This is a genomic window from Candidatus Eisenbacteria bacterium (assembly GCA_020847735.1).
In the GTDB taxonomy this organism is placed as follows: domain Bacteria; phylum Eisenbacteria; class RBG-16-71-46; order RBG-16-71-46; family RBG-16-71-46; genus CAIXRL01.
The window spans coordinates 1-57,671 of the sequence record JADLBL010000019.1 but is presented as its reverse complement, the minus strand read 5'-3'; the positions used below and the strand labels follow the sequence as shown (position 1 = coordinate 57,671).

50 protein-coding genes, 1 tRNA gene and 1 pseudogene (1 of these 52 running past the window's edge) are annotated in these 57,671 nt (G+C 71.6%); 17 read left to right on the top strand and 35 right to left on the bottom strand.

Going from position 1 to position 57,671, the window contains the following annotated elements; translation table 11 throughout:
* The 8 genes from IT347_08785 to murQ all read right to left on the bottom strand — a co-directional run.
* Window positions 1-1,167, bottom strand: partial view of a class I SAM-dependent rRNA methyltransferase gene (locus IT347_08785; GenBank protein MCC6349670.1) — the 5' portion only. Its footprint begins 45 nt before the window's first position; only the first 1,167 of its 1,212 coding nucleotides appear in the window; the start codon lies at window positions 1,165-1,167; its stop codon lies off the left edge, out of view.
* 76 nt (window positions 1,168-1,243) lie between these two features.
* Window positions 1,244-1,687, bottom strand: coding sequence for an adenosylmethionine decarboxylase (speD, locus tag IT347_08780; GenBank protein ID MCC6349669.1), 444 nt, complete (start codon window positions 1,685-1,687; stop codon window positions 1,244-1,246).
* An 81-nt stretch (window positions 1,688-1,768) separates the two neighbouring features.
* A complete protein-coding gene (locus tag IT347_08775) occupies window positions 1,769-1,996 on the bottom strand; it encodes a hypothetical protein (protein MCC6349668.1) in 228 nt (75 codons plus the stop codon).
* Window positions 1,997-2,326: 330 nt separating this feature from the next.
* A tRNA-Asp gene (locus IT347_08770) sits at window positions 2,327-2,403 on the bottom strand.
* Window positions 2,404-2,505: 102 nt separating this feature from the next.
* The gene (locus IT347_08765; GenBank protein ID MCC6349667.1) at window positions 2,506-3,795 is read right to left on the bottom strand and encodes a SpoIID/LytB domain-containing protein; all 1,290 of its coding nucleotides are present in this window, start codon (window positions 3,793-3,795) and stop codon (window positions 2,506-2,508) included.
* A complete protein-coding gene (locus tag IT347_08760) occupies window positions 3,792-5,018 on the bottom strand; it encodes an anhydro-N-acetylmuramic acid kinase (protein ID MCC6349666.1) in 1,227 nt (408 codons plus the stop codon). The genes IT347_08765 and IT347_08760 overlap by 4 nt, the downstream gene beginning before the upstream one ends.
* Window positions 5,019-5,021: 3 nt before the next feature.
* Window positions 5,022-6,233 carry an extracellular solute-binding protein gene (locus IT347_08755; GenBank protein MCC6349665.1) on the bottom strand — a complete coding sequence of 404 codons (1,212 nt, stop codon included), beginning with the start codon at window positions 6,231-6,233 and terminating at the stop codon, window positions 5,022-5,024.
* Complete coding sequence (murQ, locus tag IT347_08750; GenBank protein MCC6349664.1) at window positions 6,230-7,168, bottom strand: N-acetylmuramic acid 6-phosphate etherase; 939 nt, start codon at window positions 7,166-7,168, stop codon at window positions 6,230-6,232. Before murQ ends, IT347_08755 begins: the two co-directional genes overlap by 4 nt.
* Window positions 7,169-7,368: 200 nt before the next feature.
* Here murQ and argJ point away from each other — a divergent pair, with 200 nt between their 5' ends.
* The 3 genes from argJ to IT347_08735 all read left to right on the top strand — a co-directional run bounded on the left by argJ (window position 7,369) and on the right by IT347_08735 (window position 11,401).
* Complete coding sequence (gene argJ / locus IT347_08745) at window positions 7,369-8,592, top strand: bifunctional glutamate N-acetyltransferase/amino-acid acetyltransferase ArgJ (protein MCC6349663.1); 1,224 nt, start codon at window positions 7,369-7,371, stop codon at window positions 8,590-8,592.
* Between the two features lie 134 nt (window positions 8,593-8,726).
* Window positions 8,727-9,644: a bifunctional DNA-formamidopyrimidine glycosylase/DNA-(apurinic or apyrimidinic site) lyase gene (gene mutM / locus IT347_08740; protein MCC6349662.1), complete on the top strand. Its 918-nt coding sequence runs from the start codon at window positions 8,727-8,729 to the stop codon at window positions 9,642-9,644.
* Window positions 9,645-9,793: 149 nt separating this feature from the next.
* The gene (locus tag IT347_08735; protein ID MCC6349661.1) at window positions 9,794-11,401 is read left to right on the top strand and encodes a DEAD/DEAH box helicase; all 1,608 of its coding nucleotides are present in this window, start codon (window positions 9,794-9,796) and stop codon (window positions 11,399-11,401) included.
* Window positions 11,402-11,452: 51 nt separating this feature from the next.
* Here IT347_08735 and IT347_08730 read toward each other — a convergent pair whose 3' ends face one another.
* The 3 genes from IT347_08730 to IT347_08720 form a co-directional block, all read right to left on the bottom strand.
* The gene (locus tag IT347_08730) at window positions 11,453-12,646 is read right to left on the bottom strand and encodes an alanyl-tRNA editing protein (protein ID MCC6349660.1); all 1,194 of its coding nucleotides are present in this window, start codon (window positions 12,644-12,646) and stop codon (window positions 11,453-11,455) included.
* Between the two features lie 13 nt (window positions 12,647-12,659).
* On the bottom strand, window positions 12,660-13,736 hold the full coding sequence (locus IT347_08725) for a sigma 54-interacting transcriptional regulator (GenBank protein ID MCC6349659.1): 1,077 nt from the start codon (window positions 13,734-13,736) through the stop codon (window positions 12,660-12,662).
* 116 nt (window positions 13,737-13,852) lie between these two features.
* Window positions 13,853-14,722, bottom strand: coding sequence for a hypothetical protein (locus IT347_08720; protein MCC6349658.1), 870 nt, complete (start codon window positions 14,720-14,722; stop codon window positions 13,853-13,855).
* Window positions 14,723-14,958: 236 nt separating this feature from the next.
* On the opposite strand from IT347_08720, the gene moaC reads away from it, so the two are divergent.
* A complete protein-coding gene (gene moaC / locus IT347_08715) occupies window positions 14,959-15,486 on the top strand; it encodes a cyclic pyranopterin monophosphate synthase MoaC (GenBank protein ID MCC6349657.1) in 528 nt (175 codons plus the stop codon).
* Window positions 15,423-16,724, top strand: coding sequence for a molybdopterin molybdotransferase MoeA (locus IT347_08710; GenBank protein ID MCC6349656.1), 1,302 nt, complete (start codon window positions 15,423-15,425; stop codon window positions 16,722-16,724). Before moaC ends, IT347_08710 begins: the two co-directional genes overlap by 64 nt.
* Before the next feature lie 70 nt (window positions 16,725-16,794).
* Here the strand turns inward: IT347_08710 and IT347_08705 are convergent, their stop codons facing one another.
* The 15 genes from IT347_08705 to IT347_08635 all read right to left on the bottom strand — a co-directional run bounded on the left by IT347_08705 (window position 16,795) and on the right by IT347_08635 (window position 32,886).
* A complete protein-coding gene (locus IT347_08705; GenBank protein ID MCC6349655.1) occupies window positions 16,795-18,264 on the bottom strand; it encodes an NADH-quinone oxidoreductase subunit N in 1,470 nt (489 codons plus the stop codon).
* Window positions 18,261-19,838, bottom strand: a complete 1,578-nt coding sequence (locus tag IT347_08700) for an NADH-quinone oxidoreductase subunit M (protein ID MCC6349654.1) — start codon at window positions 19,836-19,838, stop codon at window positions 18,261-18,263. Before IT347_08700 ends, IT347_08705 begins: the two co-directional genes overlap by 4 nt.
* Entirely contained in the window at window positions 19,839-21,884 is a 2,046-nt protein-coding gene (gene nuoL, locus IT347_08695; GenBank protein ID MCC6349653.1) for an NADH-quinone oxidoreductase subunit L, read from the bottom strand. It lies immediately after the preceding gene.
* A gap of 18 nt (window positions 21,885-21,902) precedes the next feature.
* Window positions 21,903-22,205, bottom strand: coding sequence for an NADH-quinone oxidoreductase subunit NuoK (nuoK, locus tag IT347_08690; GenBank protein ID MCC6349652.1), 303 nt, complete (start codon window positions 22,203-22,205; stop codon window positions 21,903-21,905).
* Window positions 22,202-22,729 (bottom strand): NADH-quinone oxidoreductase subunit J, encoded by a 528-nt coding sequence (locus IT347_08685; protein MCC6349651.1) that lies wholly within the window; start codon window positions 22,727-22,729, stop codon window positions 22,202-22,204. Before IT347_08685 ends, nuoK begins: the two co-directional genes overlap by 4 nt.
* The gene (gene nuoH, locus IT347_08680; protein MCC6349650.1) at window positions 22,729-23,772 is read right to left on the bottom strand and encodes an NADH-quinone oxidoreductase subunit NuoH; all 1,044 of its coding nucleotides are present in this window, start codon (window positions 23,770-23,772) and stop codon (window positions 22,729-22,731) included. The genes IT347_08685 and nuoH overlap by 1 nt, the downstream gene beginning before the upstream one ends.
* Complete coding sequence (gene nuoG, locus IT347_08675) at window positions 23,769-26,465, bottom strand: NADH-quinone oxidoreductase subunit NuoG (GenBank protein ID MCC6349649.1); 2,697 nt, start codon at window positions 26,463-26,465, stop codon at window positions 23,769-23,771. The genes nuoH and nuoG overlap by 4 nt, the downstream gene beginning before the upstream one ends.
* On the bottom strand, window positions 26,462-27,769 hold the full coding sequence (gene nuoF, locus IT347_08670; GenBank protein MCC6349648.1) for an NADH-quinone oxidoreductase subunit NuoF: 1,308 nt from the start codon (window positions 27,767-27,769) through the stop codon (window positions 26,462-26,464). The genes nuoG and nuoF overlap by 4 nt, the downstream gene beginning before the upstream one ends.
* Entirely contained in the window at window positions 27,766-28,257 is a 492-nt protein-coding gene (gene nuoE / locus IT347_08665) for an NADH-quinone oxidoreductase subunit NuoE (GenBank protein MCC6349647.1), read from the bottom strand. The genes nuoF and nuoE overlap by 4 nt, the downstream gene beginning before the upstream one ends.
* 14 nt (window positions 28,258-28,271) lie before the next feature.
* Window positions 28,272-29,456, bottom strand: coding sequence for an NADH dehydrogenase (quinone) subunit D (gene nuoD, locus IT347_08660; protein ID MCC6349646.1), 1,185 nt, complete (start codon window positions 29,454-29,456; stop codon window positions 28,272-28,274).
* Window positions 29,446-30,009, bottom strand: a complete 564-nt coding sequence (locus IT347_08655) for an NADH-quinone oxidoreductase subunit C (protein MCC6349645.1) — start codon at window positions 30,007-30,009, stop codon at window positions 29,446-29,448. Before IT347_08655 ends, nuoD begins: the two co-directional genes overlap by 11 nt.
* A complete protein-coding gene (locus IT347_08650) occupies window positions 30,009-30,548 on the bottom strand; it encodes an NADH-quinone oxidoreductase subunit B (GenBank protein ID MCC6349644.1) in 540 nt (179 codons plus the stop codon). The genes IT347_08655 and IT347_08650 overlap by 1 nt, the downstream gene beginning before the upstream one ends.
* A gap of 129 nt (window positions 30,549-30,677) precedes the next feature.
* Window positions 30,678-31,031, bottom strand: a complete 354-nt coding sequence (gene ndhC / locus IT347_08645) for an NADH-quinone oxidoreductase subunit A (GenBank protein MCC6349643.1) — start codon at window positions 31,029-31,031, stop codon at window positions 30,678-30,680.
* A 101-nt stretch (window positions 31,032-31,132) separates the two neighbouring features.
* Window positions 31,133-32,104, bottom strand: coding sequence for an electron transfer flavoprotein subunit alpha/FixB family protein (locus tag IT347_08640; protein ID MCC6349642.1), 972 nt, complete (start codon window positions 32,102-32,104; stop codon window positions 31,133-31,135).
* A 29-nt stretch (window positions 32,105-32,133) separates the two neighbouring features.
* Window positions 32,134-32,886, bottom strand: a complete 753-nt coding sequence (locus IT347_08635; protein MCC6349641.1) for an electron transfer flavoprotein subunit beta/FixA family protein — start codon at window positions 32,884-32,886, stop codon at window positions 32,134-32,136.
* Window positions 32,887-33,434: 548 nt separating this feature from the next.
* Here IT347_08635 and IT347_08630 point away from each other — a divergent pair.
* Both IT347_08630 and IT347_08625 read left to right on the top strand, forming a co-directional pair.
* Complete coding sequence (locus tag IT347_08630) at window positions 33,435-34,031, top strand: helix-turn-helix domain-containing protein (protein MCC6349640.1); 597 nt, start codon at window positions 33,435-33,437, stop codon at window positions 34,029-34,031.
* Complete coding sequence (locus tag IT347_08625) at window positions 34,028-34,723, top strand: helix-turn-helix transcriptional regulator (protein MCC6349639.1); 696 nt, start codon at window positions 34,028-34,030, stop codon at window positions 34,721-34,723. The genes IT347_08630 and IT347_08625 overlap by 4 nt, the downstream gene beginning before the upstream one ends.
* Before the next feature lie 62 nt (window positions 34,724-34,785).
* Here IT347_08625 and lysA read toward each other — a convergent pair whose 3' ends face one another.
* From lysA to IT347_08610, 3 genes are read right to left on the bottom strand one after another with little or no spacing between them, the layout of a single operon-like run.
* Window positions 34,786-36,072, bottom strand: a complete 1,287-nt coding sequence (gene lysA, locus IT347_08620) for a diaminopimelate decarboxylase (GenBank protein ID MCC6349638.1) — start codon at window positions 36,070-36,072, stop codon at window positions 34,786-34,788.
* Entirely contained in the window at window positions 36,069-36,677 is a 609-nt protein-coding gene (locus tag IT347_08615) for an NTP transferase domain-containing protein (GenBank protein ID MCC6349637.1), read from the bottom strand. The genes lysA and IT347_08615 overlap by 4 nt, the downstream gene beginning before the upstream one ends.
* Before the next feature lie 3 nt (window positions 36,678-36,680).
* Window positions 36,681-37,673 carry a D-2-hydroxyacid dehydrogenase gene (locus IT347_08610; protein ID MCC6349636.1) on the bottom strand — a complete coding sequence of 331 codons (993 nt, stop codon included), beginning with the start codon at window positions 37,671-37,673 and terminating at the stop codon, window positions 36,681-36,683.
* A 165-nt stretch (window positions 37,674-37,838) separates the two neighbouring features.
* Between IT347_08610 and IT347_08605 the strand changes: the two genes are divergently transcribed.
* The 6 genes from IT347_08605 (at window position 37,839) to IT347_08580 (ending at window position 45,066) form a co-directional block, all read left to right on the top strand.
* Complete coding sequence (locus IT347_08605; GenBank protein MCC6349635.1) at window positions 37,839-38,741, top strand: hypothetical protein; 903 nt, start codon at window positions 37,839-37,841, stop codon at window positions 38,739-38,741.
* Between the two features lie 62 nt (window positions 38,742-38,803).
* Complete coding sequence (locus IT347_08600) at window positions 38,804-40,549, top strand: ABC transporter ATP-binding protein (protein MCC6349634.1); 1,746 nt, start codon at window positions 38,804-38,806, stop codon at window positions 40,547-40,549.
* Window positions 40,550-40,593: 44 nt separating this feature from the next.
* Window positions 40,594-42,375, top strand: coding sequence for an ABC transporter ATP-binding protein (locus IT347_08595; GenBank protein MCC6349633.1), 1,782 nt, complete (start codon window positions 40,594-40,596; stop codon window positions 42,373-42,375).
* A gap of 178 nt (window positions 42,376-42,553) precedes the next feature.
* A complete protein-coding gene (locus tag IT347_08590; protein ID MCC6349632.1) occupies window positions 42,554-43,171 on the top strand; it encodes a cupin domain-containing protein in 618 nt (205 codons plus the stop codon).
* Between the two features lie 103 nt (window positions 43,172-43,274).
* Complete coding sequence (locus tag IT347_08585) at window positions 43,275-44,564, top strand: MFS transporter (protein ID MCC6349631.1); 1,290 nt, start codon at window positions 43,275-43,277, stop codon at window positions 44,562-44,564.
* Between the two features lie 85 nt (window positions 44,565-44,649).
* Window positions 44,650-45,066 (top strand): hypothetical protein, encoded by a 417-nt coding sequence (locus IT347_08580; GenBank protein ID MCC6349630.1) that lies wholly within the window; start codon window positions 44,650-44,652, stop codon window positions 45,064-45,066.
* A gap of 22 nt (window positions 45,067-45,088) precedes the next feature.
* On the opposite strand, the gene IT347_08575 is transcribed toward IT347_08580, so the two are convergent.
* Genes IT347_08575 through IT347_08565 form a run of 3 tightly spaced genes read right to left on the bottom strand, consistent with a single transcriptional unit; the run spans window position 45,089 to window position 48,856 of the window.
* Window positions 45,089-46,831 carry an AMP-binding protein gene (locus tag IT347_08575; GenBank protein ID MCC6349629.1) on the bottom strand — a complete coding sequence of 581 codons (1,743 nt, stop codon included), beginning with the start codon at window positions 46,829-46,831 and terminating at the stop codon, window positions 45,089-45,091.
* 34 nt (window positions 46,832-46,865) lie between these two features.
* Window positions 46,866-47,579 carry a methyltransferase domain-containing protein gene (locus IT347_08570; protein ID MCC6349628.1) on the bottom strand — a complete coding sequence of 238 codons (714 nt, stop codon included), beginning with the start codon at window positions 47,577-47,579 and terminating at the stop codon, window positions 46,866-46,868.
* Window positions 47,576-48,856: a hypothetical protein gene (locus IT347_08565; GenBank protein MCC6349627.1), complete on the bottom strand. Its 1,281-nt coding sequence runs from the start codon at window positions 48,854-48,856 to the stop codon at window positions 47,576-47,578. Before IT347_08565 ends, IT347_08570 begins: the two co-directional genes overlap by 4 nt.
* A gap of 96 nt (window positions 48,857-48,952) precedes the next feature.
* Here IT347_08565 and IT347_08560 point away from each other — a divergent pair, with 96 nt between their 5' ends.
* Window positions 48,953-50,533, top strand: coding sequence for a hypothetical protein (locus IT347_08560; protein ID MCC6349626.1), 1,581 nt, complete (start codon window positions 48,953-48,955; stop codon window positions 50,531-50,533).
* 33 nt (window positions 50,534-50,566) lie between these two features.
* Window positions 50,567-53,269, top strand: a complete 2,703-nt coding sequence (locus IT347_08555) for a hypothetical protein (protein MCC6349625.1) — start codon at window positions 50,567-50,569, stop codon at window positions 53,267-53,269.
* A gap of 12 nt (window positions 53,270-53,281) precedes the next feature.
* Here IT347_08555 and IT347_08550 read toward each other — a convergent pair whose 3' ends face one another.
* Both IT347_08550 and IT347_08545 read right to left on the bottom strand, forming a co-directional pair.
* Window positions 53,282-54,499, bottom strand: coding sequence for an ABC transporter permease (locus tag IT347_08550; protein MCC6349624.1), 1,218 nt, complete (start codon window positions 54,497-54,499; stop codon window positions 53,282-53,284).
* Window positions 54,496-55,965: an efflux RND transporter periplasmic adaptor subunit gene (locus IT347_08545; GenBank protein MCC6349623.1), complete on the bottom strand. Its 1,470-nt coding sequence runs from the start codon at window positions 55,963-55,965 to the stop codon at window positions 54,496-54,498. Before IT347_08545 ends, IT347_08550 begins: the two co-directional genes overlap by 4 nt.
* Window positions 55,966-56,219: 254 nt before the next feature.
* Between IT347_08545 and IT347_08540 the strand changes: the two genes are divergently transcribed.
* On the top strand, window positions 56,220-57,140 hold the full coding sequence (locus IT347_08540; GenBank protein ID MCC6349622.1) for a cation transporter: 921 nt from the start codon (window positions 56,220-56,222) through the stop codon (window positions 57,138-57,140).
* Here the strand turns inward: IT347_08540 and IT347_08535 are convergent.
* Window positions 57,137-57,328, bottom strand: a pseudogene (locus IT347_08535) (transposase). The gene IT347_08540 and the pseudogene IT347_08535 sit on opposite strands and share 4 nt — an antisense overlap.
* Before the next feature lie 85 nt (window positions 57,329-57,413).
* Here IT347_08535 and IT347_08530 point away from each other — a divergent pair.
* Window positions 57,414-57,671 (top strand): hypothetical protein (locus IT347_08530; GenBank protein MCC6349621.1); only part of this gene is annotated, 258 nt, incomplete at its 3' end.

The window sequence follows — 57,671 nt, the reverse complement described above, 5'->3', positions numbered from 1 at the left end:
CACCGCCAGCAGTTCGGGGTGGTCCGGCGCTTCGCCCGCCCACTCGAGAACGCGCATCGGCCGCCGGGCCAGCCTCGCCGATTCGAGCAGCACCTGGCGGAACAGCGGATCGTCCAGGTGATGGCTGCACGAGCACGTCACGAGCACGCCGTCCTCCTCGAGCAGGCTCATCGCCGCCCGGTTGAGTTCGCGATAGGCCCGAGCGCCGGCCGCGACGGCACGACGCGACTTGACCAGCGCCGGCGGATCCAGCACGACGATCCCGAAGCGTTCGCCCTCGCGCTCGAGGCGGCGGAGTTCGTCGAAGGCGGAGGCCCGGCGGAAGGCGATGCGATCGGCGTAGCCCGCGCGCGCGGCGTTCTCCGCCGCGGCGGCCAGCGCCGGCTCGCTCGAATCCACCGCGAGCACGCTGGTCGCTCCGCCCCGCGCCAGGTGCAGGGCCCACTCCCCCTGGTAGCAGAAGCAGTCGAGCGCGCGCTTTCCGGACGCCCGGCGTTCGGCTCGCCGCCGGTTCTCGCGCTGGTCCAGGAAGAGCCCGGTCTTCTGACCTCCGAGCAGGTCCACGTCGAGCGCGAACCCTCCCACTTCGACGCGCGCACGTTCGGGAACGTCGCCCCACCAGATCTCGCGGCGGCGATCCAGCCCCTCGAGCGCGCGCATCGGCGAATCGCCGACGTAAACCGCGCCTCGCGGCGCGAACACGCGCTCGAGCGCGTCGCGCACCTCGTCGAGCCGGCGCTCGATACCCAGCGTAAGCACCTGAACGGCGAGCCACTCGCCATATCGGTCCACGACCAGCCCCGGCAATTGGTCCGACTCGCCGTAGACCAGCCGCACGGCCGCTTCCTCGGGGTAGACGGCCGCGCGTAGGCGCCGTGCGCGCTCGAGCCGCCGCACGAAGAACTCGGTGTCGATCCCGTCCCGACGGCGCGTCAGGACCCGGGCGCAGATCAGGCTGTGACGGTTCACGTAGGCGACGCCGAGGAACGCGCCGCGCGGGTCCGTGATCTCGGCGAGCCCGCCATCCTCGACCACGCCCTCCCAGGCCGCCACTTCATTGCTGAAGATCCACGGGTGACCGCCGCGCACGCGGCGGTCCTCGCCGCGGCGCAGGATCAGGCGGGCCGTCGGGCGCGAGGTGAGGCGGTCCGCGGTTTCGTGCGGCATCCATTTCTCCGGAACGGTGCGTGGGAACGCGACGGCCCCGGCCGGGTTCGGGCCGGGGCCGTCGAAGCGAACGGGCTCAGGCGGTTGGTGCGGACGGCTTTCCGACGCGCCGTCGCTGGGCCCGGACCATGCCGGTGGCGCCGCCAAGCTCCTTCGGGAACTCCGTACCGCGATCCAGCACCCGGCATTCGGTCCGGCTCATGGCGAACGCCGACTTGAGGTACTCGACCGCGAACTCGGTCTCGAACGGCTTGACCGAGAAGACGTCCACGCTGGCGTAGGTCTTCTCGGGAAAGGTGTGGACGCTGACGTGGCTCTCGGCGATCAGGACGAAACCCGAAAGCCCCCAGTCCTCCGGCTTGAGCCCGCTGTACTTGAAGACGTAGGGCGGCATGATCTTGGTCATGCCGATGCGCGGCGGAAGCTCCTCGAGCACGCGGTAGACCAGGTTCAGGTCGGTCAGGCGCTCCTTGTCGCAGCCGTAGCCGTCCACCAGCAGGTGAGGCCCGAATCCCGTCATGCCGCCGACCGCCTTCGAGAGTGGCTTTCGCTCCGAGGCGTCGCGAGCGGGTGACCCGATCGGCCGCCCGCCCGCGATCCCCTACTCCTCGTCGTCCACGAGGCCGTCGAAGTCTTCTTCCTCGTCGAACGAGTCGTCCTCGTCGAAGTCCTCGTCGAAATCCGAGTCCTCCTCGTCGAACTCCTCCTCGATGTCGTCCTCGTAGAGGTCGGCTTCCTGTTCCTCGATGCCTTCCTCGCCGTATGCGTTCGCGTCGTCTTCTCCGAAGACGTCGAACTCGCCGCCGTCCTCGCCCTTCTTGCGCTTCATGTCACCCTCGATCTGGGATCGGTCCGGTGCCGCGGCCCTGCTGCGGCGTCCGTGCAGCCAACGCTCGCCGGGGCACTCTTTCCGCGCTTCCCGCACGGATTTTCCTTGAAAGGCACGCGCAGTATACGAACGCCCCCCCGTCGGTCAACCCAATTCCTGCCCCATGAAGGAGTAACGGGCAAGCTCCCAAGCCTATCGCGCTCCATGGCTTGCGGCGGTCGCTGTGAAGGGGTGCGGGGCCTGTCCAGCGAATACGATCCGTGGCGGGGCGTTCACATGGCCGCGGCACCGTACGACGCGCCGGCACCCTCGTTCAGGCGAGTTGGGTGATGGCGGGGTTGACGGGACTCGAACCCGCGACCTCCTGCGTGACAGGCAGGCGTTCTAACCAGCTGAACTACAACCCCGCATCGGTCGCCGGAAAGCGCGAAGCTCGCAGCGACAAGGCCGCGGAAAGTAACGGTCCGCCGGGCGGGTGTCAACGCCCGCACCCGCGGGCATTCCGGCACTCACCAGAGTTTCGTGAGCGTCGTTCCGGCGTAGTAGTGCGACAGGATGCTGTCCGCGCTCGCTCCCGCGCGCGCCATCGCCAGCGCGCCCGTCTGGCAGAGGCCGACACCGTGGCCCGAGCCGGCGCCGCTCGCGACGACCGACACGGGCCGCCCCGTCGCATCGCCGCGAAGCGCGATCTTGAAGAGGTTCGAGCGAAGGATGCCGTTCGGGGCGCTCGGGCGCCTCAGGACCTGCCGCAGGACGTACGCGGGTACGTCCACGACACCGGTGGTGGTCGTGACCCGGAGACGCCAGACGCGGGCCGAATGCGATCGGCTCAGGACTTCGACCCCGACCACGTTCCCGACTCCTCCGGCCGGCATCGGCACGCCCTGCGGCGGGCCGTATTTCGCGAGCGTCGCGGCGAACTGCGCGACCGGCCATTCCTCGCGCCAGCGATACTGGGGCGAGAGCGCGCAGTAGTCTCCTTCGCCGGTCCCTCGATCCGCGCGCGAGAGCAGGTACGGGCGGGGATCCGTCGGCCAGGCTTCCCACACGTCGGCGGTGATGCCGCCGCAGGTGGAACAGTAGTTCGCGCGGATCGGCTGGCCCTGCGACTCGCAGACGCTGCCACGCGTGCTCTCCACGCAGCGAGTGGCCAGCGGCCGCTCGCTCTCGACCGGCGAGTAGAGCTGGTCCTCGACCGTCGCATAGAGGTCGAAACCCTCGGCGCCGCGGCGGCCGCGATAGAAGAGCGAGTAGCTGCGGGCCGCGATCGCCTGCGCGCGCCCGGCTTCGATCAGCGAATCCCGCAGCGCGCCGATCTCCCCGGGAACCACTCCGAGCAGATAGGGCTCGAGGTCGAGCCGGGTGACGAGCGTGAGCCGGCCGCGCGGCGACAGGAACGCCTTGAAACGGCCGCGCCACGTCTTTCCGCTCCATCGCAGGCGAGGCGCCTCTCCCGCCTCGAAGCCCTCGTCCCCGATCCACAGCGTGTCCGCCGGCCCCAGGACCGCAAGCGGCACGGCCCGGGGCCGACCCACGGGCTCGACCAGCAGTTGCGTGCCCGAGGCGCGCAGACGCAGCGGCTCGCGCAGCTCGGCGGTTCGCCCGGGTGCGCCCTGCTCGCTCCACGAGAGTCGCGCCGTCACGAGCGGCTCGACGGTGAGCGAGTCCGCGTCCACCACGAGCCCGATGTCGAACCGGGGTCCCTGCGGCGATTCGGCGCGCGCGTCGCCGGCGTGCGCTCCCGCCCCGGAGAGGGCCGCGAGCGCGAGCGCGACGGCGAGGCGCCGAAGCGGCTTCACGCGGACGCTCCGCCGGTCAGCGCACCCGGTGAGATGTGACCGAGCACCACGGCCGCCTCCGCTCCCGTCGCGCCGCGCACGTTTCCCGCCTCGCCCGACAGCGTCAGATGGGCGAGCAGCGCGAAGGCGAGCGCCTCCTTCGCGTCCGCGGCGACGCCCAGGTCGTCGAGCTTCCTCACCGTCACCCCTTCGAGCCTGCGGCGCAGCGCGACCATGAGCGTCGCATTGCGCACGCCGCCACCGCTGACGTAGACGGCCTCCACGCCGCGCGGCGAGAGAAAGCGGCCGATCGCGTCGGCGACGGTGATGGCCGTCAGTTCCGCCGCCGTCGCAAGCAGGTCCTCGAGTGAGAGCCCCAGCTGCTCGCCGATCTCTTGCAGCCGGATCGCGTAGGCGTCGCCGAAGCGCTCGCGCCCGGTCGAGCGCGGCGGCTCGGTCTGAAAGAACGGGTCCGCCAGCAGTTCCTCGAGCAGGCCGTGGTTCACCCGCCCGTGCGCGGCGAGCTGCCCGCCATCGTCGCGATGCGCGAGCCCACCCGTCGAGACTCGCATGAGTCCGTCGAGCACGGCGTTGCCCGGCCCGGTATCGAAGGCCACCACCTGATCGAGTCCCGCGCCCCGCGGCAGGTGGGTGACGTTCGCCATGCCGCCCAGGTTCAGAAGCACGCGCGACTCGCGTTCCGAGCGGAATCGCCACCAGTCGGCCACCGGCACGAGCGGAGCGCCTTCGCCCCCGGCCGCGGTGTCGCGGGTCCTGAAGTCGGAGACGACCAGGATGCCCGTGCGTTCGGCGAGCACCGCGGCCGATCCGACCTGCAGCGTCAGCGCCCGCCCGCCGTTCGCGGCGCGCGGCAGGTGCCGGATGGTCTGCCCGTGCGAACCCACCGCGGCGACCTCGGCCGCGCGGATCTGCGCCTGCCGCAGCAGTGCATGGACCGCCCGCGCGTAGGCTTCGCCGAGCTCCGCGTCGAGGCGCATGAAACGCTCGAGGGGCAGCTCCTCGCAGCCCGCCACCTCGAGCACCTCGCGACGCAGCGGATCCTCGAACGGCTGCTCGCGATAGGCGACCAGTTCGCCGGTCGCCGCGAGTCCGGCGCCGCGAAAGCGCACGAGCGCGGCATCCACGGCGTCGGCGGACGTGCCCGTCATGAGGCCGATCACCAGGTGCTCGTCCGCCGTGCGATAGCTTCGCAGGCCGGCGAGAGCGTCGGACCCGTGGACCATGCGCTACCTCCTGCCCACGATCGCCGCCAGGCGTGCGCTCGCGTGCGCGAGGGCGCTGTCGGGCGACTGCTCACCGCGCAGAGCGCGGATCAGCTCGTCGCCGAGCGCGTGCTCCATGCGCCGCCAGCCTGGCACCGCGGGCGCGAAGCGCGAGCGCGCGGCCTGCGAGGCCAGCACCTCGTCTCGCGGGTGCGAGCGGAACCACGCCAGCGTGTCGGCGCCCGAGTTCGCGGGCACGCCGCCGGCGGCGGCCGCGTAGATTTCGAGCGAGTTCTCCGGCCGCGCCAGATAGCGGGCCAGGCGCAGCGCATGCTCCTTGTGTCTCGAGCGCGTGAAGCTGGCGAGCACGCTGACGTCGGCGAACGGCACGACGCTGTCGGCCGCCGCCCGTGCGGGGAGCGGCGCGAGTCCGTACTTCAGTTCCGGCGCCTCGTGATCGAGCCACGTGGCCAGCCGGGAACCGGCGATGCGCAGACCGAGGCGACCGGCGGCGAACTCGCGGTCGAGGAAATCCGAGTCGGCCTGCAGCCCCACCCTGCCCAGCCGCACGCCGAGCTCGAGCGCCTGTTCGTTCGCCGGCGAGTCGAGGCGCACGGAGTCCCCGGCGGCGGACAGCAGTTCGCCGCCGTTCGTCCACGCGAGCGAGAGAAACTCGGGCACCATGGCGAGCGTGTCGGTGCTCGGGAGACCGTAGCCGTGAACGCCCCCACCGAGGCGCTCGATGCGCCGTGCCGCGGCGACGAGCGCGTCCCAGGTCGCGGGCGGCCTGGCGGGCGGCAGCCCGGCGCGCGCGAACAGATCCCGGTTCCAGTAGAGCACGCGCGGCGAAAGCCGCCAGGGCATGCCGTACAGCGCGACGCCGACCCGGCACGCCTCCCAGCCGAGCAGCGAATCGCGCTGGTCGGCGACGCCCGCGCTCCAGTCGCTCAGCTCGCCCGAGTCGAGGTACGCGCGCATGGAATCGCCGTCCAGCTCGCAAAGGTCCGGCGGGGCGCCCAGCGCGAGCGCCGCATCGAGGGACTCGGCGAGCGCCGCCGGCGCGACGCGCACGAGCCGCACCCGCAGTCCGGGATTTTCCGACTCGAACCGCCGCACCACCGGCTCGAGCGCCGCCGGCTCTGCGAACTGCCAGAAGACGACCTCCTGCGGCGGCCGGGCCGCCGGCGCGCAACCGGCCGCGAACAGGATCGCCAGGCCGAGGCCGATGCGCTTCACGCGCCGCCGTCCTCCCGGTGCGCGGACTCGATGGCGCGGCGCACGAAGCCGCCGGTCTGCCGCAGCAGCCGTTCCGCCTCGTCGCGATCGCAGTCGCGCTTCAGCATCACGATCGCGGTCTTGACGCTCCGTCCCGCGGCCTCGATCGCCCGGGCGGCGGCGTCGTATTCGACGCCGGTCACCGCCATGACCGTCCGTCGGCTGCGCTCGACCAGCTTCTGGCTGTTCGCCATCAGGTCCACCATCATGTTCTCGTACGCCTTGCCCGAGCGGACGAACGCGGCGGTCGTGAGCATGTTCAGCACCAGCTTCTGCGCGGTTCCCGCCTTCATGCGGGTCGAGCCCATCAGGACCTCGGGGCCGACGAGCGGGCAGATCGCCACGTCCACCGGAAGCTGGAACTCCTCGCGCGGCGTGCACGTCACGTACACGGTGCGCGCGCCGCGCTCGCGGGCCCGCTCGATCGCGGCGACGACGAACGGGGTCCGGCGGCTGGCGGCGACGCCCACGACCGTGTCCTCGGGGCCGACGCCGAGATCGTTCATGGCCTTCTCGCCCTCCTCGCGCCGGTCCTCGGCGCCCTCGACCGCGCGGACGACTGCGGTGTAGCCGCCGGCGATGACGCCCACGACCTGGTCGGGGTCCGAGCCGAAGGTCGGCGGGCATTCGGACGCATCCAGCACGCCGAGCCTTCCGCTGGTGCCCGCGCCCGCATACACGAGCCGGCCCCCGGCGCGGAAGGACGCCACGATCAGGTCCACCGCACGGGCGATCCACGGCAGCTCCCGCGCGACGGCGTCCGCGACCGTCCGGTCCTCGGCGTTGATGCGCGCGAGCAGCTCGGGCACATCGAGCGTGTCGAGGTCCATCGTGCGCGGATTGCGCTGCTCGGTGGCGAGCCGGGCAAACTCGTCGAATCGGGCGCGATCGTCCATGTCGTCCCCGCGGTTCGGGAAGCTGCTTCGCAGGCCGGCAGGATGCCATGCGGGCGAAGCGCCCCACAACTCCGGCGGCAGGCCACGGGCGCTGCGCGCGTCGGTTGTCCCGCGGGCGTTCCCGTGATGCCGATTCGCCGGAAGTCTCCTAGACTGCGCGCTTCGCACCCCTTCCCTTCCCCGATCCCGGAGGCGCCGTCATGTCGGTTCTCGTCGAGGACGATGTCCTCGCGCGTTTCGCGCTCGCTCCGGGCTTCCAATGCGCGGCCACCGCCTGCGGTCTCAAGAAGAGTGGTGCGCTGGACCTGGCGCTCGTGTGGAGCGAGCGCCACTGCGCCGCCGCCGGACTGTTCACCACCAATCGGGTCAAGGCCGCGCCGGTCGTGCTGGATCGCCAGACGCTGCCCGGCTCCGCCGCCCGCATCCGCGCGGTGGTCGCGAACGCCGGCTGCGCCAACGCGGTCACGGGCGAGCGCGGCCTGGCGGACGCGCGGCGCATGGCGTCGCTCGCCGCCGAGGCGGTCGAGGCGAGGCCGGACGAGGTGCTCGTGCTCTCGACCGGCGTCATCGGCGTGCACCTCGACATGGACAAGCTCGGCTACGGCATCGCCGCGCTGCGCGCGCCGGGGGCGCTGCGCGCCGCGGCCGACGCCGCGCGTGCGATCCTCACGACCGACACCCGGCCCAAGGTCGCGACCGCCACCGCGACGATCGCCGGGCAGACGGTCCGGATTTCGGGCTTCGCCAAGGGCGCCGGCATGATCCACCCGAACCTGGCGACGATGCTCGCCGTGCTGACCACCGACGCGCTCATCGATCCCGAGCGGCTCGACCGGGCCCTGCGCCGCGCCGCCGCCGCGAGCTTCAACCGCATCAGCGTGGACGGCGACATGAGCACGAACGACACGGTGCTCGCGCTCGCGTCGGGCGTTTCCGCCGCGCGCGTGGACGATGCCGGCGAGGAGGCCTTCACCGGCGCGCTGACGGAGGCCTGCGCCGCGCTGGCGCGCCAGATCGCCCGCGACGGCGAAGGCGCGACGCGCCTCGTCGAGCTGCGCATCACCGGCGCCGAAACCGGGCGTCAGGCGCATCGGGTCGGCGACGCGATCGCCTGCTCGCCGCTCGTCAAAACGGCGATCCACGGCAACGACCCCAACTGGGGGCGGGTGCTCGCCGCCGCGGGTTACAGCGGCGAGGAGATCGATCCGGGCGCCGTCGGGCTGTGGTTCGGCGAAGGCGACGACGTGCAGCTGCTCGACCGCGGCCGGCCGCTGGCCTTCGATCGGGCCGGCGCCTCCGCGCTGCTCGCGAAGGACCCGGCGGTCGTGCACCTCGATCTCGGTCTCGGCGCCGCGGCGGCGACGCTCTGGACCTGCGACCTGAGCGCCGAGTACGTGCGCGTCAACGCGGAGTACACGACGTGACCCCCCGCGGATTCGCGCGGTCGGGCGCGGCAGCGGATCGGGTGCGGGACGAGGTCGCAATCGCGGAGGCTCCGCATCCCTCGCGCGATGCCCGGACGTTTGACGCCCCGTGGGCGTGAACGCAGTCTGACCGCATGCCCGAACTGCCCGAGGTCGAAACCGTCCGCCGCATGCTGGCCGCGTGCATTCCCGGCCGGCGCATCGCGCGGGCGGTGGTTTCGCGGCACCGGCTGCGGAGCGCATCGCTCGCGAAGCTGCCCGTGGCGCTGGCGGGCCGGGTCTTCGGCGAACCGCGCCGCACGGGCAAGTTCCTGTTCCTCGATCTGGACGGCGGCCTCACGCTCCTTTCCCACCTCGGCATGAGCGGACGGTGGCTCTACTGGCCGGACGCGCGCACGGCGGACCGCGAAATGCCGCACGTGCACCTGCGGCTCGCGATCGAGGGCGGTGCGGCGCTCTGGTATCAGGACATCCGCCGCTTCGGAATGTTGCGCGTCGTGCCGCTCGAACGGCTCGCGCGCGACCCCTCGATCCGGCGGCTCGGTCCCGACCCGCTCGCCGAGCCCCCGACCGGCGAGTCGTTGCACACGCTTGCCCGCGGGGCGCGCGTCGCGGTCAAGAACTTCCTGCTCGATCAGCGCCGCATCGCCGGGCTCGGCAACATCTACGTGAGCGAGGTGCTGTTCCGCGCCGCGCTCGATCCACGGCGCCGCGCGGGAACGCTCTCGACGCCCGAATGGACGCGCGTCGCGTCCGAGATCCGCCCGGTGCTGGAAGCGTCCATCGAGCGGATGGGCACGACGTTCAGCAGCTACCGCACGATCTGGAACGAGCCGGGCGGCTATGGCGAGCGGCTGCTCGTGTACGACCGCGCGGGCGAGCCGTGCCGACGGTGCGGGGCGGCGGTGCGGCGCATCGTGCAGGGCGGGCGGGCCACGTTCTTCTGCCCGGCCTGCCAGAGCCGCAGGCCCGCCGTGGCCGGCCCCCGCGGGCCGCGGCCGGCGCGCGCCGCCGCGACCCGGCGCGGACCCTCCCGGGCCGGAAGAACCTGACGAACCGCGAAAAACCTGCGCAACGTTTCCATTGAACCGGCCCAGCGCGAGGCCCTAACCTGCGGTGTTATCCATACCCTTTCCGGGTGGCCCGCCGCAGCCCCTTCCCCGCGACGCCCGCCGCCCGTTCGAGACGGAGCGACCTCATCATGATGTTCAATACGCTGGGCCTGCCGGCGCCGATGGCGCAGGCGGTCCGGGCCGCCGGCTGGACCGAACCCACCCCGATCCAGGCCAAGGCGATCCCGGTCATCCTCCAGGGCAACGACCTCATCGGGAACGCCGTGAGCGGCTCGGGAAAGACGGGCGCGTTCCTGCTTCCGGGCTTCGCGCGCCTCATTGACGGACCGCAGAAGCTGCGCGCGCTCGTGCTCACGCCGACCCGCGAGCACGCCGCCCAGGTCGAGACCCTGGCCCGTGACTTCGCCCGCTTCACCGAGCTGCGGGTCGGCATGGTGCACAACGCGACGCCGCTGCCGGTGCAGGAGAAGCTGCTCCGCGACAACGCCGTGGACGTGCTGATCGCGACGGTGGACCGCCTGCTGGAACTTCAGGAGCACAAGGTGATCGGCTTCGAGGACGTCGAGATCCTCGTGCTCGACGAAGCCGACCGCATGGTGGACATGGGTCAGGCCGGCGACATCCGCAGGCTGCTCAAGCTGCTGCCGGAAACCCGTCAGACGCTGCTCTTCTCGGCGACCATGGCGCCGGAGCTGAACCGGCTCGCCAAGGAGGCGCTGATCGAACCGGTGCGCGTGGACCTCACGGCTCCGCAGCCGACCGGCATCACGCACGCCATCTATCCCGTGCCCAGGCACCTCAAGATCGAGCTGCTCGACCGGCTGCTTTCGCGCTCCGGCGAGGTGCGCAGCACGATCGTTTTCACCCGCCAGCGGGAGGGCGCAGACCGGCTCGCGCGCCAGCTCGAGCGGCGCAAGTACACGGTCACGACGCTGCACGAGCGCAAGAGCCAGACGGAGCGCGAGCGGGCGATGGAGGATCTGAAGCGCGGGCGGCTGCAGATCGCGGTCACGACCGACCTTGCCGCGCGCGGCCTCGAGCTCGGCGGCGTCGCGCACGTCGTCAACTTCGACGTGCCCCCGACGCCCGAGGACTACGTCCACCGCATCGGCCGAGCCGCGCGGCCCGACGCGCAGGGCGACGCCTTCACGCTCATGGCCCCCGAGGAGCAGCGCCACCTCGCGGCCATCGAGCGCTTCGTCGGCCGCGCGATCCCGCGCGTGCTGCTGCCCGACTTCGACTACAAGCTGAGCGCCTCGCAGCTCCAGCAGACCGTGATCTACGACGACGAACGCGTGCGCGCCGCGCGCCGCGCCGCGATGGGCAAGGTGGGTCCGTACGCGCTCGCCCGCGCTCCGGGCCAGGGCCGAGCCGCGCCGCCCTCGCGTGGCGTCGCGGCTCCCTCGCGCGGTCCGGCCGCGCCTTCGCGGAGCCTCTCCTCTACCGTCCGCGGCCCGGCTGCGCCCGCGCGCGCGGGCGTCGCCCCGGCGCCGGCGAGCGCCGCCGGCGCGCGCCGCACCCTGCCCACGGCCGCGACGACACAGCGACCGGCCAGCCCGCCGGTGAGAACGCGGCCCGTCACCGGCGCAGCCGCGGCCCGGCCGAAGACCGTCACGTCCGCGAAGCCGAAGGGCGATGCGACGGCGAAGCACAAGCTCGGCGCACGGGCGAAGCCCGCCCCGAAGCCGAAGGCGAAAGCGAAAGCCAGGCCGGCGGCGGCGCGCGCGAAGAAGTAGCCCGGGCGGCGCGTCGTCCCCGGGCGGTCCTGCCCTCGGGCGCCGGGCCGCTCAGTCGCCTCCGGCCGGCCCCGAAAGCTGATCGCGTGCGAGCGCGAACGCCACCTGCGCCCCCGCGGCGTCGGCGGCGGCGATCTGCAGCAGTTCGGGACTGCCGCCGCCCTTACCTCGCGCGGCGGCCAGCAGCCCGGCGAGCATCGCCTTCAGGTCGGGGCCGGTTCCCTTCGCTCGCGCGACGACGACGACGGGTTCGGGACCGCCGGCGCCGCTCACGACCCACGGGGCGCCCGCCGAAAGGCAGGCGAGCGCGAACGCGCGCGCGTCGTCGCGCCCGCGCGTTTCGGCCCACTCCGCGACGCCGCGCGGCGGCGCGCCCACGCGCGCGCGCGCGTCCCCGGCCAGCAGGCGGGCGTTCAGCTCGCGCAACCGCCTGGCGAGCGCGTCGCGCTCCTCGAGCGCCCGTTCGAGGTGCGCGATGAGGTCGCGATCCTTGAGCGTGCGGCGCTTCGCGGCCTCGAGCAGCGCTTCGGTGCGCCAGGCGTGGTCGAGCAGCGCGCGGCCGCCGCACAGGAACGTCACGCGCACGTTGCCGCGCACCTTTTCCCAGCCGACGATCTTGATCGCCCCGACTTCGCCGGTACGCCGGGTGTGGGTGCCGCCGCAGGCCGAGAGATCCCAGTCCGGGACCTCGACGATGCGGATGCGCCCCTGGACCTGCGGAGGCTTGCGCAGCGCGAAGAGCTTCACCCCCTCGGCGTCGGTCCAGTGCAGGCGGAGCTCGCGGTCCTCCCACAGCACGCGGTTCGCCGACTCCTCGACGCGCGCGGCGAGGCGCCAGTCCATGCCGGCGAGGCCGAGCTCGATCACGCTTCGCTCCGCTCCCAGCGTCGAGGACAGGGTCGCCGCGCTCGCGACGCGTTCGAACGCCGCCGAGAGCACGTGCTGGCCGGTGTGCTGCTGCATGTGGTCGAAGCGGCGCGCCCAGTCGATCTCGCCACGGACGACGCCGGCGGGAAGCCCGCCCTCGACGACATGCCAGACGCGCCCGTCCTCGGCCGCCTGCACGTCCACGACGGGGCTGCCCGCGAGCGAGCCCTGGTCCGGCAGCTGGCCGCCGCTTTCCGGGTAGAACCAGGTGGTCTCGAGCTCGACGGCCGGGCGTCCCTGCCATTCGCCAGCCGCCGAAACAGGACTCTCGAAGCGAACTGTATAGCTATCGTCGTAGTAACGTCTTTCGCTTGCCATTGAATGCCCCGCTTCAAGCCTGTCCGGAGCCGGAGCGGGACAGGCCCCAGCGCCGGAGCATGCGCCACAGCGTCGTGCGCGAGATTCCGAGCTGGCGGGAGGCCGCCGTCGTATTGGCGTCGTGCCGCGCGAGGACCCGCAGCACGTGTTCCCGCGTCACCTCCTCGAGCGACAGCGAGTCGCGCTCTCCGGCCCCCTCCAACTCGTCTCCTGCGGAAGACTGAGGTGCCGTGGACAAGGCCGGACGACCCGCCACACGGGCGAGCAGGCGCGGCGATCGGACTTCGGCGGGCAGGTCGGCGGCGTCGAGCAGCGGCCGGTCGGAGACGGCGACGGCGTGTTCGATGGCGTTCTCGAGCTCGCGCACGTTGCCCGGGTAGTCGTACTTCTCGAGCAGATCCATGGCGGCCGGCGTCAGCTTCAGGCTGCCGCGCTTCTGGCGGCGGGCGGCGCGCTCCAGGAAGTACGACGCGAGCAGCCCGATGTCCTCGCGCCGCTCGCGCAGCGGCGGCAGCTCGAGCTGCACGACGTTGAGGCGGTAGTAGAGGTCGGCGCGGAACCGGCCCTCGGCGACGAGCGCCCGCAGGTCGCGATTCGTGGCCGCGACGATCCGCACATCCACCAGGCGGGGGGCGTTCTCGCCGATGCGCCGGACCTCGTTGCTCTCGAGCGCGCGCAGCAGCTTCACCTGCGCGCCGGCGGGCATGTCGCCGATCTCGTCGAGAAAGAGCGTGCCTCGGTCGGCCTCCTCGACGAGGCCCGCGCGCTCGACGCCGGCGCCCGTGAATGCGCCCTTCGCGTGCCCGAACAGCTCGCTCTCGACGAGCGACTCCGGCAGCGCCCCGACGTTGACCGGCACGAATGGGCCGCGCGCCCGCGGCGAGAGCACGTGCAGCGAGCGCGCGACCAGCTCCTTGCCCGTTCCGCTCTCCCCCAGCACCAGCACCGTGCTGTCGGTCGGCGCGACGCGCGCGACCAGGCGCAGCAGGCGCTGGATCTTCGCGCTGGCGCCGATGATCGGCTGCAGCGCGACGTCGCGGGCGACGGCGCCGGTCGTGGCGGCGGCCGGGTTGGGTCTGGGATGGGCCATGGAAGGCTTTCGTTCGCGGCCGGATCGGCCCCGGGAACGGGGCCGGCGCCGGGGTTGCCGGCCGGCAGCCGTTTCAACCTGCCACAGCCCGGGAAGCCGCGGCAAGCGGCGGCGTGTCAGGAATCCCGCGACCCGGGCTCGGCGTCCTCGGGGCGCAGCTCCACGAGCTTGAGCCTGGGCGGAGCGCCGAGGGCGGGCCAGGCGCCGGCAGCGGCCGCGCCCGCGGCCGCTTCCCGCTGATCCAGTCCCTGCGCCGGGTCGATCTCCTCGAGGCGCAGGTAGAAGAAGGTCCAGGCGTACTGGATGACCGGCATGATCGCGGCGCTCAGGAACGTCCCGAGCGAGAACCACACGTTGAAGCTGCTGCCCGGCACGGTGAAGAAGCACACCGCCATCAGGAACCAGATGGGCACGACCAGGAAAACCGAGATCGCCACCATCTCCAGCCAGCGCTCGAAACGCGACTCGGTGAGGTGGAACGAGCGCTGCGTCGCGCGAACGGGGTCGCTCGGGCGCAGGACGACCGCCTCGGTGACCATCGAGAGCTTGAAGCCGAGGTACAGGAACGGCACGAACAGCATGCTGAAGGCGATCGTGAGCGCGATGTTGCGCAGCGCCTCGGCGAGGTACAGGGCCGGCACGCGGCGCAGGCCCTGCGCGTAGCATCGCAGCGCGGGCGCGGGATGCACCTCGACGGCGGTGTTGAACACCGAGCGCGCGCGAAACCGCAGCATCGCGGTGACCACCACGAACACGAGGAAGTCGAGGAGCTTGCAGGCGGCGGTCACCAGCAGCAGCCGGCTGTGCTCGAGGTTCGGAAACGCGCGTTCGATCACCGCCGGAGCGAAGATCCACGGCGACCAGAGCAGCAGCGGGATCACGACGGACTGCATCGTGTCGCGTCGCGCGGCGAGGTCGAACGCCAGCGCGAAGGCGTGTCGTGCGGAGATGGGCAGGCGTTGCCGATGGGGCATGCGATCGCTCACGGGTCGCGGAATCGTGGGCGACGAACGTACGGGCGCCGGTGAGGCGTCGTCAACCGCACGGCGACCGCGCGCCCCTCCGGCCGCGCATCCGCGACCTGCTCGTGACCGCACGTCGCCGCGGTCTCGCTCCCGCGATCTCCGGCGGCCCCGTTTCGCCGCCGTCCCCCGGGCGATCCGCACGCCATCACGGCGTCGGCGGTTTGCCCTTCCCCGTTCGCGTTCCTATGCTGCGTCCCATGCCAAGGCGCCTCTCACACGTGGATGCACGCGGCCGCGTCCGGATGGTGGACGTGAGCGCCAAGAACGTGACCGCCCGCGTGGCCACCGCCCGGGGCATGGTCTTCATGCATGGCGCGACGCTCGAACTCCTTCGAACCGGCCGGACCCCGAAGGGGAACGTTCTCGCCACCGCGCACCTGGCGGCCGTCATGGCGGCCAAGCGCACCAGCGAGCTGGTGCCGCTCGCCCACCCGGTGCCCGTCGAGGCGGTGGACGTGGCCTTCGATCTCGACCCGGCGGGACCGGCGGTCCGGATCGAGGCGCGCGTACGCACGCGCGCCCGCACGGGCGTCGAAATGGAGGCGCTCACCGCCGTCACCGCCGCCGCGCTCACCCTCTACGACATGCTCAAGGCCGTGGACCGGGGCATGGTGATCGGCGAGATCGCCCTGTGGGAGAAGCGCGGCGGCCGCAGCGGCCCGTGGAAGCGTCGCGAGGCGGTGCCGCGACGCGCCGCGAAGGCGTCCACGGCGCGCCGCGCCTGACCGTGCAGCGGATCGAGCTGTCCTTCGCCGAAGCCCGCGCCCGCGCGGTCGAGTCGCTCTCGAGCCTGCCGGCGGTCGTGCTCCCGCTCGCGCGCTGCGCGGGCCGCGCGCTTCGCCGTGACGCCGTCGCGCCGCATGCGCTGCCGCCCTTTCGCAACTCGGCGATGGACGGCTGGGCCGTCCGCGCCGCCGACCTCTCGCGCGCCTCCGCCTCGACGCCCGTGACGCTGCGCGTCGCCGGCGCCCTGCCCGCGGGCACGGTGTCCGCGAAGGCACTCGGACCCGGCGAGGCGATGCGCATCATGACCGGGGCGATGCCGCCGGAGGGAGCCGACGCGGTCGTCCCGTTCGAGGATGCCGAAAGCGGCGCCGACGGGAACGGCGAGACCATGACCGCGCGCCGCCCGTCCGAGCCGGGCGATCATCTGCGCCCGGCCGGCGCCGATGTCGGTCCGGCCGAGCGCGTGCTGGCTGAGGGACGGGAGCTCTCGGCACACGACCTGGCGCTGCTCGCGGCGCTGGGCCTGTCGGAGCTCGAAGTCTCCCCCGCGCCGCGCGTGGCGGTGATCTCGACCGGCGACGAACTGCTCGACCCCGCCGAGCCCCTGCGCCCGGGCGCGCTCCGGGACAGCAACCTCGGAATGCTGACCCTGCTCGCCACGCAGGCCGGCGCCGAGGTGGCGATCGCCGAGCGCCTGCCCGACGATCCCGGGCGCGTGGCTGCCCGCATTCACGAGGCGATCGCGACCTGCGACGCGGTCCTGACCATCGGCGGGGTCTCGGCGGGCGACTTCGACCCCGTCAAGCTCGCGCTCTCGCGCCTCGGCGAGGTCGAGCTCTGGCGCGTGGCCATGCGCCCCGGCCGACCGCAGGCGCACGGCCGCCCGAAGGGCCGCTTCTTCCACGGCCTGCCCGGAAACCCCGCCTCCGTCGCCTGCGTCTTCGAAGCGCTCGTCCGTCCGGCATTGCGCCGCCTGCAGGGATTCGCCGACCTCGACCGCCCGCGCGCGCCGGTGCGCATCGCCCGCGAGATCGAATCGCGGCCCGGACGCACGGACTTCGTGCGCTGCACGCTCGGCTGGCGGGAAGGTGAGTTGTGGGCGCTGCCCGCGGGCGGGCAGGTCTCGGGGCATCTCGCGCCCCAGTCGCGCGCGCACGCGCTCGTGATCGTGCCGGCCGAGGCGCCCGGGTTGCGCGAAGGCGAGTCCGCCGAGGCGCTGGTGCTTCGCCTGCCCTGAGCTCGAATCGTCGACGCCTCGAACGGGCGCGCGGCCGCCGTGCGATGGCCGCCGGATCGCGGAGCGATTCCTAGAGCAGGCCCAGCACGCTGTCCCGGGCCATCGCCCACAGGCCGTTGGCCTGTACGCCGAACCACAACGTCGCGACCAGCGCCAGCACCACCGCGAGCGCCACCGGCACGCCCCACGACACCTGAACCGGCTCGCCCTCGGGCTCGCGCATGTACATCGCCACCGTCACCCGCAGGTAGTAGTAGACGGACACGACGCTGTTCAGCACGCCGGCGACGACGAGCCACAGCAGCGCCGGGTTCTTCATGGCCGCTCCGAAGACGTAGACCTTGCCCATGAAGCCGGCGGTCGGCGGGATGCCGCCGAGCGAGACCATGAAAACGGTCATCGCCAGCCCGAGGAAGGGCTGGCGGAAGCCCAGGCCGGACAGGTCGCTCATCAGCACTCGCTCGTCGCGCCCGCGGCCCATCATCGTCAGCACCGAGAACGCGCCGAGGTTCATGAAGGAGTAGACCGCCAGGTAGAAGACGGCCGCCGACGCCCCCTCGGGCCCGCCCGCCGCGACCGCGACCAGGATGTAGCCGGCGTGCGCGATGCTCGAGTACGCCAGCATGCGCTTGAGGTTGTTCTGCAGGAGCGCGGTGACGTTGCCGACCGTCATGGTCAGGAACGCCACCACCGCGAGCAGCGGAACCCAGTCCACCTGCAGCGGCTCGAGGGCCCGCAGCCCGACGCGCAGCAGGGCGGCGAACCCCGCGGCCTTGGCGCCCACCGACATGAAGCCCGTCACCGCCGTCGGCGCCCCTTCGTAGGCGTCGGGCGTCCACATGTGGAAGGGCACGGCCGCCACCTTGAAGGCGAAGCCGGTGAACACCAGCAGAGCGCCGATCACCAGCAGCGGGTTGCCGAGCAGCGGCGTGTCCGAGAGGAACGCGCCCATGCGGGCCAGATTCGACGTGCCGGTGGCGCCGTAGAGCAGCGCGATGCCGTAGAGCAGGAATCCCGAGGCGAACGCCCCGAGCAGGAAATACTTGAGCGAGGCCTCGTTCGATTCCAGCCGCGTGCGGCGGAATCCCACCAGCACGTAGAGCGAGAGCGACATCAGCTCGAGGCCGATGAAGATCGTCACCAGGTCGTTCGACGCCGCCATCACGATCATGCCGAGCACGCTCGAGAGCAGCAGCGCGTAGTACTCGGCCTGGTTGATCTTCGTGCGTTTCAGGTAGTCCCACGAGGTCAGAACCGACAGGACGCCGATGGCGACGAACATCAGCGTGAAGACCACCGTGAACGGGTCGTGCACGAACATGCCGCCGAACAGCTCGCGCTTGTCGCCGGCGACGCGCCACACCGCCCAGCCGGCGAAGGCCAGCGCGAGCAAGGAGACGATGCCGCCGCGGCTGTCGCCGGGCCGCGACGGGACGAACTCGAGCAGCAGCAGCAGGATCGTGCCCGCGGTCAGCGCGATCACCGGGGCGAGCGCCCACCAGTCCACGGGCAGGAACGAAGGCTGCGGTACGAGGCTCATCGCTCACCTCCGGCGGACGACGGCGCCGCGGCCGCGGGCTCCACGAAGCCGATCCGGGCGCCCGAGGACAGCGCCGACATGCGCGCCGCGCGCTCGTGGACGGCCTGGATCGTCCGGTCGAGCGCCGGCTGCATGCGGTCGAGGAACGGCTGCGGCATGACGCCCATCCAGAAGACGAGCACCAGCAGCGGCGCGAAGACGAGGCGTTCGCGCAGCGAAAGGTCCGCGAGGGCGCGGTTCTCGTCGTGGGTCACGGGCCCGAAGAACACGCGCTGGTACATCCACAGCATGTAGCACGCGGACAGGATGACGCCGCTCGCGGCGAACACCGCCCACCACACCGAATGCTTGAACGCGCCGAGCAGGACGAGGAACTCGCCGACGAAGCCGTTCAGCCCCGGAAGCCCGATGCTCGAGAGCGTCACGACCATGAAGATCGAGGCGTAGACCGGCATCACCCTCCACAGTCCGCCGAAGTCCGCGATCCTGCGGGTGTGCCGCCGCTCGTAGATGACGCCGACGAGCAGGAACAGCGCGCCCGTCGAGACGCCGTGGTTCAGCATGGTCATCATCGAACCCGCGAAGCCCTGGGCGTTCAGCGCCATCAGCCCGAGAATCGCGAAGCCCATGTGCGCGACCGACGAGTACGCGACCAGCTTCTTGAGATCGGGCTGCACCATCGCGACCAGCGACCCGTAGATAATGCCCACGATCGAGAGGCCGGCGATCCACGGCGCGCACACGGCGAGCGCGTTCGGGAACAGCGGCATCGCGAAGCGGAGGAAGCCGTAGCCGCCCATCTTCAGCAGCACGGAAGCGAGGATGACCGAGCCGGCGGTCGGCGCCTCGACGTGGGCGTCGGGCAGCCAGGTGTGCAGCGGGAACATCGGCACCTTGATCGCGAACGCGACCGCGAACGCCAGGAACAGCCACAGTTGCTGGTCGGGCCTCAGCGGCAGAGCCAGGAAGGTCTGCAGGTCCCAGGTCGGGACCCCGCTCAGGTCCTTCTGCAGGAACCACAGCGACAGGATCGCGACCAGCATGAGGACGCTGCCGGCCATCGTGAACAGGAAGAACTTGACCGCGGCGTAGATGCGCCGCTGGCCTCCCCAGGCGCCGATCAGCAGGTACATCGGAATCAGCATCGCTTCCCAGAACACGTAGAACAGCAGCACGTCGAGGCAGAAGAACGTGCCGATCATGCCGGCCTCGAGCGCCAGCATGAGCGCGTAGAACTCGCGGGTGCGGTTCTGGATGGCCGACCACGCCCCGATCACCGCGACGAGCGAGATGAACGTCGTCAGCAGCACGAGCAGCGCGCTGATGCCGTCCACGCCGAGGTGGTACTGCGCGCCGATCGCCGGAATCCAGTCCACGCGTTCCTCGAACTGGAAGCCCGGCTGGCCGGGCACGACGCGCCACCAGAGCGGCAGCGAGAACAGGAACTCCGCGAAGGCCGCGAGCGTCGCCCACAGCCGGATCTGCCGGTGGGCGCCGGCCGGCAGGAGCGCGATCAGCGCGCCCGCGGCGAGCGGGAAGAAGACGAGGAAGGTCAGCCAGGGGAACGGGGCCACTTACGACCTCAGGAAATGGAGGAGGAGCGCGAGCACGCCGAGCGACAGGAACAGCGCGTAGGTGCCCACGTAGCCGGTCTGGAACAGGCGCAGGATGGCGGAGCAACCTTCGAGGAAGTAGCCCACCCCGTTCACCGTGCCGTCCACGATCTTCTCGTCCCAGAAGCGCCACAATCTCATCGAGCCCTCGTACACGGGCCGAACGGCGATCGCGTCGTAGAACTCGTCCACCCAGTACTTGTTGTAAAGGACGTTGTGGACGCCGGCGAGGCGCGTCCGCAGCGCGGTCGCGAGCTGCGGCCGCTGCAGGTAGGCGCGGAACGCCAGCAGGATGCCGAACGCCGCGACCGCGACCGAGAGCGCGATGAGACCCCACTCGGCGGCCGCGGACAGGTGCGCCATGTGCACGTCCGGCACGCCCGGGACGTGGCTCAGCACGGGCTCGAGCCAGCGCTCGAACGGATGCCCGCCCTTCTGGAACGGCAGGCCGATCCAGCCGCCCACGACCGACAGCGCGGCCAGCACGGCGAGCGGCGCCACCATGCTGGGCGGGGACTCGTGCACCGGGCCCGAGTGGCCGTGCGCGGCGCCGTGGTCGTGCCCGTGCGGGTCGGAGGCATGGCCGTGCGCGGCGTGCTCGGCCGCCACGTGCGCGGCGTGCAGCGACTCCGCCGCCGGTTCCCCGAAGCGCGGGGCGCCGCGGAAGGTGAGGATGTACAGGCGGAACATGTAGAACGCGGTCAGCGCCGCGCCCACCAGGCCTGCCAGCCAGACGCCGTAGTGCCCGCTGGCGAACGCGCCGTGCAGGATCTCGTCCTTGCTGAAGAAGCCGGCGAAGGGCGGGATGCCGGCGATCGCCACGCAGGCGATGAGCATGGTCGCGTGCGTCCACGGCATCTTCGCGGCCAGCCCGCCCATCCGGCGCATGTCCTGCTCGTGGTGCATGCCGTGAATGACCGAGCCGGCGCCGAGGAACAGCAGCGCCTTGAAGAAAGCGTGCGTCATGACGTGGAAGATCCCGGCGCTGAAGGCGCCGACGCCGCAGGCGAAGAACATGTAGCCGAGCTGGCTGACGGTCGAGTACGCGAGCACCCGCTTGATGTCGTTCTGGGCCAGACCGATGGTCGCCGCCATCAACGCCGTCGCCGCGCCGACGATCGCCACCACCTCCATGCTCAGCGGCGCCATCTGGTAGAGCACGTGGCTGCGCACCACCATGTAGACGCCCGCGGTGACCATGGTCGCGGCGTGGATGAGCGCCGACACGGGCGTCGGGCCCTCCATCGCGTCCGGCAGCCAGGTGAACAGCGGAAGCTGCGCGCTCTTGCCGGTCGCGCCGAGGAACATCAGCAGCGTGAGCACCACGACGATCGGCGCGCTCAGGTGCAGGCCGCCGAGGGTCAGGGTGCCCACGGCGCCCTGCAGCGCGTGCGGCGCGGCCGCGAACACGCGCTCGTACGAGGCCGATCCCGTCCAGACGATCAGGAACAGCATGCCGAGCAGGAAGCCGAAGTCGCCGATGCGGTTGACGATGAACGCCTTCTTGCCGGCCTCGGCCGCGACCGGCTTCTCGTACCAGAAGCCGATCAGCAGGTACGAGCACAGGCCGACGCCCTCCCAGCCCACGAACATGAGCAGGTAGTTGTCCGCGAGCACCAGCGTCAGCATCGCGAACATGAACAGGTTCATGTACAGGAAGAACCGTCGGTACGACGGGTCGTCGGCCATGTAGCCGGTCGAGTAGACGTGGATGAGGAATCCCACGCAGGTCACGAACAGCACCATGACGCTCGAGAGCGGATCGAGCAGGAACGAGACGTGCGCCGAGAAATCGCCGACCCGCATCCACGTCCAGGCGGTCTCGACGATCGCCCGGTCCTCGGCGGGGTGCCCGGCGAGCGCCGCCACCGCGCGCAGCGCGGCGAGGAACGCCAGGCCCGTCGCGCCGCAGGCGATCCACGACACGCCCCGCCGGCCCAGGCGGTCGCCGAGCAGCAGGTTGAGCGCGACCGCGGCCAGCGGCAGCGCGGGAATGATCCAGAGCATCGGCAGGTTCACGCGCCCCTAGCCCTTCAGCAGGTTGATCTCGTCCACGAAGACCGTCTCGCGGAGCCGGAAGACGTTGACGATGATCGCCAGCCCCACGGCCACTTCCGCCGCGGCCACGGTCATCACGAAGAAGACGAAGATCTGCCCGTCGAGCGAGTTCAGGTGCGCCGCGAGCGCCACGAACGCGAGATTCGCCGCGTTCAGCATGAGCTCGATGGACATGAAGATGACGAGCGCGTTGCGCCGTACGAGCACGCCCACGACCCCGATGCAGAACAGGATCGCGCTCAGCCCGAGCGACCAGCCGAGGGGGATCATGCGGCCTCCGTGTCGGACGAGCTCGGGCGCCCCTTGGCCAGCACGATCGCGCCGACCATGGCGACCAGCAGCAGCACGGACGTGATCTCGAACGGGAACAGGAATCGCGAGTAGAGCACCTTGCCGATCGCCGCCGCGTTGCCGTTCCCCTGCGCCGGCAGCTCCGCCGCGACCGGCCCGGGCGCCCAGCCGCGGAAGGCGAGCAGGCCCGCGAACAGCAGCAGCAGCCCGCCGACCATCCAGCCGATGCCCCTCCGGACCGCGATCTGCGCGCCCGTTTCGACGTCGTGCTGGAGGTTCATGTACATGATGACGAACAGGAACAGCACCATGATGGCGCCCGCGTACACGATCACCTGCACCATCCCGAGGAACTCGGCGCGCAGCAGGATGTAGATCCCGGCGAGCGAGCAGAAGGACAGCACCAGGAACAGCGCGCTCGTCACCGGGTTGCGGTGGAGGATCACCATCAGCGCGGTCGCGACGAGCAGCGCGGCGAAGCCGAGGAAGAGCGCGGGAACCATCAGCCGTTCCCCCGCGCGTACATCCAGATCGTCGCGATGACGACGTTGGCCAGCGCCCCGGGCAGGAGCACCTTCCAGCCGAAATTCATGAGCTGGTCGTAACGCAGCCGCGGGAACGTCCACCGCACCCAGATGAACAGGAACAGCAGCGCGAGGAGCTTGAGCAGATACCACACGAAGCCCAGCGCCGCCGGCCCGGGGCCATGCCAGCCGCCGAAGAACAGCGTGACGCAGATCGAGCTGATGACGATCATGTTCATGTATTCGCCGAGAAAGAACAGCGCCCACTTCATGCTCGAGTACTCGGTGTGGAACCCGGCCACGAGCTCGCCTTCGGCCTCAGGCAGGTCGAACGGCGTCCGGTTCGTTTCGGCGAACATCGTGATCAGGAAGATCACGAACGGCAGGACGAGGAACCAGTGGAAGATCCCCCAGTTGGGCAGCGCGAGCGGCAGACCGGCGAACGGGCGGTAGAACCCGGACTGCGCCTCGACGATGCCGACCAGCGACAGCGTGCCCGCCTTCATCACCACCGGGATCACGGACAGTCCCATCGCCAGCTCGTACGAGATCATCTGCGCGGAGGCACGCAGGCCCCCGAGCAGCGCGTACTTGTTGTTCGACGACCAGCCCGCGAGCGTGATCGCGTACACGCCGAGGCTCGACATCGCGAGGAACAGCAGCAGGCCGACGTTGAGGTCGGTGACCACGAACACCGGCGGCGGCCCCATCGGGATCACCGAGAAGGTCACGATCGCGGGAAACACCGCCAGGACGGGCGCGAGGTGGAACAGGATCTTGTTCGCTCCCGCGGGCGTGAACTCCTCCTTCAGGAGCAGCTTGACCACGTCCGCGATCGTCTGCACGAGCCCCAGCGGTCCGACCCGGTTCGGGCCGGTGCGCGCCTGCATGTGACCGCAGATCTTGCGCTCGGCGTAGATCAGGTAGGTCACGAGCCCGAGCAGCGCGTTGAGGATGATCGCCACCTTCACCGTCGCCCAGAAGGCGACCTGGAAGACCTCGTTGTTCCAGAGCGCGGTCATGATCTCCCCACGGCGCCGGCCGGCGCGGCGGCGGCCGTGGCCGCCTTGTGGAGGTTCACCCGCAGCCCCGCGCCCTGCGGCGCGCCGAGGCGGTTGAGTCCGGCCGCAGCGTAGGCGTAGGGCACGAACACCGCCCCCGGCGGAACCGAATCGTCGGGTTCGTAGGGCAGCGTCAGCGAGCCCGCGGGGCCCTCGAGCGTCAGCGGATCGCCGGCGGACAGTCCGAGCTTCGAGGCCTCGGCGCCGTTCAGGTACGCCCGCGCCTGCCCGGCGAGGTTGGCCAGCGGCGCCGAGCGCGCGGTCAGGCTGCCCTGCGTGAACAGCGTACCGCCCGCGAGCAGCCAGTGACCGGCGCCCGCGGCCGCCGCGGGCGCGCCCGCCGGCGCGAGCGAGGCGGGGCGGCGCGAGGCGCTCCACGTCCAGCCGTTCGGCAGCAGCGCCGCCCAGCTCGCGCCCTGGTAGCCGGGCACGAGCCGTGCGATCTCGCGGAAGACGTCCTCGGTCGTGCGGTACTTCCACGGCGCGCCCAGCGCCTGGGCGACGGCCTGGAAGACCTCCCAGTCGGCGCGCGTGCCGCGCCGGGGCGAAAGCGCGCGCGAGGACTTCTGCAGGCGGCGTTCGCTGTTCACGACCACGCCGTCCTTCTCGGCGAACGACGCGACCGGGAAAACGACGTCCGCGGCCTGCGCCGTGCCGGTCAGGAAGAGTTCGTTGACGATCACCAGCTCGGCCGTGGCGAGCGCCTTCTCGACGAGCGCGCGGTCCGGCGCGCTCTGCAGCAGGTGGTCGCTGGCGATCCACAGCGCCTTCACACTTCCGGCCGCCGCGGCCTCGAGAATCTCGAGCGCGCTCCGACCCGCCGGGCGATCGAGCGCGCGGCCCCAGCCTTTCTCGAACGCTTCGCGACCCGCGGCGTCGCCGAGCGGCACGTACCCGGGCAGGAAGTCGGGCACGAGACCCATGTCGAGCGCGCCCTGCGAGTCGTGCTGCGGCCCGGCGTACATCACGCTCGAGCGCGCGTCGGTGATCGCGCCCGTCGCCCAGGCGAGGTTCTCGATCGCCTGCAGCAGGGCCGCCGCCTGCGGGTGCTCCGCCACGCCGCGGCCGAAGACGATCGCCCTGCGCCCGGCCGAGCGCAGCCGCTTCGCCGCCGCCGCGACCGCCGCCGCGGGAACGCCCGTCTCCCGCTCGACCGAATCGCCCGTCAGCGCGGACAGCGAGGCCTTGAGGGCGTCGAGCCCCCACGTGCCGGCGGACGCCGGCTTCTCCGGATCGCCCAGATCGAGGGCGGCCTTCGTCAGCGCGTTCACCAGCGCCAGCTCGGCGCCGGGCTTCACGCCCAGCCACTCGCCCTGGAACTTCGGGCGCGCGAGCTTGACGCGCCGAGGGTGCGCGACCGTCAGGTGCAGGCCCCGCTGGTGCTGGCCGCGGATCAGCACGGCCTGCGCGAACGGCGACTCGCCCTGCAGGTCCTCGAACAGCACCAGCGCCTCCTGGGCGCTGCACAGCTCGTCGAACGTCAGGGCCGGCCGGCCGCCGCCCGTGGCCCGCAGGATCGCGTCGCCGGGCACCTTCGAGGTGAAGCGGGTGCGCGCGTCCACGTGGTTCGTGCCGAGAACGCCGCGCGCCAGCTTCTGGAACAGGTACTGCTCCTCGACGTTGAGCCGCTCCCCACCGAGGAAGGCGATGGACTCGGGGCCGTGCGCGCGCGCGAGGTCGCCCAGGCGCATCGCCACGAAGGCGACCGCGTCGTCCCACGACGACGGCTGCAGCGACTCGCCGGCGCGCACCAGCGGCGCGGACAGCCGGTCGGCGGCGTTCACGAATCCGTAGCCGAAGCGCCCGCGCACGCACAGGTACTCCTGGTTCACGCCGCGGTACTCGGTGCCGCGCGCGCGCAGGATCTCCATGCCGCGAACGCCCAGGCGGACGGAGCAGCCGTTCGAACAGTACGGGCACACGCTGATGTGCTGGCGCAGGTCCCAGGGGCGCGCCTTGAAGCGGTACGGCACGGCCGTGAGCGCGCCGACCGGACAGACCTCGATGCAGTTGCCGCACTGCTCGCAGTCGAGGGGCTGGCGGTTGAAGGACGAGATCTCGGTGCGCACGCCGCGCTGGTGCGCGGTGAGCGCGTCCTCGCCCATCACCTCGTCGCAATAGCGCACGCAGCGCATGCAGACGATGCAGCGGTTCGCTTCCTTCTTCACGATCGGCCCGAGGTCCTCGGACTCGAACGTGCGCTTGGCTTCGTCCATGCGCGAGAAGTCGTCGCCGAACGCGAACGCGAGATCCTGCAGCTGGCACTCTCCGCCCTCGTCGCACACCGGGCAGTCCAGCGGGTGGTTGATGAGCAGGAACTCCATGACGCCCTTGCGTGCGTCGAGCGCGACCGGCGACTGGGTGCGCACGACCATCCCCTCGCTGACCGGCGTCGTGCAGCCCGTCTGGACCTTGGGGTTCCACGCGATCTCGGGGCGGCCGTCGGGACCGATCACCGGCTTGCGGTCCGGTCCGAGGCGCGGCGTTCCGACCTCGACCACGCAGATGCGGCAGGCGCCGAGCGGCGGCAGCTTCGAGTGCGAGCAGAAGATCGGCACATGGACTTCGGCGGCCCGCGCCGCGTCGGTCACGAGCGTGCCCGCGGGAACCTCGATCGTGCGGTCGTTGATGGTGACGCGAACCAGGCCGCTCACGCCGTCACCTCCGACACCGAGTGCCGGCGCCGGTTGACGAGGCAGCTCTTGTTCCGCACGTGGTGCTCGAACTCGGCGCGAAAATGCTTGATCGCGCCCTGCACCGGCATGGCCGCCGCGTCGCCGAGCGCGCAGAAGGACTTGCCGAACACGTTGCCCGCCACGTCGAGCAGCACGTCGATGTCGGTCTCCCGGCCGCCGCCCTTTTCGATGCGCTCGAGGATCTCGACCATCCAGTAGGTGCCCTCGCGGCAGGGCGTGCATTTGCCGCACGACTCGTGACGGTAGAAACGGCTGATGTTCCACAGCGCGTCCACGATGCAGGTCTGATCGTCGATCACGATGACCCCGCCCGAGCCGAGGAACGTGCCGACGGCGTTGAGCGATTCGTAGTCGAGGTGGGTGTCGATCTGCGATGCGGGCATCATCGGCACCGACGATCCTCCGGGGATGATCGCCTTGACCTTCATTCCGTCGCGCATCCCGCCGCCGTACTCGGGAGACTCGATCAGTGTGCGCAGGGGCAGCCCGAGCGGGATCTCGTAGTTGCCCGGCCGCTTCACCGGCCCCGACAGGCTCATGATCTTCGTGCCGGCGCTCTTTTCGGTGCCCCACTGCCGGTACCACTGCGCGCCGTTCTTGAGGATGTGCGGCACGTTCATCAGCGTCTCGACGTTGTTCACGACCGTCGGGCTCGCGTACAGGCCCTCGACGGCGGGGAACGGCGGCTTGAGGCGCGGCTGACCGCGGTAGCCTTCGAGCGAGCTGAGCAGCGCGGTTTCCTCGCCGCAGATGTAGGCGCCGGCGCCCAGGTGCGTGTGGATCTGGTAGCCGAAGCCGCTGCCGAGGATGTTCTCGCCCAGCAGGCCGGCGGCCCTGGCCTCCGCGATCGCGCGGTCCAGCGTGTCGCGCAGGTGCGCGAACTCGCCGCGCAGGTAGATGTAGCCGGTCGCCGAGCCGATCGCGTAACCCGCGAGGACGATCCCCTCGATCAGCAGGTGCGGGTTCTTCTCCATCAGCTCGCGATCCTTGAACGTCCCGGGCTCGGACTCGTCGGCGTTGCAGACGATGTACTTCGGCTTCGGCGAGTTCTTCGGAACGAAGCTCCACTTGAGGCCGGTCGGGAAGCCTGCGCCGCCGCGACCGCGCAGGCCGGAGGCCTTGACGATCTCGATGCACTCCTCCGGCGACTTCTTCCCCAGCGTCGCCGCGAGCGCCTCGTAGCCGCCCTGCCGGCGATACCCGTCGAGGCCGGTCAGCCCGGGAGCGTCGATGTCCTTGAACAGCAGCGGTCCGTTGCTCACTCGAGCCTCTCCAGGAGAGCGTCCACCGCCGCTTCGTCGAGGTTCTCGTGGTAATCGAAGCCCACCTGCATGCACGGCCCGCTGCCGCAGGAGGCGAGGCACTCGACGCGACGCAGCGTGAAGCGCCCGTCGGGCGTCGTCTCGCCGTGGCCGACGCCGAGCCGCTGCTCGAGGTGCCGGAACAGGCGGTCCGAGCCCATGAGCGAACAGGACAGCGTCATGCACACCTGCAGATGGTGACGGCCCACGGGCTGAAGGTTGAACATCGTGTAGAAGGTCGCGACGCCGAACACCTCGGGTTCGTCCAGGCCGAGCGTGCGCGCGACGAGGCGCAGCGCCGCGGGCGGCACCCATCCCCAGGTGCGCTGCGCCAGCCACAGCAGCGGCAGGATGGCCGAGCGCTTCACGGGATAGTGCGAGATCGCCTCGGCCACTTCGCGCGCGACGTCGTCGGGCCACTCGAGCGCGGCCGGCGCCTCCGCCGGCATCACGGGCGCGTGACTCACCGGTCCACCTCTCCCAGCACGATGTCAATGCTGCCGATGGCGGCGATCACGTCGGCGATCAGCCGGCCTTCGATCATGAGCGGCAGCGCCTGCAGGTTGATGAAGGAGGGGCTGCGGACCTTCATGCGCCACGGCCGCGGCGAGCCGTCGCTCACGAACCAGAAGCCCAGCTCGCCCTTGGGGGCCTCGACCGCCGCGTACGCCTCGCCGACGGGCGGGAAGAACCCGTGCGAGACGATCTTGAAGTGGTGGATGAGGGCCTCCATCGAGGTCTTCACCTCCTCCTTGGGAGGCAGCACGTACTTGTAGTCCCGCACCCGGTAAAGCCCCTTCTCGCCCAGTTCGCGGATGCGCGCGATGGCCTGCTTCGCGATGCGCACGGACTGCCGCATCTCGGCCATGCGGACCAGGTAGCGGTCGTAGGCGTCGCCCACGCCGCGCCCGACCGGGACCTCGAAGTCGTAGGTGTCGTAGCCCGAATAGGGTTCGTTCCGGCGGATGTCGTAGCGCACACCGGAGCCGCGCAGCGACGGCCCGGTGACGCCCCACGCGACCGCGTCCTTCGCCGGGAGCAGCGCGACGTCGCGGGTGCGCGCGAGCCAGATGGGGTTCTTCGTGAGCATGTTCTCGTACTCGTCCACGTGGCCTGGCATCTCGGCCACGAACTTCTCGCAGCGCTCCAGGAATCCTTCCGGAATGTCCATGGACAGGCCGCCGACACGGAAGTACGACGAGGTCATGCGGGCGCCGGCGACCATGTCGTAGATGGACAGGACCTTCTCGCGCTCGCGGAACGAGTACCAGAAGACGGTCAGCGCCCCGATGTCGATGGCGTGCGTGCCGACCCAGACGCAGTGGGACGAGATGCGGGTCAGCTCGCAGAGCAGGACGCGAATCGCCTGCACGCGCGCGGGCGGCTCGATGCCCAGCAGCTTCTCGGCCGCGAGACAGAACGCCAGGTTGTTCGACAGGGGCGAGATGTAGTCCATCCGGTCGGTCTGCGGGATGGACTGCGTGTAGGTCTTGTACTCGGCCTGCTTCTCCATGCCCGTGTGCAGGTAGCCGATGATTGGCTTCGCCTTGACGATCGTTTCGCCGTCCAGTTCGAGGGCCACCCGCAGCACGCCATGCGTGGAGGGGTGCTGCGGCCCCATGTTCAGCGTCATGGTCTCATTGCGCACGGTACTTGACCTTCTTCGGCGCGAGCTTGCGCAACGCGGGATCGGGCTTCACGCGGTTCGGGGAGTTGTGCGTGAACGCCACTTCCTCGTAGCCGAGCGGCGAGTCCTTGCGCAGCGGCCAGCCGACCCAGTCCTCGGGCAGCAGGATGCGCGTCAGGTCGGGATGTCCCGTGAACTCGATCCCGTAGAAGTCGAAGGTCTCGCGCTCGTGCCAGTTGGCCGTCGGCCACACGCCCGTCACGCTCGGAACCCGCGGGTTCTCCTCGGGAATCCTTACCTTGAGCGTGAAGCGCAGCGCGTTCGACAGCGAAAGCAGGTTGTAGACGGTCTCGAAGCGCGGCACGCGCGGCAGCCAGTCCACCCCGCCGACCCACGAGAGCATCGCGAAGTCCAGCTCGGGGTCGTCGCGCAGGAAGGTGCAGACCTCGACGAGCGCGTCGGCCGGCACGATCAGGGTCCAGTCGCGGATGGCGGGGCCCTCGAGGCGCTCCAGCGCCACGGTCGGAAACCGCTCGCGCAGCCTGAGGTCCACCCGTTCCGCCGTCGTCGCCATCAGGCGACGCCCTTGCGGCGCTTGCGTCCGATCGGCCCGAGTTCGGGCTTCGACGCGAGGATCTTCTCCTGAAGCTTGAGCACGCCGTAGAGCAGGCCCTCGGGGCGGGGCGGACAGCCGGGCACGTACACGTCCACCGGCACGACCTTGTCCACGCCCTGCAGGATCGCGTAGTTGTTGAACACGCCGCCGCACGAGGCGCAGGCGCCCATCGAGATCACCCACTTGGGCTCGGTCATCTGTTCGTAGAGCTGCCGCACGACCGGCGCCATCTTGATGGACACGCGCCCGGCCACGATCATCAGGTCGGCCTGCCGTGGCGAGCCCCGGTACACCTCGGCGCCGAAGCGCGAGATGTCGAAGCGCGGCCCGGCGACCGCCATCATTTCGATCGCGCAGCAGGCGAGACCGAAGCTCAGCGGCCAGATCGAGTTCGCGCGGGCGTTGTTCACCGCCCAGTTCACCACCGACTCGAGCTTCGTGAAGATCACGCCGCGCTCGACCTCCTCGCGCAGGTTGTCCTCCTCGGTGCGCGGCAGGACGAGGCCCGGGTCCGGGGTCGCGGATGCGGCCGGCGAAAGCGTTCGGAAGGGGTTGCCCCCGGTGGAGTCAGGCACGGGACACCTCGGCGGCTCGGAGGAACGTGTACCGCCAGCGGATCGGCGCCGTCAGTCCCATTCCAGGGCGCCTTTGCGCAGCAGATAGAAGTAGCCCGCCAGCAGGATGGCGATGAACAACACCATCTCGATGACGCCGTACAGCCCCAGCCACTTGAACGACACGGCCCACGGGTAGAGGAAGACGGCTTCGATGTCGAACAGGATGAACAGCACGGCCACGAGGTAGAACTTCACCGAGAAGCGGCTGCGGGCGTTGCCCACCGGCTCCACGCCGCACTCGTAGGCGCTGTCCTTCACCGCGTTCCGGTAGCGCGGGACGATGAACGTGGACAGCCCGATCGTGACGGCGGCGAAGCCAAGTCCGACCAGCACGAACAGCAGGACGGGGACGTAGGGCAGCATCGGAACGTGGTTTCCCTCTCGCGGCGGGGCGCGCCATGCGCCCAACCATGAAACCTAAGAGCGTGTCCGCGGGTCGTCAAGGCGACGGCCCGCCCCGGGCCTCAGCGATGAAGCTGCCGAACCGCCTCGGTGAGCGCCGGCACGACCTCGAACGCGTCGCCGACGATGCCGTAGTCGGCGACCTTGAAGATGGGAGCGTCGGGATCCTTGTTGATCGCGACGATGCAGCGCGACGAAGTCATGCCGGCAAGGTGCTGGATCGCGCCGCTGATTCCGATCGCGACGTAGAGCCGCGGCGAAACGGTCTTGCCGGTCTGCCCCACCTGCTCGCCATGCGGGCGCCAGCCGGCGTCCACGACCGCACGCGAGGCGCCCACGCTTCCGCCCAGGGCGTCGGCAAGCTGCTCGATCAGCGCGAAGTGCTCCGGGCCCTTCATGCCGCGCCCGCCCGAGACGATGATCTCGGCCTCGGTCAGGTCCACCTTGCCGCCCTTCGCCGCCGAGGTTCCGGTCACGCGGGCGCGCGGCAGCGATGTGTCCACGGAAGCGGCCAGCGCTTCCACCGTCCCCGCCCGGCCCGCTCCGGAAACGGCCGCGAACGCCTTGGGACGCAGCGACGCGATGGCCGGCGAAGCCGGAAACGCGAGCTTCTGGATCGCCTTTCCCGCGAGGACGGGGCGCCGGGCCACCAGGCGACCGCCTTCCACGGCGAGCGACGTACAGTCGGACGCGAGTCCGACGCCGAGGCGCGCCGCCAGCCGTGCCGCGAGGTCCTTGCCGAGCGAGGAGGCCGGCAGCAGAACGACCTTCGCGTGGGTGGCGGCGACCGCCGCCGCGACCGCCGCGGCGAAGGCGGCGCCTTCGTAGGCGGCGAACGATTCGTGCTTCGCGAGCAGCACACGGTCGGCGCCCGCGTCTCCCAGCGCCGCGAGGCCCGGATCGGCCGCGGCGCAGCACACGCCCGTCACCGGACCGCCCAGCTCCGCCGCGAGGCGCGTCGCCTCGCCGAGCGCTTCGCGCGAAACGGAACGCAGCTGGCCTTCGCGCTGCTCGAGGAACACCAGAATGCTCACGTCGTCCTCCCCGGATGACTCTCAGAGAATCAAAGGACCTTGGCTTCTTCGCGCAGGACGCGCACCAGCTCCGGCACCGCCGCGACTCCCTCGCCGACGATGCGACCGGCCGCGCGGGCGGGCGGCAACTCGAGCGCGAGGACTTCGAGGTTCGCTCCCCCGAGGTCGGCGGCGCGCTCCTCGATGGGCTTCTTCTTGGCGGCCATGATGCCCTTGAGCGAGGCGAAGCGCGGCTGGTTGAGCCCCTTGTCCGTCGTGAGCACCGCGGGCAGCGGCAGTTCGACGATTTCGAGGCCGCCTTCGATCTCGCGCTCGATCCGCGCGGTCCGGCCATCGAGCTCGAACTTCGAGACGAGCGTCGCGCAGGGCAGGGCGAGCAACTCGGCGACCATCGGTCCGACCTGCGCCGCGTCGTCGTCCACGGCCTGCTTGCCGAACCAGACGATCTCGGCGCCGAGGTCGCGGATCGCGCCGGCGAGCGCGCGGGCCACGCCCAGCGAATCCGGCGCCGGGGCGTCCGACTTCAGGTGAATCGCACGATCGGCGCCCATGGCGAGCGCACTGCGAATCGCGGTCGCGACGCCCGGACCTCCCAGCGAGATGACCACGACTTCGCCGGCGCCGGTCTTCTCCTTGAGCTGCAGCGCCGCTTCGATGGCGAACTCGTCGTACGGGTTGACGATCCAGGTGACGCCGGCCGGATCGAGCGTCCGTCCGTCCGTCGCGACCCGGACACGCGTCTCGGTGTCGGGGACCTGCTTGATGCACACGACCTGCAGCACACGACACCTCACACTTTCCGCGCGCCGACTTCGCGTCGCGCTGTGGCGGCGCGGCACGAACGACGCGTGGCCGGCCGACATGCGCCATGATTCACAAGAAGCGGCGCGCCGCGTTGTCGCGACGCGCGCCGCACCGTGCAAGCGAGGGAATCAGCGGCGCAGTCTGTCGGCAGCGCTCGAAGACTGTCAAGGCAGGCGCGGCACTCATAAGGTACGAGCTTCGCGCGCATCCGGCACCTCTCGCTGTCGCAGGAATCGGTTGTCCACCGGTGCCAGTTTGAAAAACGCGAGCGCATGACGAAAAAGGATCGTGCATGTCATTGACGTTCGCGATTCCGCTGTGACATCGTGCGCACCGCTCCGGTAGCGCGTCGCCCGCACGACGCGGAGTCCGGAGTCGCCGCGTCGCCGTCCGATCGATCGGACCTTCGCAGCGAGGCAGGGCCGGGTGCCCGTACCGGGGGGTCGGGGCACGCGGTCGCAGTTCACGTGGTCCGCCGCGCCGGCCGGCCGGTCGGAGACCAGCGCCGCGTGGTGTCGCGGCGCGCATGAAGGACCCGATGACCTCCACCTCGATCGTCGAAATCGAAGAACTCGGCCGCCGCGTGCGCCGGCTGCGCTCCGAGCGTCGCATGACGCTCAAGCAGGTCGAGTCCGCGAGCGGCCTGTCGGCCACCCACCTCTCCGAAATCGAGCGTGGCAGGACGTCGCCCACCATCGGCGCGCTCACGCGAATCGCGCGTGCCCTCGAGAAGGATGTCTCCTTCTTCATCGAACGCGACGAGCGGCCGGAGGTGGCGCACCACCTGCGCGAGCAGGTGGCCGGTTACGTGGCCGGGGACGGAATCACGGCCGAGTCGCTGAGCGCCGGCATTCCGGGCAGCAGCCTGTTCACCTACCGTGTCCGGCTCGAACCCACGTCCTCGACCGGGTTGCGGCTGCTCGCGCAGGAGGCGCCCGGCGACGCGGTCCTGCACGTGCTCGCCGGCCGGCTCGAAGCCCAGTGCCCCCAGCGGTCGCACTCGCTCGGCGCGGGCGACACGCTGCACGCGGCGCTGGTGGCGACGCTGACGCTGCGCGCCGGCGGAACCGGACCGGTCGAGTTCGTGCTCGCGACCACGCGGGCGCTGGAGGAAAACCGATGAGCGAGCGCGAGGTCGTGCACGGAAGCAGGACCGGGGGACGAACCGGTCGGGAGACGACGACACCGGCCACCGATGCCGCGGACCGCGGGACGCCCTCGCCGGCGCCCGTCGCCGACGCTCCCGCCGATCCGGGCGGTTACTCTCCCGCCGAACTCGGCCGCCGGATCAAGATGCTGCGTATCGGTCGCGGCATGACCCTCAAGGATCTCGAAGAGCGGGGCGGCATCTCCGCGACCCACGTCTCGGAGATCGAGCGCGGCAAGGCCTCGCCGACGGTCGGCGCGCTCGGCAGGATCGCGACGGCCCTGGGTCTGCGCCCGGCGACGCTCGTCGAGGCGCAGCCGCTGCCGGTCGTGTGCGTGCACCGCGCGAGCGACGCGGACGCGTATCCGCTGCAGTGGGGCGGCGCGACGATCGTCCCGCTCGCGGACCCGACGCAGGACTCGGAACTCGGCCTGCACCGCCTGACCCTGCCCATCTCCCGCGACGTGCTGCTCGAGCACCATCACGACGGCGAGGAATGGGTCACGGTCCTGGCCGGCGTGGCCGAGATCCGCGTCGAGGGCCGGCCGTACGTCCTGCGCGAGGGCGACTCGCTGCACTTTCGCGCGACGCATCCGCACTCGTACGCCAACCTCGGATCCGCGCCGGTGACGCTTCTGGTCGCGAGCCGTCCGCGACTCGCGCTCTAGGTTCTGTCCGAGAACGCCGCGCTGTGCCGCCCTTCGGGTTGCGGGCGGCGGCGGCCCGGCCGCTACGACAGCGGAAGGTCGGTCTGGCGCGCCAGCAGTTCGGCCGGGGATTCGGCGGCCCGCACGAGTCGCGCCCGCCCGCCCGTCACGGCGATTTCGGCGAGGCGGCCGCGCCCGTTGTAGTTCGACGACATCGCCGACCCGTAGGCGCCGGCGTCGAGCAGGGCGACCAGATCGCCGCGCTCGAGCGGTGGAAGCGTCGCGTCGGCGCTGAACGTGTCGCCGCTCTCGCACACCGGACCGACGACGATGGCCGGCGACCCGGCGCCCGGACGGGGCCGCACCGGTACGATGCGATGCCGGGCGCCGTAGAGCGCCGGCCGGAGCAGGTCGTTCATTCCGGCCGAGAGCACGACGAAGCGCTGCTCGCCGGCGCTTCCGCGCCGCAGCTTGACCCACGACACCTCGGCCACCAGCACGCCGACGGGCGCGACCAGCCAGCGGCCCGGCTCGAAACGCCATTCGAGCCCGCCTCCCGCCAGGGCACGCGCCAGGTCGCCGAGGTGGCGCTCGAGCGGGAAACCGTCGCCGCCCCGCTCGTAGTCCACGCCGAAACCGCCGCCGAGGTTGACGGCCGCGAGCGGCGCGCCGCGCGATTCGGACTGGCGCGCGAGCTCGAGGGCGAAGCGCGCCGCGCCCTCGAGCGGCGCCGTCTCGAGCAGTTGCGAGCCGACGTGCAGGTGCAGTCCGTCGAGCCGCAGGTTCGGCCAGCGCGCGCGCGACGCCCAGGCCTCGAGCGCTTCGCCGGGCTCGACGCCGAACTTGGCGTCGAGGTGACCGGTCGCGACGTGACGGTGGCCCGGGGTGAAGATTCCCGGGTTGACCCGCAGCGCGACCCGCAACTTCGCGCCCGATCGCGCCGCGGCATCCTCGAGCAGATCCAGTTCGCCGACGTGATCGGCGCTGACGAACGCGACGCCGTGCGTCGCCGCCCAGTCGGCCTCCTCGCGCGTACGGCCGTTGCCGCTCAACGTCCGCCGCCCGGGACCGAAGCCCGCGTGCCCGGCGAGCGCGAGCTCGCCGAGCGAGCCGGCGTCGGCGTCGAGCCCGGCGGCGGCGGCCGTGCGCGCCAGCGCCGGCAGGCCGTTCGCCTTGAGCGCGTACGCGGCGTGCGCGCCGAGCGGCGCGAGCGCGGCGAGCAGCCGATGAGCGCGGGCGGTGAAGGCGTCGAGGTCGTAGGCCCAGAACGCGCGCGCCGCGGGGTCCCGCCGGCGCAGCGACGCGAGCAGTTCGTCGAGCGGCACGCCGCCCAGCGCGAGCACTCCCTGCCGGTCGCCGGTGACGCTCACGCGCGATGCCCCGCGCCGCGGACGCGGACGGCGCTCGCGAGGTCCTCGGGCGTATTGACGTTGAGGAAGGACTCCGGCGCGGCTCCGAGCGCCGCCAGCTCGTCGTCGGCGACGAGTCGTGGATCCAGGGCGAGCACCGCGGGCACCAGCGCGCGCTCGCCGCGCCCGAGCGCCGCGGCGAGCGGCTCGAGCGCGGCCGGCGCGTACCATGCGGCGAGCGGCTGCGTGCGGGCCCGCGGAACCGGGACGACGGCGGTGTGACCTTCGAGCAGCGCGCCGAGCGCGCGCAGCAGCCGCGCCGAAACGAGGGGCAGGTCCACGCCGAGCGCGAGCGCGCGGGACCACGGACGGGCGCGCAGCGCGGCGACCAGCCCCGCCAGCGGTCCGGCGGCATCCGGCGGATCGTCCGCCCGTATCGCCCGCGGAACCGGCAGAGCGAGTTCCGCCGGCGCGCTCACCACGACCTCGTCGCAGGCCCCGCGCAGCGTGACCAGCGCGTGGTCGAGCAGCGTGGTCTCCCCGAACGGCGCGAGCGCCTTGGGCGATCCGAGACCGAGCCGCGCTCCCCGACCGCCGGCGAGCAGGATGCCGAGCGTACCGGCCACGACTCAGTACCCTCCCCGCTTGTCCACGACGTTCTCGAGCGGCTGGCCCGCAAGGAAGCGCCGCAGGTTGCCCGCGAACTGCTCTCGGACCCGCTCCCAGAAGCGGGGGCCCGCACCCGAGGTGTGCGGCGTGAGGATGACCTCGGGCATCGTCCACAGCGGACTTTCCGGCGGCAGCGGTTCGGTCTGCGCGACGTCGAGCGCGGCGCCTGCGAGCCGGCCTTCGCGCAGCGCCTCGATCAGGGCTTCTTCATCCACGAGCGCGCCGCGCGCCACGTTCACGAGCCGCGCGGTCGGCTTCATGCGCGCCAGTTCGGCACGGCCGATCAGCCGGTCCGTCTCGCCCGTGTGGGGCGCAGCCAGCACGACCCAGTCGGAGCGCTCCAGAAGGTCGCCCAGCCGCTCGGTCCCCCACTGCTCGTCCGCCGGCGCCGGGTCGGGCCGCGGATGCCGGCGCACGGCGAGCACGCGCATGCCGAAGGGGCGGGCCGCCGTGGCGATCGCCCCGCCGATGCGGCCGAAGCCGACCAGTCCGAGCGTCGCCCCGGCGAGCTCCTCGAATCCGGGGCTCGCCCGCCAGAGTTCGGCCTGGGCCCAGCGGCGGGCGGTCTGCAGGTCGCGCGAGACGTGCAGCCGGCGCGTGAACGCGAGCATCATGCCGAGCACCTGTTCCGCCATCGAGTGCGCGTGCAGCCCGCGCGAATTGGTCACGATCACCGGACTTTCGATCAGCTCCGGGAAGAGCACGTGCCCGACACCGGCGGCGGTGGAGTGCACCCAGCGCACGCGCCGGGCGCTGGCGAAGTTGCGCGGGCTCAGCGCGTAGCCGAGCACGACGTCGGCCAGCGGCAGTCGCGCGTCGCGCTCCTCCCGCGTGGCCGGATCGTCGAAGCGCACGTCGGGAAACTCGCGCGCCAGCTCGGCGACGGTCGCCTCGGGCATGTTCCAGATACCGGCCGGGTCGCGGACCCACTCGAGCACTCTCAGGGCGGACATGCGGCGGGCAGGATGCCACAGCGCCGCGACGCACGGCGAACCGGCCCGCGCCGCGCGGGAATCGAGGCGCGCCCGGAAGCCCGGGCGCGCCTTGCACGCCCCGCGCACGCCGGATAGATTCGCGCGTCCATGACCGGAATCGAGCCGTTCCCCGAAGGAGGCAGGATGAGCCTGCGCCGTTTCCAGTTCGCCGCGATCGCGGCCGCCGCGATCGCCGCGGGGAGCGCCACGGTGGCCGCCGCCGGACCGTGGTCCCTGGCCCCGGGCGAGTACTACACCGAGCTCCGCGGGAGCTTCTTCTCCACCGGCACCTACTACGACGACGACGGCGTCCGGATGCCGTACGGCGGGCTGCTCGAGCAGCGCGCGCTGAGCTCCTACACCGAACTGGGCTGGAAGAAGCGCTGGAGCGTGCAGCTCGCGCTACCCGCGGTCAGCAACACGGTGCGCGCCGAGGCGGGGCCGACGGCGACCCGGTCCGGCTTCGGCGACTTCGACCTCGGCCTGCGCCTCTCGCTCGCGAACGGGGCCCGCGCCACCGCGATCCAGCTGAACTGGTCGGCGCCCTCCGGCTACAACAGCGACCTCCAGCCCGGACTGGGCAGCGGCCTGCAGCTTCTCTCGGCCGGACTGCAGACCGGTGCGCCGCTCGGCGGCCGCGGCTTCGTCGAAGCCGGCGCCGCCTACCAGACGGAGTTCTTCACGCTCGGCGCGCGCGAGAAGGCACCGGAGGGCGCCACGCTCCCGCTGCCGCGCAAGTCGGACTGGGCCGATCACGTGGCCGTCCATGCCGCGCTGGCGTTGTGGATGGGGAACCTGCAGGTCGCGGGGCTCTACGCCGGCGACTTCACGACGCAGACCGGACGGCCGTGGGAAACCACGCTGCACCTCGCCGGACCGCGCTTCACCTACCGGGTGGACGACCGGCTCGACGCGTTCTTCGGCTCGTGGCACAGCCCGACCGGACGCAACGTGCCGCACCTCGACCAGTACTACGCCGGCGTGTCGTGGAAGAGCACGAAGCTGAATCGCCTGCAGGGGTTCCTCGGCGGCGCGAAGCGACCGTGAGGTCGTGACCGCGGCGCGGCCCCGCATTCCTGCGGGGCCGCGCCGCGGAGTCAGGAGCGGCCATACCCTCCCACCTCGCCCGACTGCTGCGCCACGCCGCCCGCTATCGCACCGGGCTGACGTGGGGCATCGTCTGCGTGGCCTGCGCGAACCTGGTCGCGCTCGCGCAACCCCAGGTGCTGCGGTTCGCCGTGGACGACCTCTACCGCGGCGTCACGTCCGCCAAGCTCGGGCGCTACGCGCTGATCCTGTTCGGCATCGCCGCGGTCGCGGGCCTGTTCAAGTACGGGATGCGCCAGTCGGTCATCGCCATCTCCCGTCACCTCGAGTACGACCTGCGCAACGAACTGTTCGCGCACCTGCAGAAGCAGGACGCCGCGTGGTTCCAGCGGCACCGCACGGGCGAGATCATGTCCGTCGCCACGAACGACCTGGCCGCCGTGCGCATGATGGTGGGCCCCGGCCTCATGTACACGGTCAACACGCTGGTCGTGAGCGCCGTCTCGATCGCCTTCATGGTCGCGATCAGCCCGCGCCTGGCGTTCTACTCGCTCCTGCCGCTGCCGATCGTCTCGCTGTCCGTCTGGTGGTTCGGCGAGCGCATTCACCGCCGCTTCGAGCGCGTGCAGGAACACTTCGCCCGGCTGTCGGCCATGGTGCAGGAGAACCTCGCGGGCGTCCGGGTCGTGCGCGCGTTCGCGGCCGAGCGCCGCGAAGCCGCGGAGTTCGACCGCCTGAACGAGGACTACGTGGACCAGAACGTGGACCTGATCCGGACCTCGGGCCTGTTCCAGCCGTCGCTGGCCTTCTTCTCCGGGCTCGGCGCCCTGCTCGCGCTCTGGCTCGGCGGTCGCGAGACGATCGCCGGGCGCATCACGCTCGGCCAGTTCGTGGCGTTCACCGTCTACCTCGGGATGCTCAACTGGCCGATGGTGGCCCTCGGCTGGGTCATCAACATCTTCCAGCGCGGCTCGGCGTCCTTCGGCCGCATCGCCGCGCTGCTCGACGCGCCGCCCGGCGTCACGAGCGCGCCCGGGGCCCGGCGACCGGCGGCGCTGCGGGGCGAGATCGAGTTCCGCGACCTCACCTTCACCTATCCCGGCGCCTCGGCGCCGGCGCTGTACGCGGTCTCGTTCCACGTGCCCGCGGGCACGACCGTGGCGCTCGTCGGGCGAACGGGCGCGGGCAAGAGCACCGTGCTGTCGCTGCTCCCGCGCGTGCAGGATCCGCCGCCGGGCACCGTGTTCGTGGACGGCGCGGACCTGCGCGATCTCGACCTGGCGTGGCTGCGCGCGCGGCTTTCGGTGGTCCCGCAGGACGCCTTCCTGTTCTCGGCGACCGTCCGCGAGAACATCGCCTACGGCGTCGAGACCGCGGACGAGGAGGGCGTCCGGCGCGTCGCGCGCGTCGCCAGCCTCGACGACGACGTGCTCGCCTTTCCGCACGGTTACGACACGCGCATCGGCGAGCGCGGCATCACGCTCTCCGGTGGCCAGAAGCAGCGCACGGCCATCGCCCGCGCTCTGCTCCGCGACACTCCGGTGCTGCTCCTCGACGACTGCCTCTCGAGCGTGGACACGCACACCGAGGACGCGATCCTGCGCGGACTGCGCTCCGAGATGCGCCGGCGGACCACCCTGATCGTTTCGCATCGCGTGAGCACGGTGCGCGACGCCGACCAGATCCTGGTGTTCGACGAAGGCCGCATCGTGGAGCGCGGGCGGCACGAGGAGCTGTTGCGGCTCGGCGGACACTACGCGGCGCTGCACCGCGCCCAGCAGCTCGAAGAGGAGATCGAGGCGTCGTGAGCGCCTTCGAGGAGGACTCCAGCCGGCCGCTGGACCGGCGCCTCATGCTGCGGATCGCCGGCTACCTGAAGCCCTACCGGCTGCAGGTGGCTCTCGCGGTGCTCGTCACGCTCGCCGATGCCGCCGTCCAGCTGGCGTTCCCCTTCCTGACCAAGGAAGCGATCGACCTGGGCATCCGGCACCGTGACCTGTACCTGCTCGACCGCATCGCGCTGGTCTACCTGTCGGCGCTGGCCATCGCGTTCGGGCTCGGGTACGTGCAGGCGCAGCTCATGCAGCGCGTCGGACAGGCCATCATGCGGGACCTGCGGACCGACCTGTTCCGCCACCTGCAGCGCCTGCCCGTCTCGTTCTTCGACCGCAATCCGATCGGGCGGCTCATGACGAGGGTGACGAACGACGTGGACGTGCTCAACGAGCTCTTCACCGCCGGCGTCGTCGCCTTGTTCGGCGACCTGTTCATGCTCGTCGGCATCGTCGTCGCGATGGCGCAACTCAATGTCGAACTGCTCGCGGTGACCTTCTCGGTGCTGCCGCTCATCCTGGTGGTCACGCTCGTCTTCCGCGTGCGGGTGCGCGCCGTGTTCCGCGAGGTGCGGACCCAGCTCGCCAAGCTGAACGCGTTCCTCAACGAGAACCTGGGCGGCATGTCCACCGTCCAGCTGCTCGGACGCGAGTCCCGGAACCATGCGGCGTTCGCGGCGATCAACGCCGAACATCGTCAGGCGAACCTGCTCGCGAACACCTACCATGCGGTGTTCTTCCCGCTGCTCGAACTCGTCTCCGCCATCGCGCTCGCGCTGATCGTCTGGTACGGCGGCCGGCAGGTCATGTGGACCGGCATCACGCTCGGCACGCTGGTGGCGTTCATCCAGTACACCCAGCGTTTCTTCCGGCCGATCTCGGACCTGTCCGAGAAGTACGGCATCGTCCAGCAGGCGATGGCCTCGTCGGAGCGGATCTTCGGCCTGCTCGACACGCCGGTGGACGTCGCGGCCGTCGCGCTCGACACCCCGCGCGCGCCCGCATCGCCGGTTCCGCCGGCCGCGCCCGCAGGCGGACGCGCGCGCGGCGTGCGCCTCGAGTTCGAGCACGTCTGGTTCGCCTACCAGGACGAGCACTGGGTGCTCGAGGACGTGTCGTTCACCGTCGAGGCGGGCGAGAAGGTCGCGCTGGTCGGTGCCACCGGCTCGGGAAAGACGACGCTGACCAGCCTGCTGCTGCGCTTCTACGTGCCGCAGCGTGGCGAGATCCGCGTGGACGGCCGGCCGCTCGCGCAGTGGGACGCGGAGGAACTGCGGCAGCGCATCGGGCTCGTGCTGCAGGACGTGTTTCTCTTCAGCGGCTCGATCGAGGGCAATCTCACCCTTGGCGACCCGCGACTCGCCTCCGCGTCGGTGCGGCGGGCGGCGCGCGAGGTTCATGCGCAGGAGTTCATCGAGCGCCTGCCGGGCGGCTGGAACGCCGAGGTGCGCGAGCGGGGCGCCTCGCTTTCCGCCGGCCAGAAGCAGCTGCTGTCGTTCGCCCGCGCGCTGGCGCGCGAGCCGGACGTGCTGGTGCTCGACGAGGCGACCTCGAGCGTGGACACCCACACCGAGCGACGCATCCAGGAGGCGCTGCACCGGCTGATGCTGGGCCGCACCAGCCTCGTCATCGCGCACCGCCTTTCCACCATCCAGGACGTGGACCGCATCGTCGTGCTGCACCACGGGCGCGTGCGCGAGTCGGGCACGCATGCCGAACTCATGCGGCTGGGCGGCCTGTACTCGCGGCTCTACCAGCTCCAGTACCTGGGCTCGGACCCGCGCTCCGGCGCGACCGTCTGAACCCGGGCGCGCGGGTCCCCAGGCCGGCGCGAGCGCCGGCACCCGGGGCGCCCGCCGGCCCCCGGCGCAGCGCAAGCACCAGCCTCAATAAACCGATTGAAGGCTCACTGAATCATGTTCTAACATTGTGAACTGACGCCGGTCGTGCGCATCCCCTCTCCCTGCCCCAGGAGGCGACATGCAGCTTGGTAAGAAGATCCGTGACCTCCGCCTTCGTCGCGGGCTGACCGTGCAGCAGCTCGCGGAAGCCACCGGCCTCTCGAAAGGCTTCATCAGCCAGGTCGAGAACAGCCGCACCTCTCCGTCCCTCGCCACGCTCCAGGATCTGGCCCGCGCGCTCGAGACCTCGGTGGCCTACCTCGTCGTCGAGGAGGAACAGGCGCCGCACGTCGTCCGGGCCGGCGACCGGCCCCGGCTGCTGGTGGGCGGCAACGCCGGCCAGGTCGAAGTGCTCTCGGCGCTGCCGAGGCGCAACCTCGAGCTGGTCGTGGCCGAGCTCGGCCCGGGACAGACCGCCGGCGACAAGCGTCACTATCACCACGGCGAGGAAGTTCTCCTGTGTCTCGAAGGCCGCGTCCACCTGGCGTGCGGCGAGCACACGCTGACGCTCGAGCCCGGCGACTCCTGCCACTACGATGGCCGGGTTCCGCATGCCCTGGAGAACGCCGGCCCCGAACCCGCCCGGGTGCTCATCGCCATGACGCCCGCGGCGTTCGAACCCGCGCCGCGCCCGCGCGGCGGCCAGCCGTACACCTTCGACTCGGAGATCGCCTTCGGATCGGCGACGCGCACCTGAGCCCCGCGTCCTTTCGCGGCGGTGAACGGCGGCTCGACGCGAGCCGCCGTTCCGCGTTTCGTGCGCGGGCCTGCTCCCCGGCCCGCCGGGAGTCCTTCCGTCCATGATGTCACCGCGCGCCGCCCTTGCGGACTTCCTCGACGCCGCCCGTGCCTTCTCGCGGCCGGCGCGCATCTACCTGCTCGCCGAGTTCCTCGTGTGGAGCGCGCAGGGCGTCTTCGCCGTGCTCTTCAATCTCTACCTGGTCGAGGCCGGCTACCCGGAGAGCTTCGTGGGCAAGGCGCTTTCCATGAACGCGCTCGGGCTGGTGGTCGCCGCGTTGCCGGCCGGAGCCCTCGCCGAGCGCTGGGGACGCCGGCGCAGCCTCGTGCTCGGCGCGACGCTCGAGGGGATCGGCCACCTGTTGCGCGCGACGCTGACCGATCCGGCGCCGATTCTCGCGACCGGCTTCGTCATCGGCGCGGGACAGGCGCTCTTCCAGATCGCGGCGGCGCCGTTCCTGACCGAGCATTCGAGCCCGCGCGAGCGCACGCACCTGTTCAGCACGTTCTTCGCCAGCGCGCTGCTGGCCGGCGTGCTCGGCAGCGCGATCGGAGGCGTGATCCCGAGGATCGTGCACGCGATCCTTCCCGCGACGCCGCTGCTCGGGGCGTACCGCGTCGGGCTGCTCGCGGGCGCGGCACTCGCGCTCTCGACGCTGATCCCGCTCGCCGGCCTGCGCGGGATCGTCGAGCGGCCGCTGACGCACGGCCAGGCCCCTCCGACCCGCGAGGAGTGGGCCCGACTCCGCCCGATCGCGATCAACTCGGGGCTGATCGGCATGGGCGCCGGACTGGTCATCCCGTTCATGAACCTCTACTTCAAGGACCGCTTCGCCTGCTCCAGCGGGCAGATCGGCGCGTTCTTCTCGGTCGCGCAGGTCTTCACCGCCGCCGCCGCGTTGATCGGGCCGGCCCTCGCGCGACGCTTCGGCAAGCTGAGAACGGCCCTCTTTTCGGAGCTGCTGTCGCTGCCATTCCTCGTCACGCTGGGCGCCGAGCGTCACCTGCCGGTCGCGGTCGGCTCCTTCTGGCTGCGCGCGACGTTCATGCAGGCGGCCACGCCGCTGCTGCAGACCTTCGTCATGGAGGCGATGCCGACGGCGCTGCGGGCGCGGGCGACGACGACGATCAACCTGGTCTGGAACATCGGCTGGGGAATCAGCGCGGTCGCGGCCGGCGTGGTGATCGAGCACTTCGGCTACGCGACCCCGTTCTACCTGACCGCGGTCCTCTACTTCATCGCCGCGACGACGTTCTGGCTGGCCTTCCGCAACGTGCCCGAGTCGGACGCCGGAGTGCGGTTGAGCGAGGAGGCGAAGGGCCTGAGGGCCGACGGGCCGGGCGGCGACTGACGGCATTCGAGATTTCGCTGCGCGCCATCCGCCGCGAAGCGTTACGCTGCGCGCGCCGCCATCCGACGGCGGCCAGGGAGGTCCCATGAAGCGACTGCTGTTCCTCGTCTTCCTCGTGGCCGTCGTGTGGTACGGCTGGAACCATCGCGGCGGTCTGCTCACCGGCAACACCGACTCCGAGGCCGTGCTCGTCAACGAAGGCACGCGCGAGATGCTGCGCGTCCGGCTCACCGTGGACGGCAGGACCTACGTCCGTGACGAAATCGCTCCCGGCGCGCGGACCACGATCCCCATCGCGGTCTCCCGCACCTCCGACTTCCGCCTGCGCTGGGAGTGGAAGGGCCTCGAGGGCGCTCCCGACTGGCGCGGGGGCGAGATCGCCCCGGGCCCGCCGCGGACGCGCTGCACGATCACGATGTACGACGACAACGATCCGGCGGTCGCCTGCGTCCCGATGCCGACCGCGGGGCAGGCCACGCCGGGCGGGCCGCAGTCGCCCTGAGATCGCCCGCCCCGCCGCGGCGTCAGGCGACGCCGGTCGCGGCGGCCGCGGGCGCGGGCGCGTCGAGACCCTGCCGCTTGATCTTGCCGGTCGTCGTCTTGGGGAACTCGCCGCGGCGCACGATCACGCGTTTGACGTGCTTGTAGGCCGCGAGCGGAGCGCAGCGCGCCTGCACGTCCGCCCGCAGCGTCGCCTCGACGAACGCCTCGTCGCAGGTCCTGCCCTGCGAGCGCGCGAGCAGTTCGAGTTCGGTCAGGTTCGGGTAGATGTGCGCGTGGACCTCCTCGCGCTCGCCCCGCGCGTCGCGCCCGCCGACCACGACGACCTCTAGAACGTAGGGACTGTTCGCGAGCATGACCTCGACTTCCTCGGGGTAGATCTTCTTGCCCGCCGCGGTCGCGATCATGTTCTTGAGCCGTCCGGTGATGCGCACGCGCCCGTCGGGCAGGAAGCGTCCGAGGTCGCCGGTGTAGAACCAGCCGTCGCGCAGCACCTCGGCGGTCGCGGCCGGATTGCCGTAGTAGCCGAGCATCACGTTCGGCCCGCGCACGGCGATCTCGCCGTTGCCGTCGGCGTCGGGATGGTCGATGCGCACTTCGACGCCGACGAGCGGCCAGCCCACGCCGCCCGGACGCGACTTGCGCGGCAGGTTGAGGCAGGTCACCGGGGAGGTTTCGGTCAGGCCGTAGCCTTCGAGCATCGTCCAGCCGAGGTCGGTGAAGCCCCAGAAGACGTGCGGCGCGAGCGGCGCCGCTCCGCAGGCGAAGATCCGGACGTGCCCCAGCCCCGACTTGTCGCGCAACGATCGCAGCAGCGGCCCGCCGACGCGCGCTCCCGTGAGCATGCGCACCGCCCGCGTCACGCCGAGCAGCGTGTGGACGAGCAGCCGCGAGGCCAGAGGCGCCTCGGCGATGCGCTTGTGGATCGCGGACAGCAGCTTTTCGTAGAGCAGCGGGACGGCGACGAAGATCGTCGCGCAACTGGTGCGCATGTCCTCGCGCAGCTGCTTCGAATCGAGGCCGCGCGCGTAACACACCGCGCCGCCGGTCCGCAGCGAGCACAGGAAGCCGATCGTGCACTCGAACGTGTGGTGCATCGGCAGCACGCTCAGCATCCGGTCGCCCGGACCGCAGTCGATCGTGCGCGCGACCCCCTCGGCGTTGGAGAGCAGGTTGCCGTGCGACAGCATGACGCCCTTCGCCTGCCCGGTCGTGCCCGACGTGAAGATGATGACCGCCAGGTCGTGCGCCTGGGCGGACGGCTCGTGCGCCGGTGCGCCCGCGAACTCGCGCTGCGCCTCGCTCCACGAGGCGAGGCCCGGCAGGTCGTCGAGCCCGACGAGGCGCAGCGAACCCAGTCGTCCCTCGCGCACGGCCGAGAGCACCGGGTGCAGCCGCGCGCTCACCACCGCGAACTCGGCGCCGGCGGTCGCCAGGATCTCGCCCACCTCCTGCTCGCGAAGCGCGGCATCGAGCGGCACGACCACGGCCCCGAGCTCGAGGATGGCCATGTACGCGAGCCCCCACTCGGGCCGGTTCTCGCTCTGCAGTCCGACCCGGTCGCCGGCACGGACGCCTTCGCGCGCGAGCAGGGCCGCGAACGCGTGGGTGGCCGCGGCCGCCTGCCGGAACGAGTAGCCCGTCCAGGCCGCGCCGTCCCAGCGCAGCACGAACGGCGCATCGCCGTACTGACGGGAGGCGTACTCGACCAGCTGCGGAAGCAGGCGGACGACCGGGGTGGGCGCAGCGGATTTCACGGACTTCATCGCCATCGAACCTAGGCGGCCCGGCCGGACCGGGTCAAGGCCGGCGGCGCGCGACCACGAGGTGCGCGAGCACCTCGCGCGGATCGAAGAACAGCCGGTCCAGCCCCTCGCACACGAGCTGGATCACGATGTACAGCAGCCGCACCGGGACCTCGGTCACGACGCGCAGCGGTCCGCGATTGAGACGGTTCAGCGCCGCGATCGAGCTCAGCCCGACCCGCGCCCACAGGCCCCCGACCGGGATGTACTCGACGGGCTCGAATCCGCCGCGGCGCAGCAGGTACTCGGCACCGTGGCGCGTGAAGCGGAAGAAGTCCCACGGTTCGTCGTGGAGCGGCACCATCTGGGTGAACTCCAGGATCAGCGTGCCGCCGGGGCGCAGCACGCGGTGCGCCTCCTCGATCATCCTCGCCGGCTCGGGCAGGTAGGTGAGCATCGAGAAGCCGACGACGGTGTCGAACGAGCCGTCCCGGAACGGCTGCGCCTCGGCGCGCGCGAACGCGTCCAGCCGGGCGTCGGAGAGGTAACGGGACTTCGACAGGTCCGTGCCCCAATAGCGGCGCACGTGCCCGGTGAACAGCGGGGCGAACGGCTTCGCGCCGCAGCCCATGTCGAGCAGGTCGCCGCGCGCGTGCGGGCGCGCGCGTTCGATCGCCGAGAGGAGCTTGTGGTTCGCGAGCCAGTTGAACTTCCAGAAGGTCCAGCGGCCCGTCGGGCCGCCGGTCAGCCTCCGCCACCCACCGTTCATGCCCGCTCCCATTCGATCAGGTGCTCCCCGGGTTGCACCCGGGCCTCGATCCTTCCGGCCTCGAATCGAACTCCGCCCTCGGTCGCGCCCGCGCCATCGACGGGCGGGCGAAGCCGCGCCCCGCCCGCGCCGGCCGGCGCCGGAAAACGCAGCGGCTCGAGCGGCGCACCGTAATGCCGAAGCAGCGCGCCGCGCGAACCGAGCGCACGCAGCGACCAGCCGCGCTCGGAGAGCGACCGCACCTCGGCGTCCGTGAGGAAGACCGCGCCGTCGGCCGCGAGGGCCGTGAGCAGGCCGGCCAGCGCCTCGCGCCCCGCCTTGGACCACGCCTCGTCGAGGTGCGCGTAGTTGAGCCGGTGGGTGCTGAGCACCGCGGGCTGGCCGCGGCGCCACGCTTCGCGCGCGGCGCGGTGGGCGGCGTCGGCGCCGAGCCGCCCGGCGGATCGCGCGTCGCCTCGCGGCTCGAACGCGATTCGCGGCGGCAGGTAGAAGCGTGCGCCCGCGAAGTGCGGAAAGCGCGGCTTCAGGATCCGCCGGCGCAGGCCGGCGAGCGGCCGGCCGTCCTGCTCGGACTTGCCCTGCAGCGTGTTCAGCCCGAGCGTTTCCGCTTCGGACTCGAGCCAGTCGTCGAAGCGGTAGTCCGGCGGGCAGAACGACGTGGGCCTGCGTCCGAACAGCTGCTCGAAACGCCGGACGGCCTCGCGCAGGCCGCGCGCGCGAACCTCGCGCGGCTCCCCGGCGCCGAACTCGCCACCCGCTTCCGCCGCCGCGCAAATGGGACTGCGCTGCGCGAGCGCCGCGCGGGCGTCGTGGTCTCCGCGCCGCAGCGCGGCGAGCCACGCCGTGAGCGGCAGATGATGAAGGCCGTGCAGCTCGGGCCACCACACCCCCTGCTCGCAGGCGCGCCGCACCGCGGCGAGCAACCCGGGGCGCTCCCAGCGACCGCCGGCCTCGCCGAAACCGGCGAGCGGAGGCTCGGCGGACTCGGGCGCCTCCGGGGCGAGCTTCTCGAAGTCGGGCGAGGCGACGATCGTGTTCGCCTGCAGGACTGGAGGCAGGCCGTCGCCGCCGCGGACCTGCAGCAGCACCGCGGCCAGCTCGGCGACGTCGCGCGCGCTCTCGAGCGTCGAGCGCCCGTAGCGCAATCCGGCCTCGCTGCGGAACGCCGGCTGGTCCGCGAGCACGCGATGCGCCTGATCGTCCGGAACCCAGCCGCACAGGCCCCAGTCGTCGCTCTCGATCACCACCGACCTCAGGCGGCACCAGTCCAGATTCACGCGAGGCTCCCGGGCGAGTCGTCGGCGAAAAGCGCCCGGGAACTATACCGCACGCGCGTTGACCTTCGCGCGCGGCGTGTGCCACCGTGCCCCGCCATGCGCACGTACGCCACGCGGACTTCGCGCTCGTGGCTCGCGGGCACGGTGATCTTCCTCGTCCTCTTCTGGCTCGTGGATCTCGCGGGGCTCCGTGCGGGCGTGCCCGATCCGCTCGACGACTCCTGGGAGTACGGCGCCGTCGCGCGCTCGCTGCTTGCCGGACACGGTTTCCACACGCCGGTCGTGCATCCGCCGCTCTGGAGTCTGCGCGACACTTCGGGCAGCGTGCCGGTGCTGGTGCACGGGCCGCTCGTGCCGGTGCTGCTCGCGCCGTTGGTCGCCCTCGCGGGTCCCGGCGCGCTCGACCATCTCGCCTGGCTCGCCGCCCTGTTCGCGGTGCTCGCCGCGCTTGCGCTGCGCCGCCTCGGCGAGCGCTGGCATACGCCGCCGACCGGCACGGCGGCGGCGCTCGCGTTCACGCTCTCGCCGCTGACGCTGCGCGCGGTCCATCACGATCTCGCGCTGGTGCTCGGCGCCTGGCTGCTCGCGCTGGCGCTCGAACAACTCGCCCGCACGCGCCCGCGAGGGCTGCGGGCCGGGCTCGCGCTCGGCGCAGGTCTGCTCGTGCGCCCCGAGTTCCTGCTCGCGCTGCCGCTGCTCGCGCTGCTCGCCGGTCCCGCGCGCAGGCGCTTCGTGCTCGTCGCCCTCGCGCCGCTGCTGCCGTGGATGTGGCACGGGTGGATGCATGCCGGCTCGCCTTTGTTCAATCTCTCGGGGTACCTGCTGGTCGGCTACTGGGGAGCGCGGCCCGAGATTTCGGTGATGCGCGACTTCGCGATTCCGCCGCGGGCCTGGCCGCAGGTTCTCGCGGACTCGCTGGCGGGCCTGCCGGGCAAGTGGCTCGTGTTCTTCCCGCGCGCGCTCAAGCGGGTGCTGCTCTCGCCCTCGGACTTCACGGGCTGGCTGGCGCCGATCGGAGCGCTGCTCGCCCTGCAGGCTCCGGCGAGCCGGGTGCTCGCGATGGTGGCGGCCGCGCTCGCGATGCTGCCGCTCGCGATCATGACCGTGACGCTGCCCGACCCGCGCTACGTCGTGCCCTTCCTGCCCGTGTTCGCGCTCGGCGCCGCGCGCGGCGCCGCCGAGCTCGTGGACTGGCTGCCGCCGCGGTACCGCGGGCCGAGAGCCTGGATGACGGTCCTGACCCTGCTGCTCGGCGTGAGCGAGCTGCCCGCGCTCGCCGGCGGCTGGCGGGAAGGCGCGGCGGCGCGCGCGCGCCTCGCCCGCGAACGGTCGGCGCTCGCCTCGCTGCCGGCGGCCATGCCCGGGGGCAACCCGGTCTTCTCCGACACCCCGGACTTCGTGGCGTGGACGCTCCGCCGGCCGGCGCTGTGGGTGACGCGCGAGGAATACGCGGCGCTGCCCGAGGCGTCGGACTCCTCGTCGGCGCCAGCGGACCGGCCGGCGAGGCGGCCGGGCGACGTGCTGTGGTTCCATGCCGCGGACGGTCGCGGCGCTCCGCTCGACTCCGTGACGACCGCGTCACCCGCGGAACCGGACGCCGCCCTCTCGCAGGCGCCGGCCCCGGTCCCCCCGCCGACGCGACCGAAGCGGGCGCCGAAGCGCGCGACGAAACGTTAGCCACTCCCCCGCGCCGACCGCTAGACTTCGCGCGTGCGTCCCGCCTTCCCCCGCCTCGTGCTTCCGGTCGCCCTCGCGGCGGCCTGCCTGCCCGCCTTCGCGGCGCCCCTGCCCTGGCCGCACGTGTCCCGGGGCGCCGGACGCGGATTCGACCCGGCGGCCCCGCCCGTGGCCGGTCCGCTGGCCGCGATTCCGTCGCAGGCCGACCCGGGTGCGTGCGGCACGCGCCTCGAGTCCTCGTTCGAGCTGGCCGTGCGCCGCGCCGGTGAATCGCTCGCCGCCCCGCAGCCGACGCCGCACAGCGCCGACACGGCGGGCATCGCCGTGCTCGAGGACGATGGGACCTTCTTCTACACGGACAAGGGCAGCCACAACGTCCTCGACGTCGCGGCGATGACGCAGGCTTTCTATCGAACGCACGACGATTCGGTGGAGTTCCTGGCCGTGTACCTCGCCAGCGGCCTCGACCAGTGGCTCGGCTCTCCGACGGCGCTCGCGGCGGCCTGGGTGGTCCGCAACAACACCGACGGCATCGGGCTTTCGCGCTTCGATCTCGGCGCGTCGTTCGGCAGCCCTTCGCGCCTCGAGACGGTCATGACGATGAACGGGCTGCACCGCTACCCCGAGAACCCGGACGAGGTGCCGCCCGGCGACACGTTCAACGCGGTCGGCTTTCTCGCGCACGAGTTCGGTCACCGCTGGCTCGCCTACACCTGGCTCGACTCGGCCGGAACGCCCGCGCCGTCGCTGCTCGGGCGCGACCGACAGCACTGGAACTTCTTCTTCGACTCCGACTCCTCGTTCATGGAGGGCTGCGACTGGACGAGGGTCGGTGGCGATTCGTTCGTGACGACGGGCGCGACCACGACGTGGGGGGCGCTCGACCAGTACCTCATGGGCCTGCGTCCGCGGAGCGAGGTGGAGTCGCTGCTCGTCGTCAACGACCCGACCGGGATGAACCCGCCAGGCGACTACGTGCCATGGAGCATCCCCGGGGTCGGCATCGGCTGCCACGGCCGGGCGACGCTCTGGACGCTGGACGACCTCGAGCGGCTGAACGGTCCTCGCCTGCCGGCGTCCGCGCAGGCGCCGCACGCGTGGCGTGTCGCCTTCGTGCTCGTCGTTCCGCGCGGAACGGACGCCACCGCCGCCGACCTCGCCAAGCTCGGAGCGCTGCGGGCGCGCTTTCCCTCGCTCGTCGTCGAGGCCACCGCCGGGCGCGGGTCGGTGGACGTGCGGCTGCCCTCGCGCGAGGGGCGGCTCGTGATCGCGCACGAGCCCCTCGCCGACACCGAGGACGCGTCTGCGCCGCGCCCGGTGGTCGCGCGCGTCGCGCGCGAGGGCGGCGCGCTCGCGCTCGCCGCGCCGCCTTCGGTCGCGCTGCACTGGCGGGCGGGCGCCGGCGGCCCGTTCACGACGTTGCCGATGGCTCCCGCCGGAGCCGACTCGTTCGCGGCGGTGATCCCGGCCACGCCCGGAGAGGTCGAATACTGGATCTCGGCCGACGCCGGCAGTCCCGCGCTCGCGGCGCAGTCCCCCGCGGGGGGCGGTGCCGCGCCGCTCGCGTACTTCTGCGGGCCCGACCTCACGCCCCCGACCCTCGCGCACGTGCCCGTGCCGGCGCAGGCCGACACGCGCATGCCGCAGGCGATGCTCGCGCGCGTGACGGACAACCTCGGCGTGGATTCGGTCTGGTGCGAGGTCGCGGCGGACGGCGGCCCCGTCGCCGCCGTGCCGGTGACGCACGCGGGGGGCGACTCGTTCGTCGTCTCGCTCGGGGCGGGGCTCGACCCTGGTCACCGCGTCGCCTATCGCTTCGCCGCCCGCGACCGCTCGCAGGCCGGCAACGTCGGCTACTCCAACGCTTCGTTCGACACCATGCGCATCGTGCGCGACATCCTCGACGACTTCGAGAACCCGAGCGGTTACTTCCACCTGTCGGCGATCTGGTCCATGCGCGACCCGTGGGCCCCGGACACGTATCGCTCGTCCCCAGAGGGCGGCACCGCGTGGCATTTCGGGGCGCCGGGGGGACTGCCCTACCCGCCGCACTCCGACGCCATCCTCTACCTGCCGTGGACGTACGGCATCGAGCCGGGGGCGAGCCTGCGGTTCGACGAGTGGCACGACTTCGAACAGCAGGACGCGGGCAACGCCTGGGACGGTTTTCGCGTCGAGGTCCAGCCATGGGGCTCGACGGCGACGCTGACCGCGAACCCTGTGCCCGGCTACACGCACGTCATGCAGTCGGGTTCGCTCTCCATCCCGCGATTCGAGGCCTGCTGGAGCGGACGGAGCTCCGGATGGGTGCAGCGTTCGGTGGACCTTTCGCCGTTCGTGCCGGGCCCGGCGCGCGCGCTGGTGCGGGCGTGCGCCGACGACTGGATCGGCGGCGCCGGGCTGTGGATCGATCGCGTGCGCGTCCACCATCCCGGCCAGGCCGCCGCGGATGTGCCGCACGGGAGCGGCGCCGTCTCGTGCGGGCGCGCCTGGCCGAACCCGACGCGCGGCGCGCTGCGCCTGCCGCTCGCGCTCGCGCAAGCCGCACCGGTGGACTGGGCGCTGCACGACGTCCAGGGCCGGCGCGTCGCCACGCTCTGGCGCGGCGGGCTCGAACCGGGCGCGAGCGACCTGGTCGCCGCCGTCCCCGCGGCGCTCGCCCCGGGACTCTATTTCGCGACGGTGCGCGTCGCCGGGCGCGAAATCTCGACGCAGCGCGTCACGATCCTGCGCTGACCCGGGGCTCCACTACTCGTAGCGGAGCGATTCGATGACGTCGAGATCCGCGGCGCGCTTGGCCGGGTAGAAGCCGAAGAACACGCCCACCGCCGAGGCGAAGCCCAGCGCCAGCACCACGACCTGCGGCTCCACCTGCGTCGGCCAGCGGGCGAGGTTCGTGATGGCGGTCGAGGCGGCGATGCCGAACGTCACGCCAAGAGCGCCGCCGGCGAGCGACAGGAACATCGCCTCGGCCAGGAACTGGAGCAGGATGTCCTGCTTCTTCGCGCCGATCGCACGACGGATGCCGATCTCGCGCGTCCGCTCGGTCACCGAGACGAGCATGATGTTCATGATGCCGATGCCGCCGACCAGCAGCGAGACGGCCGCGACGCTGGCGAGCAGCGTGGTCATGACCTTGCTGGTGGACTCGGCCGTGCTCGCGATGTCGAGCTGGGTGTAGATGAAGAAGTCGTCGTCCGTGCCCGGCCGGATGCGGTGCCGCTGGCGCAGCAGCTCGGTGATCTGCGTGCGGGCGTCCTCGACCTGCGATTCGCTGACCGCCGAGACGATGATCGCGTTCAGGTGCGTGACGCCGAGCAGCCGGCTCTGCACGGTCGTCCACGGGGCGAGCACGACGTCGTCCTGATCGCCGCCCATGCCCTGTCCGCCCTTGTGGCTCAACACGCCGACGATGCGGAAGGGAACGTCCTTGATGCGGAGCATGCTGCCGACCGGGTCCACGGAGCCGAACAACTGGTCGCGCACCTTGGTGCCGATGACGCAGACCTTGGCCGAGCCGCGCACGTCGGAGTCGGTGAACATCGCACCGTCCTCGACCGGCCACTGGCGGATGTCCACGAACTCGGGAGCGACGCCCTGGACGTTCGTGCCCCAGTTCATGTTCCCGTACACGATCTGCACGCCGCGCTGGACCAGCGGGGAGACCGCCGCGACCGCCGGACATTCCCGGCGGATCGCCACGGCGTCGTCCGGCATCAGCGTCGTGTTGCCGCCCATGCCCATGCGCACGCCGCCCGCCGAAATCGTGCCGGGCCGGACGGTCATCACGTTCGCGCCGAGCGAGCGGATCTGCCGCTGGACCGCGGCCCGCGCGCCCTGCCCGATGGCGAGCGTGGCGATGACCGCGGCGACGCCGATGACGATGCCGAGCACCGTGAGCGCGGCGCGCATGCGGTTGCGCGTCAGCGCCTGGAGCCCGAGCTGCGCCAGCATCGGCAGGTTCATCGGCGGCCACCCGGACGCGGTCCGAAGCGCGGCCCGCCCATTCCGGCCGGAGGCTGCAGGTCCTGTCCGCGATCGGACTGGGCCAGCTCGATCCCGGTCACGACGAGGTCGCCTTCCTTGAGGTTGTCGCCCCGCACCTCGGTCATGGTGCCATCGGTGATGCCGGACATGACACGCACCTCGACCGGCTTGCCGGCCTGCAGCAGGTAGACCCTTCCGGGACGGTACTCGGGGGAGGGTCCGCTCCCCGGCGCGCCCGCGAAATTGCGCCCGCCCGTCAGCCCCTTCGCCCAGGGTCGCGCGCCGGCGCTCTCGCCCCCGCTCGCTGCGCGTGCCGGGCCGCCACCGCGAACGGCGGACGCCGAGTCCCGCACCGCCGCCGGGCGTCCGCCCGCGCGGCCCGCGCCCGCGGTTCCGGAGCCGCCCCGGCCCTGCGCGTACGCAGGCGGGGCGATGCGATCGAGCAGCCACGAGAAGCTCCGGCGCATCGCGCCATTCCCGGTTCCTCCACCCCCTCCGCCCCCCCAGCCACCCGCCCCGCTCCCACCACTGCCGGGAAGCCGGAACCGCAGCGCCGCGTTCGGCACCTTGAGCACGTCCTTGCGCGAAGCCACCGTGACGGTGACGTTCGCGGTCATGCCGGGGCGGAGCTGCAGCGCGTCGTTGCGCGTCGCGATGACCGTCGTGTAGGTGACGACGTTCTGATCGGTGATGGGCTCGAGGCGGACCTGCGAGACCTTGCCCTCGAACTCCTGGTCCGGAAACGCGTCCACGTTGAACGCCACCGGCAGCCCGGGACGGATGCGGCCGATATCGGCCTCGTCAATGCTGGTTTCGACCTGCATCTGCGTCAGGTCGTTCGCGATCACGAACAGTTTGGGCGCCTGCAGGCTGGCCGCGACCGTCTGTCCCACGTCGATCGAGCGCGAGATGACGACGCCGTCGATCGGCGCGCGGATGGTCGTGTTGTTCAGGTCCACCTGCGCGGACTGAAGCTGCGCCTGCGCCTGCTTGACGTCGGCCTGCCGCTGTTCGACCGCGACCTCGGCCGCCTCGACGTCGGCCTGCGAGATGTAGTTGTCGTGCACGAGTTCCTGCGCGCGGGCCAGCTGGCGCTTGCCGTCCTTGAGCGCGGCGTCGGCCCTGGCGAGCGCGGCCTCGGCCTGCGCGAGCCGGGCCTTGAAGGCGGACGGATCGATCGTGCACAGCACCTGTCCGGCCTTCACGCGCGAGTTGTAGTCCACGTACAGCTTGTTCAGCGTCCCGCTCACCTGGCTGCCGACCTCGACCTGCATGACCGGGTTGACCGTGCCGGTGGCCGAAACGGTGGCGGTGACGTCGCCGCGCTCGACGGCGGCCGTCCGGTACTTCGGGGCGGCGGGTTTCTGGCGCGCGCGCACGACCCACACGGCCGCCACCACGACGATCGCGGCGAGGCCGAGGACAGCCCAGCGGTTCAGTTTCACGTCGGCTCCTGGGGTGGGCGGTCGAACCCGGCCGGCGCGTGCGAGTCCGGGCCTGTGAGGCCCGGCGGGACGGCCCTGCTTCGCCGCTTCGTGAAGATGGACGCACGATAGTAGCGGTCCGTTCCACGGGCCAGCGCCGCGTGCGAACGAACGCGCGCACGCGCCGCACGAGCGCGGCCGCATCGCGCCCCGGCCGACTTCTTTGACCGGGCCATGACCTGAAGTAGCTTCCGTTCCTTATGGGAGGCGCCGTGGTGGAACGACGAACCGAACGCACGCGAAGGATCGCCTTCGTCCTGGCGGGCACGCTCGTGCTCAACCTGCTGGTCGCCGTCGCCAAGCTCGTCTACGGCCGCCGCTCGGGAGCGCTGGGCATCCAGGCCGACGGGCTGAACTCGCTGCTCGACAGCATGTCGAACGTGATCGGGCTGGTGAGCATCATGGTCGCCTCGCGTCCGCCGGACGCGAACCATCCCTATGGCCACCGCAAGTTCGAGACCTTCGCGGCCCTGGCCGTGGCGATGATGATGCTGGTCGGCTGCTTCGAGATCGCCACCACCGCGATCGACCGCCTGAATCATCCGGTCGTTCCGCGGGTCACCGCGACGGGCTACTACCTGCTGCTCGCGACGATGGCGATCAATCTGGTCGTCACGCTCGTCGAGCGCAGGGCCGGGCGCGCGCTGCAGAGCGAGCTGCTGATCGCCGACGCCGCGCACACCGGCAGCGACCTGCTCGCCACCGCGCTCGTGCTCGCCAGCCTGTTCGCGATCCGGCTCGGATGGGCCTGGGCCGACATGGTTGCGGCCGCGGTGGTCGTCGTGCTGGTGCTGCGCGCCGGCTTCGGCGTCCTGCAGGGCACGCTTTCGACGCTGTCGGACGAGCGACGGGTCGAGCCGGGCCTCGTCGAGGCCGAAGCGGTGCAGGAGGAGGGCGTCCTCGAGGTGCACAACGTCCGCAGCCGCGGTCCGCTCGACGACGTGCACGTGGACCTGCACGTGCTGGTGGACCCACGCATGCCGATCGCCGACGCACACGCGATCGGCCACCGTGTCGAGGACCGGCTTCGCGCCCGCTGGCCCGGCTTCACCGACGTCGTCGTGCACGTCGAGCCGGCGCTGCCGGGCGAGCGCGCCCGGGGGCGCGAAGGCGGAGGGCTGCGGGCCGAGAGCTAGGTGCAGTTTGCGAACGCCACCCGCAGATAGCGTTCGATGAAGGACAGGTCAGCCATCGCGAGGAAGTTCACCGCCAGTTTCTCGAACCGGGTGCCGAGCCGACGGCACTCCTTGAGCCAGCACACGGCCTGGAACAGGCGCCATTGACTTCGCGCAATGCAAAGCGGCAATTGCGGCTCCTCTCGATATTCCGTGGAGCGCGCCTGAGTTGACGGCGTAGGCGCTCCGGTTCATCCATGGCTCTTCTTCGACCAAGAAGGAGGAACCAGAGGGATGAACCAGGAGCGGGACGATCTTGTCGCGACGTATCTCGGGTTGCAAGGGTTCGAAGTGGTTGGCGTCGTGCAGACGAGGCATCCGCGGCGAGGCCGGGTGAAGGTGGTCCGGATCGAGCGGCGCTCGGGGCAGCACGAGTGTTCGGGCTGCGGGCGGCGGCACGAGCGGGGACTGTTCACGGAGCCGGCGCCGATCTGGCTGCGGGACTGCTCGCTCGGCGAACAAACCCTCCGCGTGCCGTCGCCCGCAGTCGGG

Excerpts from the sequence above, each read along its gene's own strand:
- IT347_08760 (MCC6349666.1), bottom strand. The coding sequence starts at position 5,018 with ATGGTCCACGGGTCCGACGCTCTCGCCGGCCTGCGAAGCTATCGCACG.
- IT347_08725 (MCC6349659.1), bottom strand. The coding sequence starts at position 13,736 with ATGGCCCATCCCAGACCCAACCCGGCCGCCGCCACGACCGGCGCCGTC.
- IT347_08585 (MCC6349631.1), top strand. The coding sequence starts at position 43,275 with ATGATGTCACCGCGCGCCGCCCTTGCGGACTTCCTCGACGCCGCCCGT.
- IT347_08590 (MCC6349632.1), top strand. The coding sequence starts at position 42,554 with ATGCAGCTTGGTAAGAAGATCCGTGACCTCCGCCTTCGTCGCGGGCTG.
- ndhC (MCC6349643.1), bottom strand. The coding sequence starts at position 31,031 with ATGCTGCCCTACGTCCCCGTCCTGCTGTTCGTGCTGGTCGGACTTGGC.
- murQ (MCC6349664.1), bottom strand. The coding sequence starts at position 7,168 with ATGGACGATCGCGCCCGATTCGACGAGTTTGCCCGGCTCGCCACCGAG.
- IT347_08705 (MCC6349655.1), bottom strand. The coding sequence starts at position 18,264 with ATGAGCCTCGTACCGCAGCCTTCGTTCCTGCCCGTGGACTGGTGGGCG.
- IT347_08560 (MCC6349626.1), top strand. The coding sequence starts at position 48,953 with ATGCGCACGTACGCCACGCGGACTTCGCGCTCGTGGCTCGCGGGCACG.
- nuoL (MCC6349653.1), bottom strand. The coding sequence starts at position 21,884 with ATGCTCTGGATCATTCCCGCGCTGCCGCTGGCCGCGGTCGCGCTCAAC.
- IT347_08575 (MCC6349629.1), bottom strand. The coding sequence starts at position 46,831 with ATGAAGTCCGTGAAATCCGCTGCGCCCACCCCGGTCGTCCGCCTGCTT.
- IT347_08775 (MCC6349668.1), bottom strand. The coding sequence starts at position 1,996 with ATGAAGCGCAAGAAGGGCGAGGACGGCGGCGAGTTCGACGTCTTCGGA.
- IT347_08625 (MCC6349639.1), top strand. The coding sequence starts at position 34,028 with ATGAGCGAGCGCGAGGTCGTGCACGGAAGCAGGACCGGGGGACGAACC.
- IT347_08730 (MCC6349660.1), bottom strand. The coding sequence starts at position 12,646 with ATGGCAAGCGAAAGACGTTACTACGACGATAGCTATACAGTTCGCTTC.
- nuoK (MCC6349652.1), bottom strand. The coding sequence starts at position 22,205 with ATGATCCCCCTCGGCTGGTCGCTCGGGCTGAGCGCGATCCTGTTCTGC.
- moaC (MCC6349657.1), top strand. The coding sequence starts at position 14,959 with ATGCCAAGGCGCCTCTCACACGTGGATGCACGCGGCCGCGTCCGGATG.
- IT347_08735 (MCC6349661.1), top strand. The coding sequence starts at position 9,794 with ATGATGTTCAATACGCTGGGCCTGCCGGCGCCGATGGCGCAGGCGGTC.
- nuoE (MCC6349647.1), bottom strand. The coding sequence starts at position 28,257 with ATGCCGGCGGAGGCGCCGGCCGCGCTCGAGTGGCCCGACGACGTCGCG.
- IT347_08570 (MCC6349628.1), bottom strand. The coding sequence starts at position 47,579 with ATGAACGGTGGGTGGCGGAGGCTGACCGGCGGCCCGACGGGCCGCTGG.
- mutM (MCC6349662.1), top strand. The coding sequence starts at position 8,727 with ATGCCCGAACTGCCCGAGGTCGAAACCGTCCGCCGCATGCTGGCCGCG.
- IT347_08605 (MCC6349635.1), top strand. The coding sequence starts at position 37,839 with ATGAGCCTGCGCCGTTTCCAGTTCGCCGCGATCGCGGCCGCCGCGATC.
- nuoH (MCC6349650.1), bottom strand. The coding sequence starts at position 23,772 with ATGACCGCGCTCTGGAACAACGAGGTCTTCCAGGTCGCCTTCTGGGCG.
- IT347_08655 (MCC6349645.1), bottom strand. The coding sequence starts at position 30,009 with ATGGCGACGACGGCGGAACGGGTGGACCTCAGGCTGCGCGAGCGGTTT.
- IT347_08630 (MCC6349640.1), top strand. The coding sequence starts at position 33,435 with ATGAAGGACCCGATGACCTCCACCTCGATCGTCGAAATCGAAGAACTC.
- IT347_08550 (MCC6349624.1), bottom strand. The coding sequence starts at position 54,499 with ATGAACCTGCCGATGCTGGCGCAGCTCGGGCTCCAGGCGCTGACGCGC.
- argJ (MCC6349663.1), top strand. The coding sequence starts at position 7,369 with ATGTCGGTTCTCGTCGAGGACGATGTCCTCGCGCGTTTCGCGCTCGCT.
- IT347_08610 (MCC6349636.1), bottom strand. The coding sequence starts at position 37,673 with ATGTCCGCCCTGAGAGTGCTCGAGTGGGTCCGCGACCCGGCCGGTATC.
- speD (MCC6349669.1), bottom strand. The coding sequence starts at position 1,687 with ATGACGGGATTCGGGCCTCACCTGCTGGTGGACGGCTACGGCTGCGAC.
- IT347_08685 (MCC6349651.1), bottom strand. The coding sequence starts at position 22,729 with ATGGTTCCCGCGCTCTTCCTCGGCTTCGCCGCGCTGCTCGTCGCGACC.
- IT347_08580 (MCC6349630.1), top strand. The coding sequence starts at position 44,650 with ATGAAGCGACTGCTGTTCCTCGTCTTCCTCGTGGCCGTCGTGTGGTAC.
- IT347_08595 (MCC6349633.1), top strand. The coding sequence starts at position 40,594 with ATGCTGCGGATCGCCGGCTACCTGAAGCCCTACCGGCTGCAGGTGGCT.